The 57,671-nt window shown below is 72.7% G+C and carries 43 protein-coding genes (2 of these 43 running past the window's edge); 26 read left to right on the top strand and 17 right to left on the bottom strand.

Translation table 11 applies throughout. The features are described from left to right. On the top strand, nt 1-580 hold the 3' portion of the coding sequence (locus ACWDLG_RS12105; protein WP_449918858.1) for an SRPBCC family protein. It extends 329 nt beyond the left edge of the window; 580 of the gene's 909 nt are visible here — the last part of the coding sequence; the start codon falls outside the window, past its left edge; its stop codon occupies nt 578-580. Beyond that, nucleotides 577-1,746, top strand: a complete 1,170-nt coding sequence (locus ACWDLG_RS12100; protein WP_449918856.1) for a zinc-dependent alcohol dehydrogenase — start codon at nt 577-579, stop codon at nt 1,744-1,746. Before ACWDLG_RS12105 ends, ACWDLG_RS12100 begins: the two co-directional genes overlap by 4 nt. Nucleotides 1,747-1,766: 20 nt before the next feature. Here ACWDLG_RS12100 and ACWDLG_RS12095 read toward each other — a convergent pair whose 3' ends face one another. Beyond that, complete coding sequence (locus ACWDLG_RS12095) at nt 1,767-4,526, bottom strand: helix-turn-helix transcriptional regulator (RefSeq protein ID WP_449918853.1); 2,760 nt, start codon at nt 4,524-4,526, stop codon at nt 1,767-1,769. Between the two features lie 199 nt (nt 4,527-4,725). Here ACWDLG_RS12095 and ACWDLG_RS12090 point away from each other — a divergent pair, with 199 nt between their 5' ends. The 7 genes from ACWDLG_RS12090 to ACWDLG_RS12060 all read left to right on the top strand — a co-directional run bounded on the left by ACWDLG_RS12090 (nt 4,726) and on the right by ACWDLG_RS12060 (nt 12,701). Next, nucleotides 4,726-5,211 (top strand): general stress protein, encoded by a 486-nt coding sequence (locus tag ACWDLG_RS12090; protein ID WP_449918851.1) that lies wholly within the window; start codon nt 4,726-4,728, stop codon nt 5,209-5,211. A gap of 24 nt (nt 5,212-5,235) precedes the next feature. Then, nucleotides 5,236-7,140 (top strand): molecular chaperone DnaK, encoded by a 1,905-nt coding sequence (dnaK, locus tag ACWDLG_RS12085; protein ID WP_449918849.1) that lies wholly within the window; start codon nt 5,236-5,238, stop codon nt 7,138-7,140. A 5-nt stretch (nt 7,141-7,145) separates the two neighbouring features. Continuing rightward, nucleotides 7,146-7,625 carry a nucleotide exchange factor GrpE gene (locus ACWDLG_RS12080; protein ID WP_449919707.1) on the top strand — a complete coding sequence of 160 codons (480 nt, stop codon included), beginning with the start codon at nt 7,146-7,148 and terminating at the stop codon, nt 7,623-7,625. Continuing rightward, complete coding sequence (locus tag ACWDLG_RS12075) at nt 7,625-8,548, top strand: DnaJ C-terminal domain-containing protein (protein ID WP_449918846.1); 924 nt, start codon at nt 7,625-7,627, stop codon at nt 8,546-8,548. Before ACWDLG_RS12080 ends, ACWDLG_RS12075 begins: the two co-directional genes overlap by 1 nt. Beyond that, complete coding sequence (locus ACWDLG_RS12070) at nt 8,545-8,850, top strand: chaperone modulator CbpM (protein ID WP_354908092.1); 306 nt, start codon at nt 8,545-8,547, stop codon at nt 8,848-8,850. Before ACWDLG_RS12075 ends, ACWDLG_RS12070 begins: the two co-directional genes overlap by 4 nt. 1 nt (nt 8,851) lies before the next feature. After that, nucleotides 8,852-11,467, top strand: coding sequence for an ATP-dependent chaperone ClpB (gene clpB / locus ACWDLG_RS12065; protein ID WP_449918844.1), 2,616 nt, complete (start codon nt 8,852-8,854; stop codon nt 11,465-11,467). Between the two features lie 130 nt (nt 11,468-11,597). Beyond that, the gene (locus tag ACWDLG_RS12060) at nt 11,598-12,701 is read left to right on the top strand and encodes a methyltransferase domain-containing protein (RefSeq protein WP_449918842.1); all 1,104 of its coding nucleotides are present in this window, start codon (nt 11,598-11,600) and stop codon (nt 12,699-12,701) included. 149 nt (nt 12,702-12,850) lie between these two features. On the opposite strand, the gene ACWDLG_RS12055 is transcribed toward ACWDLG_RS12060, so the two are convergent. From ACWDLG_RS12055 to ACWDLG_RS12045, 3 genes are all read right to left on the bottom strand, one after another. After that, nucleotides 12,851-14,551 carry a glycerol-3-phosphate dehydrogenase/oxidase gene (locus tag ACWDLG_RS12055; protein WP_449918840.1) on the bottom strand — a complete coding sequence of 567 codons (1,701 nt, stop codon included), beginning with the start codon at nt 14,549-14,551 and terminating at the stop codon, nt 12,851-12,853. 70 nt (nt 14,552-14,621) lie between these two features. Continuing rightward, nucleotides 14,622-16,139 (bottom strand): glycerol kinase GlpK, encoded by a 1,518-nt coding sequence (gene glpK / locus ACWDLG_RS12050; protein ID WP_449918838.1) that lies wholly within the window; start codon nt 16,137-16,139, stop codon nt 14,622-14,624. Between the two features lie 34 nt (nt 16,140-16,173). Continuing rightward, the gene (locus tag ACWDLG_RS12045) at nt 16,174-17,001 is read right to left on the bottom strand and encodes an MIP/aquaporin family protein (RefSeq protein ID WP_449918837.1); all 828 of its coding nucleotides are present in this window, start codon (nt 16,999-17,001) and stop codon (nt 16,174-16,176) included. Between the two features lie 303 nt (nt 17,002-17,304). On the opposite strand from ACWDLG_RS12045, the gene ACWDLG_RS12040 reads away from it, so the two are divergent. Both ACWDLG_RS12040 and glpK (ACWDLG_RS12035) read left to right on the top strand, forming a co-directional pair. Beyond that, nucleotides 17,305-18,072 carry an IclR family transcriptional regulator gene (locus tag ACWDLG_RS12040; RefSeq protein WP_449918835.1) on the top strand — a complete coding sequence of 256 codons (768 nt, stop codon included), beginning with the start codon at nt 17,305-17,307 and terminating at the stop codon, nt 18,070-18,072. Between the two features lie 35 nt (nt 18,073-18,107). Next, complete coding sequence (gene glpK, locus ACWDLG_RS12035; protein ID WP_449918832.1) at nt 18,108-19,616, top strand: glycerol kinase GlpK; 1,509 nt, start codon at nt 18,108-18,110, stop codon at nt 19,614-19,616. 31 nt (nt 19,617-19,647) lie between these two features. Here the strand turns inward: glpK (ACWDLG_RS12035) and ACWDLG_RS12030 are convergent, their stop codons facing one another. The 5 genes from ACWDLG_RS12030 to ACWDLG_RS12010 all read right to left on the bottom strand — a co-directional run bounded on the left by ACWDLG_RS12030 (nt 19,648) and on the right by ACWDLG_RS12010 (nt 25,579). After that, a complete protein-coding gene (locus ACWDLG_RS12030; RefSeq protein WP_449918830.1) occupies nt 19,648-21,201 on the bottom strand; it encodes an amidohydrolase family protein in 1,554 nt (517 codons plus the stop codon). A 407-nt stretch (nt 21,202-21,608) separates the two neighbouring features. Further along, entirely contained in the window at nt 21,609-22,196 is a 588-nt protein-coding gene (locus ACWDLG_RS12025; RefSeq protein ID WP_354908080.1) for a GTP-binding protein, read from the bottom strand. Next, nucleotides 22,177-22,554 carry a DUF742 domain-containing protein gene (locus ACWDLG_RS12020; protein ID WP_354908079.1) on the bottom strand — a complete coding sequence of 126 codons (378 nt, stop codon included), beginning with the start codon at nt 22,552-22,554 and terminating at the stop codon, nt 22,177-22,179. The genes ACWDLG_RS12025 and ACWDLG_RS12020 overlap by 20 nt, the downstream gene beginning before the upstream one ends. Further along, nucleotides 22,551-22,967, bottom strand: coding sequence for a roadblock/LC7 domain-containing protein (locus ACWDLG_RS12015; RefSeq protein WP_449918828.1), 417 nt, complete (start codon nt 22,965-22,967; stop codon nt 22,551-22,553). Before ACWDLG_RS12015 ends, ACWDLG_RS12020 begins: the two co-directional genes overlap by 4 nt. Next, nucleotides 22,964-25,579, bottom strand: coding sequence for a sensor histidine kinase (locus ACWDLG_RS12010; RefSeq protein ID WP_449918827.1), 2,616 nt, complete (start codon nt 25,577-25,579; stop codon nt 22,964-22,966). Before ACWDLG_RS12010 ends, ACWDLG_RS12015 begins: the two co-directional genes overlap by 4 nt. 206 nt (nt 25,580-25,785) lie before the next feature. On the opposite strand from ACWDLG_RS12010, the gene ACWDLG_RS12005 reads away from it, so the two are divergent. Beyond that, nucleotides 25,786-26,841, top strand: coding sequence for a terpene synthase family protein (locus ACWDLG_RS12005; RefSeq protein WP_449918825.1), 1,056 nt, complete (start codon nt 25,786-25,788; stop codon nt 26,839-26,841). Here the strand turns inward: ACWDLG_RS12005 and ACWDLG_RS12000 are convergent. The 4 genes from ACWDLG_RS12000 to ACWDLG_RS11985 form a co-directional block, all read right to left on the bottom strand. Further along, nucleotides 26,838-28,463 carry a prenyltransferase/squalene oxidase repeat-containing protein gene (locus ACWDLG_RS12000; protein WP_449918823.1) on the bottom strand — a complete coding sequence of 542 codons (1,626 nt, stop codon included), beginning with the start codon at nt 28,461-28,463 and terminating at the stop codon, nt 26,838-26,840. The genes ACWDLG_RS12005 and ACWDLG_RS12000 overlap by 4 nt on opposite strands. 47 nt (nt 28,464-28,510) lie before the next feature. Next, nucleotides 28,511-29,875 (bottom strand): cytochrome P450, encoded by a 1,365-nt coding sequence (locus ACWDLG_RS11995; RefSeq protein ID WP_449918820.1) that lies wholly within the window; start codon nt 29,873-29,875, stop codon nt 28,511-28,513. A 202-nt stretch (nt 29,876-30,077) separates the two neighbouring features. Next, entirely contained in the window at nt 30,078-34,448 is a 4,371-nt protein-coding gene (locus tag ACWDLG_RS11990; RefSeq protein ID WP_449918818.1) for an HAD-IC family P-type ATPase, read from the bottom strand. 79 nt (nt 34,449-34,527) lie between these two features. Continuing rightward, nucleotides 34,528-35,496, bottom strand: coding sequence for a TIGR03557 family F420-dependent LLM class oxidoreductase (locus tag ACWDLG_RS11985; RefSeq protein ID WP_449918815.1), 969 nt, complete (start codon nt 35,494-35,496; stop codon nt 34,528-34,530). Nucleotides 35,497-35,601: 105 nt separating this feature from the next. Here ACWDLG_RS11985 and ACWDLG_RS11980 point away from each other — a divergent pair, with 105 nt between their 5' ends. From ACWDLG_RS11980 to ACWDLG_RS11950, 7 genes are all read left to right on the top strand, one after another. After that, complete coding sequence (locus tag ACWDLG_RS11980) at nt 35,602-37,095, top strand: mannitol dehydrogenase family protein (RefSeq protein ID WP_449919704.1); 1,494 nt, start codon at nt 35,602-35,604, stop codon at nt 37,093-37,095. 242 nt (nt 37,096-37,337) lie between these two features. Beyond that, nucleotides 37,338-38,792, top strand: a complete 1,455-nt coding sequence (locus ACWDLG_RS11975) for an extracellular solute-binding protein (protein WP_449918813.1) — start codon at nt 37,338-37,340, stop codon at nt 38,790-38,792. After that, the gene (locus ACWDLG_RS11970; RefSeq protein ID WP_449918811.1) at nt 38,793-39,728 is read left to right on the top strand and encodes a carbohydrate ABC transporter permease; all 936 of its coding nucleotides are present in this window, start codon (nt 38,793-38,795) and stop codon (nt 39,726-39,728) included. It abuts the gene before it with no gap. Continuing rightward, entirely contained in the window at nt 39,725-40,630 is a 906-nt protein-coding gene (locus tag ACWDLG_RS11965) for a carbohydrate ABC transporter permease (protein WP_449918809.1), read from the top strand. The genes ACWDLG_RS11970 and ACWDLG_RS11965 overlap by 4 nt, the downstream gene beginning before the upstream one ends. Before the next feature lie 9 nt (nt 40,631-40,639). Beyond that, the gene (locus ACWDLG_RS11960) at nt 40,640-41,653 is read left to right on the top strand and encodes an NAD(P)-dependent alcohol dehydrogenase (protein WP_449918806.1); all 1,014 of its coding nucleotides are present in this window, start codon (nt 40,640-40,642) and stop codon (nt 41,651-41,653) included. A 108-nt stretch (nt 41,654-41,761) separates the two neighbouring features. After that, nucleotides 41,762-42,883, top strand: a complete 1,122-nt coding sequence (locus tag ACWDLG_RS11955; protein ID WP_449918804.1) for an ABC transporter ATP-binding protein — start codon at nt 41,762-41,764, stop codon at nt 42,881-42,883. Nucleotides 42,884-42,913: 30 nt separating this feature from the next. Beyond that, complete coding sequence (locus ACWDLG_RS11950) at nt 42,914-43,885, top strand: carbohydrate kinase family protein (protein ID WP_449918802.1); 972 nt, start codon at nt 42,914-42,916, stop codon at nt 43,883-43,885. Between the two features lie 194 nt (nt 43,886-44,079). Here ACWDLG_RS11950 and ACWDLG_RS11945 read toward each other — a convergent pair whose 3' ends face one another. From ACWDLG_RS11945 to ACWDLG_RS11935, 3 genes are all read right to left on the bottom strand, one after another. Beyond that, entirely contained in the window at nt 44,080-44,703 is a 624-nt protein-coding gene (locus ACWDLG_RS11945) for a maleylpyruvate isomerase family mycothiol-dependent enzyme (RefSeq protein ID WP_449918799.1), read from the bottom strand. Between the two features lie 192 nt (nt 44,704-44,895). Further along, on the bottom strand, nt 44,896-46,248 hold the full coding sequence (locus ACWDLG_RS11940) for a 6-phospho-beta-glucosidase (RefSeq protein ID WP_449918797.1): 1,353 nt from the start codon (nt 46,246-46,248) through the stop codon (nt 44,896-44,898). Nucleotides 46,249-46,303: 55 nt separating this feature from the next. After that, a complete protein-coding gene (locus ACWDLG_RS11935) occupies nt 46,304-47,062 on the bottom strand; it encodes a DeoR/GlpR family DNA-binding transcription regulator (RefSeq protein ID WP_449918795.1) in 759 nt (252 codons plus the stop codon). A 132-nt stretch (nt 47,063-47,194) separates the two neighbouring features. Here ACWDLG_RS11935 and ACWDLG_RS11930 point away from each other — a divergent pair, with 132 nt between their 5' ends. The 5 genes from ACWDLG_RS11930 (at nt 47,195) to ACWDLG_RS11910 (ending at nt 54,866) form a co-directional block, all read left to right on the top strand. Then, entirely contained in the window at nt 47,195-48,529 is a 1,335-nt protein-coding gene (locus ACWDLG_RS11930; RefSeq protein WP_449918792.1) for a PfkB family carbohydrate kinase, read from the top strand. A 3-nt stretch (nt 48,530-48,532) separates the two neighbouring features. Continuing rightward, entirely contained in the window at nt 48,533-49,924 is a 1,392-nt protein-coding gene (locus tag ACWDLG_RS11925; protein ID WP_449918789.1) for an extracellular solute-binding protein, read from the top strand. A gap of 67 nt (nt 49,925-49,991) precedes the next feature. Further along, complete coding sequence (locus tag ACWDLG_RS11920; protein WP_449918788.1) at nt 49,992-50,900, top strand: carbohydrate ABC transporter permease; 909 nt, start codon at nt 49,992-49,994, stop codon at nt 50,898-50,900. Further along, entirely contained in the window at nt 50,897-51,724 is an 828-nt protein-coding gene (locus ACWDLG_RS11915; protein WP_449918786.1) for a carbohydrate ABC transporter permease, read from the top strand. The genes ACWDLG_RS11920 and ACWDLG_RS11915 overlap by 4 nt, the downstream gene beginning before the upstream one ends. Before the next feature lie 286 nt (nt 51,725-52,010). Beyond that, nucleotides 52,011-54,866 (top strand): sugar-binding protein, encoded by a 2,856-nt coding sequence (locus ACWDLG_RS11910; protein ID WP_449918783.1) that lies wholly within the window; start codon nt 52,011-52,013, stop codon nt 54,864-54,866. A 66-nt stretch (nt 54,867-54,932) separates the two neighbouring features. Here ACWDLG_RS11910 and ACWDLG_RS11905 read toward each other — a convergent pair whose 3' ends face one another. Then, nucleotides 54,933-55,631, bottom strand: a complete 699-nt coding sequence (locus ACWDLG_RS11905; protein WP_449918781.1) for a TetR/AcrR family transcriptional regulator — start codon at nt 55,629-55,631, stop codon at nt 54,933-54,935. A gap of 108 nt (nt 55,632-55,739) precedes the next feature. On the opposite strand from ACWDLG_RS11905, the gene ACWDLG_RS11900 reads away from it, so the two are divergent. Both ACWDLG_RS11900 and ACWDLG_RS11895 read left to right on the top strand, forming a co-directional pair. Beyond that, a complete protein-coding gene (locus tag ACWDLG_RS11900) occupies nt 55,740-57,371 on the top strand; it encodes an amidohydrolase (RefSeq protein ID WP_449918779.1) in 1,632 nt (543 codons plus the stop codon). Between the two features lie 24 nt (nt 57,372-57,395). After that, nucleotides 57,396-57,671: the 5' portion of an ABC transporter substrate-binding protein gene (locus tag ACWDLG_RS11895; protein WP_449918777.1), read on the top strand. 1,329 nt of this gene lie beyond the right edge of the window; the window shows 276 of its 1,605 coding nt (coding positions 1-276); its start codon is at nt 57,396-57,398; the stop codon falls past the right edge of the window.

Here is a 57,671-nt window from a genome sequence, read left to right as displayed (position 1 = left end):
CGGCGGCATCACGGCCCTCGACCTGTTCACCACGCTGGACAGCCTGCGCTCCGGCAGGGAACCGCTGTCCATCCACGCCTCGATCACCGTCAACCGGCCGCGCGACCTGGTCTACCGATTCTGCCGGGACCTGGACAACCTGCCCAGGTTCATGACCCACCTGGAGTCGGTGCAGCCGCTCGACGAGCGCCGCTCGCGGTGGCAGGGCAAGGGACCGACCGCCGACCTGTCGTGGGTGGCCGAGATCGTCGAGGACCGCGTGGGCGAGCTGATCGCCTGGACGTCCCCCGGCCGGTCCGTCACCGCCAGCGGCTCGGCGCGCTTCGCCGACGGCCCCGCCGGGCGCGGCACGGTCGTCGAGTACACCCTGCGGTACGGCCGGCCGGGCCGCGCGCTCGGCGCCGCGGTCGCCAGGATGCTCGGCGAGCATCCCGAGCAGCGCATCCGCGACGACCTGCGCCGCCTCAAGCAGATCCTGGAGACGGGCGAGGTGCTCCGGTCCGAGGGCAGCCCCGAGGGCACCCACGCCCCGCGGCAACGCAGGCAGCGTCCCGCCCAACCGGTGGGAGGACGATCATGAAGGCCAACTGCTACACGGGCCGCAACACCGTCGAGGTGCTCGACGTGCCGGATCCGGTGATACTCAACGCGCGCGACGCGATCGTCCGCGTCACCTCCACCGCGATCTGCGGCTCCGACCTGCACCTGGTCGACGGTTACGTCCCGACGGTGAAGAAGGGCGACATCCTCGGCCACGAGTTCATGGGCGAGGTCGTGGAGGTCGGCTCCGGCGTGTCGAACCTGCGCCCCGGCGACCGGGTCGTCGTGCCGTTCCCGATCGCCTGCGGCAACTGCTTCGCCTGCGAGGACGGGCTGTACTCGGTGTGCGAGAACTCCAACCCCAACGCCGGCATGGCCGAGAAGCTCATGGGGCACGCCACCGCCGGCATCTTCGGCTACTCCCACATGCTGGGCGGCTTCGCCGGCGGCCAGGCGGAGTACGCGCGCGTGCCGTTCGCCGACGTCGGGCCGATCAAGATCGAGGACGGCCTGCCGGACGACAAGGTGCTCTTCCTGTCCGACATCCTGCCGACCGCCTACATGGGCGCCGAGATGTGCGACATCAAGCCGGGCGACACGGTCGCCGTCTGGGGTGCGGGGCCGGTCGGCCAGCTCGCCGTGCTCAGCGCCTACCTGCTGGGCGCCGACAGGGTCATCTGCATCGACCGGTTCGGCTACCGGCTCAGGCGGGCCGAGCGGGCCGGCGCGCTCCCGCTCGACTACGAGGAGGTCGACGTCCTCGACGCGCTGCGCGACATGACCGGCGGGCGCGGGCCCGACGCCTGCATCGACGCGGTCGGCATGGAGGCGCACCACCCCACTCCCGCCATGTACGCCTACGACCGGGCCAAGCAGGCCGCCCGGCTGGAGACCGAACGTCCGTACGCGTTGCGCGAGGCCATCCTGGCCTGCCGTAGCGGCGGGGTGGTGTCGGTCGTCGGGGTCTACGGCGGGCTGCTCGACAAGTTCCCGATGGGCGCGCTGATGAACCGGTCCCTGACCCTGCGCACCGGCCAGTGTCACGTGCAGCGCTACATGAAGCCGCTGCTGGAGCGCATCCGCGACGGGGAGATCGACCCCAGCTTCGTCATCTCCCATCACCTGCCGCTCCAGGAGGCACCGCGCGGGTTCGAGCTCTTCAAGAACAAGCAGGACGAGTGCAACAAGGTCGTCCTGACGCTCTGAACCGCACCGGCGGCCTGCGCCTAGTCCTGGGACCGCTGGGACCGGTCGTGCAGACGGTCCTCCTCGACGACGAAGCGGGTCAGGTCGACGCGCGAGCCGATGTCCAGCTTGCGGAAGATCTGCCGCAGGTGGAAGGCGACGGTGTGCGCGCTGATGAACATCTGCTGGGCGACCTGCCGGTTGGTCATCCCCTGGGCGACCAGCCGGGCGACGGAGTTCTCCGTGCCGGTCAGGCTGTCCCAGCCGAGCTTCGCGTGATCGGTGCGGGCCCAGTGGCGGTGCCGTACGCCCAGCAGGCGCAGCCGGCTGCGCACCCGGGCGGCGTCCCTGGCCGCTCCGGTCGCCTGGTATCCGGCGAGCGCGTCGGTGAAGGTGCTGATCGCCTCGTCGGCGCGCGCCAAGGGCGCGAGCGCCACCCCGAGATCCTCCCTGGCCGACGCCCGCGCGTAGGCGTCGGCGGCCAGGTCCACCGCGACGGACAGGCTCTGCACGTCGCCGTCCAGCAGGCCGCGGGCGTGGGCCGCCGCGGCCGCCGCCAGGACGACGTCCGGGTTGTCGCCGGCCAGCTTCTCGATCGCCGTGGTGACCGCTTCGGCGCGCGGCCGGTCGTCCACCCGCAACGCCAGGCGGACCAGCCAGACCGCGGTGGTCGGATCCAGGACGAGGAGGGCGCGGTTGCGCTCGATCATGGGGTAGACGCCGGCGAGCGACGCCATGGCGCGGCGCGGATGGCCCTGCGCCTCCATGACCTGGGCGGCGAGCAGCGCGCAGCGGATGCTCCCCTGGGACCCGGCGTAGCACGCGAGCCGCGCGTGCTCGCCCTCCACCTGGGCGGCCGCCTCCCGCAGGTCTCCCCGGCGCAGGGCGGCGGCGCCGAGCACCGCCGCGCCGACCGCGGAGAACAGGTGCGTGCCGAGCGCGTCGGCGGCCAGCAGGCCCGCCTCCGCCGCGTCCACCGCCTCGGCCAGGTGATGGGCGGCCAGCCGCAGGCGCGCGGACAGCAGGGCCGGGCCCGCCGTCCAGGCGGTGTGGCCGAGCGCCTCGACCTCCTCGCGGGCCGCCCGCAGGACGGCCCGCGCCTCGTCCAGCCGGCCGGCGTCGAGCAGCATGGAGGCCAGCGCCAGCCGCGGGTGCGTACGGCGGGCCGCCGCCGAGCCCGCGCCGGCCCGCCGTACCGCCTCGCGGGCCAGGCCGATGCCCTCGGCGAGCCGGCCGGCCTCCCAGCTCGCGACCGCCAGAAGGGTGGTGGCGGTGACCAGGAGCACGTCGGCGTGGTGGTCAGGCTCGCCGAGGACGGCCTCGGCCTGCCGCACGACCTGCTCCCCCACGTACGCTCCGGCCTGCGCCTGGAGCATGGCCATCCGCGCCTCGTCCCGGGCCTGCCGCGGCAGGTCGGCTGCCGTCAGCGCCTGCTCCGCCTCCCGCGCCGCGTCCGCCGCCTTGCCGCCCAGCAGGAGCGTGGCCGCGAGCACGCTGCGCAGCTGCGCCGTGCCCGACGGCTGCAGGGGCTGGATGAGAGCCTGCGTGACCAGCTCCACGACCTCCGCCAGCCGCCCCGCCTCGGTCATCGCCCTGGCGGTGCGCAACGTGCGGGCCAGCCGTTGCGGCGTGTGGTCGGCGGTCAGGTTCATGGCGCGCAGGGCGACGGCGGCCGCCGCCTCGGGCGCGTCGGCCAGCAGGTCGTCCACCGCCTGGTCCAGCCTGGCCAGGGTACGGCTGTAGCCGTCGTGGCCGCCGACCAGCAGGTGCGCGGCCTCCATGGCGGGGCCGCCGCGTTCCAGGAGGATCCCGCCGATCTGGTGGTGCAGGGCCTGGAGCAGGGGCGGGGGCAGCATCTGGAGGACGGCTTTCCTGAGGATGTCCTGCTGGAAGACCAGGACGTCGGTCGTTCCCATGAGGATGTCGGCGTCGATGGCCTCCTGTACGGCGAGCAGGAGACCGGCCGGCGTCCGGCCGAGCACGTCGGCCACGTCCTCGGGTGAGAAGGCGCGGCCCAGCACCGCGGCGGTCTCGACCACCTGGCGCGCCGGGCCGCTCAGCCCGTCGAGACAGCGCGTCACGGCCCGCACGAGCCGCTCAGGCAGCCGTCCCGAGACGAGCCGTGTCTGCCCGCCCACGACCTGGAGCGACTCCTCGTCACGCAGGCCGGCCAGCAGCTCGGTCAGCAGGAGGGGGTTGCCCGCCGCGCCGGCGGCCAGTTCCGACAGCTCGCGGCTGGGCGGCGCGGGCAGGAAGCCGGCGATCAGCTCGGCCACGGCGTCGGCGGGCAGCGGGCCGAGCTCGACGCGGCCGGCGCCCTCCCCCTCCATGAGGGCGAACAGCCGCTCGGCCTCCGTCCTGCGCGCGCAGGTGCTGCGGGCCAGCAACCAGACGATGGGCAGCGCCGACAGCTGGCGCTGCAGGGTCCGCAGGGCCATGAGCGTCGCGGGGTCGGCCCACTGGAGGTCGTCGAGCGCGACGAGAACCGGACGGATCCCCGCCAGCGCTTCGGCGCGGGCCCGCAACCGCTCCACCAGCACGACCGGCGAGTCGATCGCCTCCGACGGCGGCTCGTCGAACGCCGCGAGCAGCGGCGCCATCGGGACGAGCCCGCCGAACGCCTCGGCCTGCCCGACCGCGGCCCCGAAGCCGCGTTCCGTGGCCGTCGCCACGACCTCGGCGAGGAACCTGCTCTTGCCCGTGCCGAAGCCGCCGTCGAGGAGCAGCACCCCGCCGGCTCCAGGTCCAGCCGCTTGGAAGAGCTCGAGGACTGCGCGCCATTCGCGCTCGCGTCCATGCATCCAGATACTCCGCAGAGCCGCCCCCGGACATCGAACAGGTGGTGCAGGCATCACCCCCGTTCACGCCTGCTCCTGCCGGCACTCGCTCCGGCACTGCCTCGCTCCCAGAGGTCTACCCGAATGGGGGATGTCAATCCCGCCGCCCGCGACAAGCCTCGAAAGAGTGGGCTCCACTTCCAGTGAAGGGCAGGCCAGGTCAATGACCACATCACCTTCCGGCCCCGTACCCACCTCCGTGATCGCGAGCTACGTACCGGTGGCCGGCTATGGCAGCTACCTCGAGGCGGAGCGGGCGGTCGACCGGCTGTCCGACGAGCGCTTCCCCGTGGGGGAGGTCGCCATCGTCGGGACCGGCCTGAAGCTGCTGGAGAAGGTGCTCGCCCGCATGACCTACCCGCGGGCGGCGGGGCTGGGCGCCCTGTCGGGCGCCTGGTTCGGCCTGCTGATCGGCATCTTCTTCGCGATCTTCGCGACGACGGCGGCGTCCATGTTCTCCGTGATCGTCTGGGGGCTGATCTGGGGAGCGATCGCCGGTGTCGTCTTCGGGCTGATCTCGCACCTGTTCACCGGCGGGCGGAGGGACTTCGTCGCGACGAGCCAGCTGGTGGCCGACAGGTACGAGGTGCTCGTCGCCCCCGCGCACGCCGAGCGCGCGCGGGCACTGCTCCAGACGCCCCCCGCCTAGCGACCCCAGAGGGGAGACATACCGATGGCCAAGGCAGTCGGCATCGATCTCGGTACCACCAACTCGGTGATCGCCGCGATGGAGGGCGGGCAACCCACCGTCATCCCCAACTCCGAGGGATCGCGCACGACGCCCTCGGTGGTGGCCTTCACCGAGCAGGGCGAACGCCTGGTCGGGCAGCTGGCCAGACGGCAGGCGATCCTGAACCCCAAGGGGACGATCTACTCCGCCAAGCGGTTCATCGGCCGGCGCTTCGACGAGGTGAGCAGCGAGCAGACGGCCGTGTCGTTCGACGTCGTGCCCGGCCCGAACGGCGAGGCCCGCTTCGAGATCCGCGGCAAGCAGTACACGCCTGAGGAGATCTCCGCGCTGGTGATCCGCAAGCTCGTCGACGACGCCGGCAAGTATCTCGGCGAGCGCGTGACCGAGGCCGTCATCACCGTTCCCGCCTACTTCAACGACGCCCAGCGCCAGGCGACCAAGGACGCCGGACGCATCGCCGGCATCGAGGTCCTGCGCATCATCAACGAGCCGACCGCCGCGGCCCTGGCCTACGGCCTGGACAAGAAGGCGAACGAGACGGTCCTCGTGTTCGACCTGGGCGGCGGCACCTTCGACGTCAGCATCCTCACCATCGGGGACGGAGTCGTCGAGGTGCGCTCCACCTCGGGTGACACCCACCTCGGCGGCGACGACTTCGACCGGCGCATCGTCGACCACCTCGCCGACGAGTTCCAGCGGCAGGAGGGCATCGACCTGCGCCGCGACCCCCAGGCGCTGCAGCGCCTGTTCGAGGCGGCCGAGAAGGCGAAGGTGGAGCTCTCCTCTGTCACCCAGACCACGATCAGCCTGCCGTTCGTCACGGCCGACGCCTCCGGCCCGAAGCACCTGAACACCACGCTGATGCGGTCGACGTTCGACCAGATCACCGCCGACCTCGTCGAGCGGTGCCTGGAGCCGGTCAAGCAGGCGATGGCCGACGCCAAGCTCACCGCCGACGACATCGACGAGGTCATCCTCGTCGGCGGCTCCACGCGCATCCCCGCCGTGCAGAACCTCGTGCGCCGGCTGACCGGCGGCAAGGACCCGAACATGTCGGTGAACCCGGACGAGGTGGTCGCCATCGGCGCCGCCATCCAGGCCGCCGTCATCAAGGGCGAGGTCAAGGACGTCCTGCTGCTGGACGTCACGCCGCTGTCGCTGGGCGTGGAGACGCTGGGCGGCGTGATGACCAAGGTCATCGAGCGGAACACGACCATTCCCGCCCGCCGTACCGAGGTGTTCAGCACCGCGGAGGACGACCAGCCCTCGGTCGACGTCGTCGTACTGCAGGGCGAGCGGGAGCGCGCGGCCGACAACCGCGTGCTCGGCCGGTTCAGGCTGGAGAACATCCGGCCCGCGCCGCGCGGCGTCCCGCAGATCGAGGTGACCTACGACGTCGACGCCAACGGCATCCTCAACGTCTCCGCCCGGGACAAGGACACCGGCGCCGAGCAGCGCATCACCATCAGCGAGAGCTCGACGCTGGACAAGTCCGAGGTCGAGCGGATGATCCAGGACGCCGAGCGCAACCGTTCGGAGGACCTGCGGCTGCGCGAGCTGGTGGATGCCCGCAACGAGCTCGACAGCGTCGCCTACCAGGTCGAACGGCGCCTGAACGAGCTCGGGCCGAACGTCGCCGCCCATGACAAGGCCCGTGCGGAGATGCTGGTCGCCGACGCCCGGCAGGCCGTCAAGGAGGCGGCGTCGCTCGACCGGCTCCGCTCGCTCACCTCGGAGTTGCAGCAGGTCTACCACGGCCTGTCCGCCGCGGCCGGCGCGGGCGCCGCGGCCGGTCAGGGCCCGCCGCCGGGGGCGCAGGGACAGGGCGGCGGCGCCGCCGGAGCCGACGACGACGTCATCGACGCCGAGTTCACCACTCCCGAGTGATCGACATGTCCGAGCACGACGCCGCGCCTGCCGGACCCCGGAACGACGACAAGGCGCTGATCGAACAGCTCGAGTCCCGCGTGTCCGAGCTCGAGGACCAGCGCCTGCGCGCGCTGGCCGAACTCGACAACGTCCGCAAGCGGGCGGCCAGGGAGGCGGAGCTCGAACGGGCACGGGTGGTCAGGCAGTGGCTGCCCGTCCTCGACAACCTCGATCTCGCGCTCCAGCACGCCGGCCCGGACGACGCGCTCGTCGAGGGCGTCAAGGTCGTGCGCGACCACGCCCTCGCCCTCCTCGAACGGCTGGGCTTCCCCCGCCGTGACGACACCGGTGAGGCGTTCGACCCGTCCCGCCACGAGGCCGTGGGCGCGATCGCCGGCACGGAGACCCCGCCGGGGACGGTCGTCCAGGTGGTCCGTCCCCGGTACGGCGAAGACGAGCGCCAGCTGCGTCCCGCCGCGGTCATCGTGTCGAAGGCCGACTGATGGCACGCGACTTCTACGAGGCTCTCGGCGTCCCCAGGACGGCCGACCAGGACGACATCCAGCGCGCCTACCGCCGGCTGGCCCGCGCCTACCACCCGGACGTCAACAAGGACCCGCAGGCCGAGGACCGGTTCAAGGAGATCTCCGAGGCCTACCAGGTGCTGTCCGACCCGGAGACGCGCCGCCGTTACGACGCGTTCGGGGAGGACTTCCGCCGCGTCCCCGAGGGCGTCGACCCTGACACCTGGCGGCGCGCCCGCGCGGGCGCCGGGGCCGGGGCGGGGGCAGGGCCCGGTGGCGCGTGGGCCGGCAGGACGACCTGGACCGACGCGGACCTCGAAGACCTCTTCGGCGAGATGTTCGGCGGCGTGCGGGGCCGGGGGTGGGGGCCCGCGCCCGGCGCCGACCAGGAGGCGGAGCTGCCGCTCACGGTCGAGGAGGCCTACCACGGCGGCCGCAGGAAGCTCACGCTCGGCGGCGGCCGCCAGATCGACGTCAGCATCCCGCAGGGTGTGACGAACGGCCAGCGCATCCGCCTGGCCGGCCAGGGCGGGCGCGGCGCGAGCGGCGCGCCCGCCGGGGACCTCTACCTGATCGTCCGGATCGTCGACCATCCGCGCTACCGCGTCGAAGGCCGCGACATCCGCGTCGTGCTGCCGCTCACGCCGTGGGAGGCGGCGCTGGGGGCGACCGTACCGGTCGACACTCCCGGCGGCGAGGCCAAGGTCAGGGTGCCGAAGGGCACCTCGAGCGGCCGCCGGCTGCGCCTGCGCGGACAGGGGATGCCCAACCCGCGCGGCGCGCCCGGCGACCTGTACGCCGAGGCCCGCGTCATGGTGCCCGAGCGCCTCACCGCTGAGGAGCAGCGCCTGTTCGAGCAGCTGGCCGCCGGCTCGTCCTTCGACCCGAGGAGATCGCGATGACCTACGCGCTCGTGCGAAGGACCGCCGTCGAGGCGGAGATGGACCTCGACGGTTTCGCCCGCGTCACCGGGATGCATCCGGAGCTGGCGCGGCGGCTGGTCGCCCTGGACCTGATCGAGGCGCGGCGCGACGCCGCGGGCCGGCTGTGGTTCCCGGTCTCGCAGGTGGCCCTGGCGGGCCGCATCCAGCGGCTGCGCGCCTGCTTCGGGCTGAACTACGCCGCCGTCGGCCTGGTGGTGGACCTGCTCGAGCACATCGCGCGGCTGGAAGCGGCACTGCGCGACCAACGCACAGGAGGGTGATGTGGACCCCAACCGCCTGACGCAGAAATCCCAGGAGGCTCTGCACGACGCGCAGACCAAGGCGCTGCGTTTCGGGCACACCGAAGTCGACGGCGAGCACCTTCTCCTGGCCCTGCTCGACCGCCCTGACGAGCTCGTGCCGCGCCTGCTGGGCCAGGCCGGCGCGGACGCGGACCGCCTCAAGGCCGACCTGGAGGCCGACCTCGCACGCCGTCCCCGCGTGAGCGGGCCGGGCGCGGCCCCCGGCCAGGTCTTCGTCACCCAGCGCCTGTCCCGCCTGCTCGACGCGGCCGAACGGGAGGCGCACCGGCTCAAGGACGAGTACGTGTCGGTGGAGCACCTGCTGATCGCGCTGCTGGACGAGGGCGCGCAGACGGCCGGTGGGCGGCTGCTGCGCGAGCACGGCATCACGCGCGACCGGTTCCTCCAGGCGCTCACCGCGATACGCGGCAACCAGCGGGTCACCTCGGCGATGCCCGAGGTCGCCTACGAGGCGCTCGAGAAGTACGGCCGCGACCTGGTGGCCGACGCGGCCGCGGGCAGGCTCGACCCGGTGATCGGCCGGGACGCGGAGATCCGCCGGGTCATTCAGATCCTGTCCCGCAAGACGAAGAACAACCCCGTGCTCGTCGGTGACCCGGGAGTCGGCAAGACGGCCATCGTCGAGGGGCTGGCCCAGCGCATCCACCGGGGCGACGTGCCCGAGGGGCTCAAGGACAAGACGGTCTTCAGCCTCGACATGGGCTCGCTCGTGGCAGGAGCCAAGTACCGGGGCGAGTTCGAGGAACGGCTCAAGGCCGTGCTGAACGAGGTCAAGGCCGCGGAAGGGCGGATCCTGCTCTTCATCGACGAGCTGCACACCGTGGTGGGAGCCGGCGCGGCCGAAGGCGCCATGGACGCCGGCAACATGCTCAAGCCGATGCTCGCCCGCGGCGAGCTGCACATGATCGGCGCCACGACGATGCAGGAGTACCGCAAGCACATCGAGAAGGACGCCGCCCTCGAACGCCGCTTCCAGCCCGTGCTCGTCGACGAGCCCTCCGTCGAGGACGCCATCTCGATCCTGCGCGGCCTGCGCGAGCGGCTCGAGGTGTTCCACGGCGTGAAGATCCAGGACAGCGCGCTGATCGCGGCGGTGGTGCTCAGCCACCGCTACATCTCCGACCGGTTCCTGCCCGACAAAGCGATCGACCTGGTCGACGAGGCGTGCGCCATGCTGCGTACCGAGATCGACTCGATGCCCGCGGAGCTGGATGAGCTGACCCGGCGGGTGATGCGTCTGGAGATCGAGGAGGCCGCGCTGTCCAAGGAGGACGACCCGGCCGGTACGGCCCGCCTGGAGGCTCTGCGCAGGGAGCTGGCCGACCTGCGGTCCGAGGCCGGCTCCATGCGCGCCCAGTGGGAGGCCGAACGGCGGGCGCTGAAGAAGGTCCAGGAGCTGCGCGAGGAGATCGAGCGCGTACGCCAGCAGGCCGAGGAGGCCGAGCGCGCCTACGACCTGAACCTGGCCGCCGAACTGCGTCACGGCAAGCTGCCGGAGCTGGAACGCCGGCTGGCGGCCGAGGAGGAACGGCTGGCGGCCAAGCAGGGCGGGCACCGGCTGCTGCGCGAGGTCGTCACCGAGGACGAGATCGCCGCGATCGTCTCGCGCTGGACCGGCATCCCGGTCAGCCGCCTCAAGGAGGGCGAGCGCGACAAGCTGCTCCGGCTGGACGAGATCCTGCACCAGCGCGTCATCGGGCAGGACGAGGCGGTGCAGCTGGTGGCCGACGCCATCATCCGCGCCCGGTCCGGCATCAAGGATCCGCGACGGCCGATCGGGTCCTTCATCTTCCTCGGCCCGACGGGCGTGGGGAAGACCGAACTGGCCAAGGCACTCGCGGAGGGCCTGTTCGACACCGACGAGAACATGATCAGGCTCGACATGAGCGAGTACCAGGAGCGGCACACCGTCAGCAGGCTGGTGGGCGCGCCTCCCGGGTACGTCGGCTACGAGGAGGGCGGCCAGCTCACCGAGGCGGTCCGGCGCAAGCCGTACTCCGTGGTCCTGTTCGACGAGATCGAGAAGGCGCACCCGGACGTCTTCAACGCCCTGCTCCAGGTGCTGGACGACGGGCGGCTCACCGACGCGCAGGGCCGTACGGTCGACTTCCGCAACACCGTCATCATCATGACGTCGAACATCGGCTCGCAGTACCTGCTCGACGGCGTCACCCCGGACGGGGAGATCAAGCCGGAGAACCGCGAGAGCGTCATGGCGGAGCTGCGGCGCCACTTCCGCCCGGAGTTCCTCAACAGGGTCGACGACATCGTCCTGTTCAAGCCGCTCACGCAGGCGGAGATCGAGCGCATCGTCGACCTGATGTTCGACGACATCAGGGACCGGCTGGCCGACCGGCGCCTCAAGCTCGAGGTGACCGACAGCGCCCGGCGCTTCATCGCCCAGCAGGGCTTCGACCCGGTGTACGGCGCGCGCCCGCTGCGCCGGTTCATCGCCCGCGAGGTGGAGACCCGCATCGGCCGGGCGCTGCTGGCCGGCGACGTGGCCGACGGTTCCACGATCATCGTCGACGAGCGCGACGGCGAGCTCGTCGTCACCTTCGGTGCCCACCGATGACCGCGCGCGCCGGGACGCCTGACCTTCAGGCGGCCTGTCCCCCGACCGGCCCGCGATCCCCCGCACGCGATCTCATCCCGCGCGCCTGCCTCGCCAGGCGCTCACGGCTTCGCACTCGGAGGACGTCATCATGAACGCCTTGGACGACGGCGTCGAACCCGCCGCCGACCGCACCACCCAGCTCGTCGAGCGCCTCTTCGAGAACACCCTGGGCGCCCTCGAACTGTTCGCGGTCTACCTGGGGGGCGAGCTCGGCCTCTACCGGGCCCTCCAGGAGCACGGGCCGCTGACGGCGGCGCAGCTGAGCGAGCGGGCCGGGATCGCGCCGCGCTACGCCGCCGAGTGGCTGGAGCAGCAGGCCGTCGCAGGGCTGCTGGAGGCCGACCCGGACGTGCCCGGCGAGGAGCGCCGCTACCGCCTGGACCCTGCGTACGTCCCGGTGCTGGTCGACGCCGACGATCCGGCGCACGCCGCGCCGTTCGCGCACATGCTCGCCGGGATCGGGGGCGTCATCTCCCAGGTGGCGCAGGCCTACCGCACCGGCGGCGGCGTGCCGTACGAGTCGTACGGCACGGCCTTCCGCCACGGCCAGGGACACATCAACCGGCCCGCCTTCACCCACGAGCTGGCCGCCACCTGGATCGCCGCCATGCCCGACGTCGTCGAGCGGCTGACGTCGGCGCCGCGCCCGCGCATCGCCGACGTCGGCTGCGGGCAGGGCTGGGCCGCCATCGCGGCCGCCCGCGCCTTCCCGAACGCGCGGGTGGACGGCGTGGACGCGGACGAGTCCTCGATCGCCGACGCGCGCGCCCACGCCGAGCAGGCCGGTCTCGGCGACCGCGTCCGGCTGGTGCGGGCCGACGCGGCCACGCTGCGCGACGGCGGGCCGTACGACCTGGTGCTCCTCATGGAGGTCCTGCACGACCTGTCGCGCCCGGTGGAGACGCTACGGGCGATACGCGAGGCGCTGGCCGACGACGGCGTGCTGCTCGTGGCCGACGAGCGCGTGGCCGACCGCTTCACCGCGCCCGGCGACCCGGTGGAGCGGATGATGTACGGCTGGAGCGTCACGCACTGCCTGCCCACCCAGCTCGTCGAGCAGCCGTCGGCGGCCGTCGGCACCGTGCTGCGCGCGGCCACCGTGGACCGGTACGCCGGGCAGGCGGGCTTCAGCGGATGCACCGTGCTGCCCGTCGCCAACGACTTCTTCCGCCTCTACCGGCTCGACCGCTGACGCCGCCCGCCGCACCGCCGCCCTCGCCCGGCTCACGGCACGACCGGGAAAGGGCCAGGTGCACAGCCACATCAGCAGCAGTCCCGCCAGCGCCAGGACGACGTCGATCAGCACGACGAGCGCGACCATCTCATCGCCACGACCTTCCCTCATCGGGAGAGCGCGGAACGGTCGGGGACGTCCAGCCGGGCGCTGTCGGCCGCCTGGTCGTCCTGCTGCCGCTCGGCCGCGAGCTGGGCCTCGACGTGCAGCCGGTGGTGCTCGGTCTCCCGCCACACGTCGTCCGCGTCCCAGCCGAGCACGCGCGCCATGAGCGCGGCGACCTCGGGCGCGGCGGCCAGGCCCCGGTCCTTCTCCTCGGTCGCGATGCGGGTACGGCGGGCCAGCACGTCCTCCAGGTGCCTGGCCCCCTCGTGCGAGACGGCGTAGACCACCTCGGCCTTGAGACAGTCGCGGGTCCCCGGCACGCACTCGCCCAGCACCGGATCGCCGGCGACCAGCTCCAGCAGTTCCTCGGTGAGCGAGCCGTACCGGCGCAGCAGCCGCTCGACCTTGGCCAGGTCCAGCCCGTAGCGCCGCGCCAGGTGGCGCCGGCCGTTCCACATCGTCTCGAAGCCGACGGCGCCGAGGACGGGCAGCCGGTCGGTGACGGAGGCGGGCACCGCGCCGCCGAGCTCCCGCACCGCCATGTCGACGGCGTCCTTGGCCATCACCCGGTAGGTGGTGTACTTGCCGCCGGCCACGGTCACCAGGCCAGGCGCCGGACGGGCGACCGCGTGCTCGCGCGACAGCGTGGCGGTGTTGGCCGCGTCCCTGGCCGGCAGCGGGCGCAGGCCGGCGTAGACGCCCTCGACGTCCTCCCTGGCCAGCGGGATGGCCAGCACCGAGTTGACGTGGTCGAGCAGGTAGTCGATGTCGGCGCCGCTGGCCGCCGGGTGCGCCTTGTCCAGGCGCCAGGCCGTGTCGGTGGTGCCGATGATCCAGTGACGTCCCCAGGGGATGACGAACAGGACGCTCTTCTCGGTCGGCATGATCAGGCCGGTGTCCAGGCGGATCCGGTCGCGCCGGACCAGGATGTGGACACCCTTCGACGCCTGCACGGTGGGCCTGCCGTCGGCGCCGGCCATCTGGCGCGTCTCGTCGGTCCAGACGCCGGTGGCGTTGACGACCTGGCGGGCGCGGACGTAAATCTCCTCGCCGCTGTCCAGGTCGCGCACGCGCGCCCCGCTCACCCGGGCGCCGTCCCGGACCAGGTCGGTGACGCGGGCCCCGGTCATGACGGCGGCGCCGTACTGGGCGGCGGTGCGCGCGAGCATCATGGTGAAACGCGCGTCGTCCACCTTCGCGTCGAAGTACTGGACGGCGCCGACCAGGGACTCGGGGCGCAGGCCGGGAGCCACCGCCAGCGCCTTCCTGCGGCTCATGTGCCGGTGGCGGGGCATGGTGCGGGCGCCGCCGAGAACGTCGTAGAGGGCCAGGCCCGCGCCGACGTAGAGCCGCTCGGCCACCCGGTGCCGCAGCGGGAACATGAACGGCACCGGCCGCACCAGGTGCGGCGCCAGCCGGGTCAGCAGCAGACCGCGCTCCTTGAGCGCCTCCCTGACCAGCCGGAAGTCCAGCTGCTGGAGGTAGCGCAGGCCGCCGTGGATCAGCCGGCTCGACCGGCTGGAGGTGCCGGCCGCCCAGTCGCGTGCCTCGACCAGCGCGACGGTGAGGCCGCGGGACACCGCGTCCAGCGCCGCTCCGGCCCCGACCACTCCGCCGCCGATGACCAGCACGTCGAACTCGGTCTCACGCATCCTCTGCAGCGTGGCGGCGCGGTGGGCCGGGCCAAGCGGTACAGACGTCATTGCAGAACTCCTTGCGTCGATCAGAGGGATGGACCCGCGGGGACCTGGCCGGCCCCCGCGGATCCGCCAGTCAGTCCAGCTCGACCCAGTCGAGGGTGCGGGACACGGCCTTCTTCCAGCCGGCGTATCCACGGGACCGCTGCGACTCCGACCAGGTCGGCTGCCAGCGCCGGTCCTCGTTCCAGTTGCGCTTGAGCTCGTCGGTCGACTCCCAGAAACCGACGGCCAGGCCGGCGGCGTACGCGGCGCCGAGCGCCGTGGTCTCGGCCACGACCGGCTTGGACACCGGGACGCCGAGGATGTCGGCCTGCAGCTGCATGCACAGGTTGTTGGCGGTGACCCCGCCGTCCACGCGCAGGACGTCGAGGGCGACGCCGGAGTCCTGCCGCATCGCCTCGACGACGTCGCGGCTCTGGTAGCAGATCGACTCGAGGGTGGCCCGCGCCACGTGGGCGTTGGTGTTGAAGCGGGACAGGCCGACGATGGCGCCGCGGGCGTCCGAGCGCCAGTAGGGGGCGAACAGCCCGGAGAAGGCGGGCACGAAGTACACGCCGCCGTTGTCGTCGACCTGCGCGGCCAGCGCCTCGCTCTGCGCCGCGCCGGAGATGATGCCGAGCTGGTCGCGCAGCCACTGCACCGCCGAGCCGGTGACCGCGATCGAGCCCTCCAGCGCGTACACCGGCTTGTCCTCGCCGAACTGGTAGCAGACGGTGGTCAGCAGGCCGTGCTTCGACCGGACCGGCTCGTGACCGGTGTTGAGCAGCAGGAAGTTGCCGGTGCCGTAGGTGTTCTTGGCCTCGCCTGGCGAGAAGCAGACCTGGCCGACGGTGGCCGCCTGCTGGTCGCCCAGGTCGCCGGACAGGGCGACCTCGCCGCCGAGCGGCCCGCCCGCCAGGGTCGTGCCGTACAGGCGGGGGTCGGACGACGGCTTGATCTCGGGCAGCATCCGCCGGGGGATGCCGAAGAACGACAGCAGCTCGTCGTCCCAGTCGAGCGTCTCGAGATCCATCAGCATGGTACGGCTGGCGTTGGTCGGGTCCGTGACGTGCACGCCGCCGTCGGGACCGCCGGTGAGGTGCCACAGCAGCCAGGTGTCGGTGGTGCCGAAGAGGGCGTCCCCGGCCTCGGCCGCCTCGCGCACGCCGTCGACGTTCTCCAGGATCCACTGGATCTTGCCGCCGGAGAAGTAGGTGGCCGGGGGCAGCCCGGCCTTGCGGCGGATGACCTCGCCCCTGCCGTCCTGGTCCAGAGCGGCGGCGATCCGGTCGGTCCTGGTGTCCTGCCAGACGATGGCGTTGTAGTACGGCCGGCCGGTGACCCTGTTCCAGACCACCGTGGTCTCGCGCTGGTTGGTGATGCCCAGCGCGGCCAGGTCGGAGGCGACGAGGTTCGCCTGGTTCATCGCGGTCTCGATCACCGCGCGGGTGCGCTCCCAGATCTCGGTCGGGTTGTGCTCGACCCAGCCGGCCTGCGGCATGATCTGCTGGTGCTCGAGCTGGTGCCGGGCGATCTCGTTCCCGCCGTGATCGAAGATCATGAAGCGGGTGCTGGTCGTTCCCTGGTCGACGGCTCCGATGAAGTCGGCCATGACGATCGTGCCTCCTGGATGGGGTTGGGGGGTTTCAGACTGCTTCGTAGGCGGGCTTGGCCGCGGGCTGGGCGGCCTCGGGCTCTTGTGCAGGCGGCAGGAACCGGCCGACCAGGACCTCGTACAGGCCGGCGCCGATCAGCCCGCCGATCACCGGGGCCACGATCGGCACCCAGAAGTAGAGCGAGCCGTACTGGTCGTGGAAGGCGGTCTCGTAGCCGGTCAGGAACGAGGCCAGGCGCGGGCCGAAGTCACGGGCGGGGTTGATCGCGTAGCCGGCGTTCGTGCCCCAGGCCATGCCGATCGCCACGACGAGCAGGCCGACCACGAAGGGCGCGAGGTTGGCCCCGGGAGAGGAGTTGCGCAGGTCGGTGATGGCGAGGATGAGGAACAGCAGGATGGCCGTGCCGATGATCTGGTCGCGGAAGGCGCCCCACGTGCCGACGGGCAGCGTCCCGTTGCCGGGCAGCGTCGAGAAGACGCCCTGGGTCTTGATGGTGAAGCCGGGGTCGACCTTCGCCAGCACCTCGGCGTAGTTGAACCGGACGATCAGGGCGGCCACGAACGCGCCCGCGGTCTGCGCCAGCGAGTAGGGCAGGACCTTGCGCCACGAGAAGCCCTTGAACACCGCCAGCGCGACCGTGACGGCCGGGTTGAGGTGCGCGCCGCTGACGCGGGCCGCGACGTAGACGCCGAGGGTGACGCCGAGGCCCCACGCCCACGCGATGCTGTCGTGCGCGCCGATCCCCGCGGCGGCCACCTGGGCCACCACGCCGACCCCGAAGAGGATCAGGATCATGGTGCCCGCGAACTCGGCGGCCATTTCACCGAGCAGTCCGCGGGCCTTGAGTCGTTCGGCCATTTCTCTCTCCTCACAGTGCCGTGCTCCCCCGGTGGAAAGCGGGAGCGGACCGTCGCCGTGAGTAGTCGTCCCAGGTGGTGTGACCGGCCTCACGGTTGCCGTGGACGCTAGGTGAGAGAAAACGGAGGGTCAACGGCAAGGTGTCGACAATGTCGAACACTAGTCAGCGATGCCGCGCCGGGTTAGAGTCTGAGAACTATGACGCAGGCTACAAAAGTCCACGTCTGTGGGCGATTGCGTAGATTGCCCGCTCATGGGTGTCGACATTGTCGAACACCTGTCGGCCACACTACGATCGGGCATATGCCAGGTCCAGTTCAGTCCATCGAGCGGGCGGCGGCGATCCTGCGTCTCATCGCGCGCAGCTCAGGCCGGCTCGGCCTCGGTGAGATCTCCAACGCGCTGGGGCTGGCCAGAGGCACCACGCACGGGCTGCTGCGCACCCTGCAGCGAGTCGGCTTCGTCGAACAGGACGACGCGACGGGCAAGTACCAGCTCGGCGCCGCCCTGCTGCACCTGGGCACCAGCTACCTCGACGTCAACGAGCTCCGCTCCCGAGCGATCAACTGGGCCGACGCGCTGGCCGCCCGCAGCGGCGAGGCCGTCCGCATCGGCACCCTCCTCGACGGCCAGATCCTCATCGTCCACCACGTCTTCAGACCCGACGACACCCTGCAGACACTCGACGTGGGCGCACTGCTGCCCATGCACGCCACCGCGCTCGGCAAGGTCCTGCTCGCCTACGACGTCGGCGCCGCCGCCGCCCTCGGCGACGGCGTCCTGGAAGCCTTCACCCGCCGGACGGTCGTGCAGCCGAAGGCGCTGGCCCGCACCGTCGCTCAGGTCCGCGAGGTCGGCTGGGCCGTCGAGGTCGAGGAGATGACCATCGGAGAGGCCGGCATCGCCGCGCCCATCCGCGGCCACGGAGGACTCGTCGTCGGCGCCATCGGGATCTCCGGCGCCGTCGAACGCATCTGCGACACCAAAGGACAGCCGAACGCCGCCCTGGTGACGTTCGTACGCGACGCGGCGCGCGCGGTCTCCAGGGACCTCGGCGCGGCCCGCTGGTGACCCCCCTCCACCCCCATCTGCCGAGGTAGGATGCCATGGTCATGCGCTACGTGATGTCCATCGATCAGGGCACGACATCCACGCGCTGCATCGTTTTCGACCAACGAGGGCGCCTGGTGTCGGTGGCGCAACGCGAACATCGACAGCACTTCCCCCGACCGGGCTGGGTCGAGCACGACGCCGTCCAGATCTGGCGCAACCTGGAGCGCATCGCACCCGAAGCGCTCTCCCAGGCGGGCATCGGCCTGGACCAGGTGGTGGCGATCGGCATCGCCAACCAGCGCGAGACCACGCTGCTGTGGGACCGGCGCACCGGCGCACCCCTCGGACGCGCCATCGTATGGCAGGACACCCGCACCGACGCCCTCGTCGACCAGTTCGCCGCCCGCCCCGACGCCTCGATGGTGCAGAAGCGCTGCGGACTTCCGCTGGCCACCTACTTCTCCGCCCCCCGCATCCGCTGGCTGCTCGACAACACCCCGGGACTGCGCGAACGAGCCGAACGGGGCGACGTGCTGTTCGGCACGATGGAGACCTGGCTCATCTGGAACCTCACCGGCGGCCCCCAGGACGGCCTGCACGTCACCGACGTCACCAACGCCAGCCGTACCCTCCTCATGGACCTCGCCTCGCTGGCCTGGGACCCCGACCTGCTCGACTTCTTCGGCATCCCGAGCGCCATGCTGCCGCAGATCCGGCCGTCCACCGAGACCTACGGCCTGGCCAGCCGCGTGCTCCCGGGCGTACGCATCGCCGCCGCGCTCGGCGACCAGCAGGCGGCGCTGTTCGGCCAGACCTGCTTCGCGCCCGGCGACGCCAAGTGCACCTACGGCACCGGCAGCTTCCTGCTGCTCAACACCGGCCACGAACCCGTCCGCTCCAGCCACGGCCTGCTCACCACCGTCGGCTACCAGGTGGGCGACCAGCCCGCCGTCTACGCGCTCGAAGGCCCGATCGCCATCACCGGCGCCCTCGTCCAATGGTTCCGCGACGGGCTCGGCCTCATCAACAGCGCCCCCGAGATCGAGACCCTCGCCCGGACCGTGGACGACAACGGCGGATGCTACATCGTCCCCGCCTTCGCCGGGCTCTTCGCCCCCCACTGGCGCAGCGAGGCCCGCGGCGTCATCGTCGGCCTGACCTCCTACATCACCAAGGGTCACCTGGCCAGAGCCGTCCTGGAGGCCACCGCGTGGCAGACACGCGAAGTCGTCGACGCCATGAACGCCGACTCAGGGCTGGAACTGCGCACCCTCAAGGTCGACGGCGGCATGACCGCCGACAACCTCCTCATGCAGTACATCGCCGACGTGCTCGACGTGCCGGTCGTCCGCCCCATGGTGGCCGAGACCGTCTCGCTCGGCGCCGCGTACGCGGCCGGGCTGGCGGTCGGCTACTGGGCGGACCTGGAAGGGCTGCGCCGCAACTGGCACCGGGCCGCCCAGTGGCTGCCCAGCATGGAGCCCGAGCGCCGCGCCACCGAGTACGACAACTGGCACCGGGCGGTGGAGCGGACGTTCGGCTGGATGAAGTCGGGCCGCTGAACGTGTCGCCGCCCCGGGCCGCCGTCGCCGGTCAGCAGCATCCGGCCATCGCGCCCGCGGCGGCCGTCGTCCCCGCCGGCGGGTGCTCCTTCGCCGCGGCCTCCACCGCCGCCAGCATCCCCTCCCGTTCGGCGGCGGAGATGAGACGGCCCCTGCTGACCACCGCGTGGATCCGCCGCGTGTTCCCGATGTCCCGCAGCGGGTCGGCGTCCAGGACGACCAGGTCGGCCAGCTTCCCCGCGGTGACGGTGCCCGTGTCCCGCTCCCACCCCAGGTGGCGCGCGGCGTCCGCGGTCGCGCTCCGCAGCGCCTGCATCGGCGTCAGCCCCGCCTCGACCAGCAGGCCCAGCTCGTCGTGCAGCCCGAAGCCGGGAAAGACGTACGGCTGGTTGCTGTCGGTCCCGGCGAGGATCCCCACGCCCGCCCGGCGCATCTCGCCGACGACGCGCAACCTCGCCTGGAAGTACTCACGCTGCGACGCGATCTCCTCAGGCGTGGCCGGGGCGCCGAGGTCCCCCTCCCAGTACTCCTCGGTACCGCGCGGCAGGTACTTCAGCCGCCAGTCGCCGCGAAAGGTGCCCGCCGGCGAGGCGGACACACGCGACGCGGCCAGCGTCGGGGTCTGCCAGGTATCCCGCTCCGCCAGCCGGGCGAACAGCCGCCCCGCCCTGCGCGCGTCGTAAGTGGCGACGGCCTGCCGTTCCAGCTCCCGCACCCAGACGAACCAGGGGTACGGCCCGCCCTTGGCCCCTACCGGGGTCCCGCCGATCAGGCGGCGGAAGGCGGCCTCGTCGCGCGACGTCGCGAAGAACGTCCCGAACAGGTGCTCCACGCTGCGCTGGCCGAGCTCGGCGGCCTCCCAGAGCGACACGTGGTCCGACAGGTGACCGGCGAACGGCAGGCCCTGCCGCCCGGCCTCGTCCGCGATCGCGGCGTACAGGTGCCGGGGCAGCAAGGAGTAGACCTTGACCAGGTCGGCACCGTCCCGCCGGGTCTCCCGCACCGCCTCGTGGGCGTCGGCCTCCGAGGTGACCGTACGGATGGGGAAGGCCCCGAGGAACGACTCCGGCCCGTCGAGGATGTTGCCCGCCAGCACCATGCGCGGCCCGGCCAGGTCGCCGGCCTCCAGCCTGCGCCGCAGGTCGTGACGGTCAGGGGTACCCCACATCTCCCGGATGCCGGTCACCCCGTTGGCCAGGTACAACGGCAGGTGCAGATCCAGCTTGTCGAGCTCGGTGTGCGCGTGCATCTCCCACAGCCCCGGGATCACGTACTTGCCGCGCAGGTCGACCGACCTGGCCCCGGCGGGAACGGGAGCGCCCGTCCGCCGGCCGACCCACGCGATCCGGTCGCCCGTCAGCACGACCGTCGCCTCCCGTAGGGGCGGCCCGCCGAGCCCGTCGATCACCGTCGCGTCACGCAGCACGGTGATGCCGGCTCCCTGCCCGCCGGTCGCGGCGCCGGCGGGCGCGGGCCACGACGCCGTCGCCGCACCCGCCCCGGCGACCAGGACCCCCGCCTTCGACAGCCATCCCAGGAACTCGCGCCGCGTCGCGGCACCGTCGTGCGCCCGGTCGTCGTGCATTCGCTCTCCTCGCATCCGTGCGGAGCCACGGGCCGTCAGCGGGGAACCGCTCGCCTGCCGGGACGAGGCTCGGCGCGACGCAGGGGCCGCCGCTGCCGTCCCCTTCCATACCGGAGCAAATCACTCCGATATGTGGGCACACTATAGCGGAGCAAAACACTCCGCAAGTTGTGCCGGAAGGGACCCCGAGCCCTTTACAAAGTAGATTCATGACGGGGAGCGGCGACCCCGCAGCCGCGGGGCCCTGGCCCGGGCCCCGCGGTGCGAAGGTCGCGGGTCAGCCGCCGACCACCGGCATGCGCAGGTCAGCCGCCGACCACCGGCATGCGCAGGTCAGCCGCCGACCACCGGCATGCGCGGGTCAGCCGCCGACCGCCGCCACGCTCAGGCGGCTCGGAGGTCGCGGGTCAGCCGCCGACCGCCTCCACGCGCATCTCGGCCGCGTGCTTCACCAGCGCGACGAGCACGTCGCGGCTCGACTGCCGCTTCCTGGCGTCGCACATCACGATGGGGATCGACGGGCTGAGCTGGAGCGCGAGCCGTACCTCGTCCAGCTCGTAGGTGGGGGCGCCCTCGAAGGCGTTCACCGCGACCACGAAGGGCGTGCCCCGCCGTTCGAAGTAGTCGATCGACGGGAAGCAGTCGGCCAGGCGCCGGGTGTCGGCCAGCACGACGGCCCCCAGCGAGCCTTCGGCCAGCTCGTCCCAGACGAACCAGAACCGCTCCTGGCCGGGGGTGCCGAACAGGTAGAGGACGTAGTCCTTGCTGATCGTGATGCGGCCGAAGTCCATCGCGACGGTCGTCGTGCGCTTGTCGCTCACACCGGACAGGTCGTCCACGCCGACGCTGCGGTCGGTCAGGGCCTCCTCGGTCCGCAACGGCTTGATCTCGGAGACCGCGCCCACCATGGTGGTCTTGCCCGCGCCGAAGCCACCCGCGACCAGGATCTTGATCGCGGTCGGCATGCGCGGCCCGTCAGAGCGCCCGAAGGCCATCGAGCACCGCCCGGTAGAGGTTCATGTCGTTCATGTCCGCCTCGTAGTGTGGTTCCTGCGCGGAGACGAGATTCCGTTCGTACAGATCCCCGAGAAGCACGCGGATCGTGTTGATGGGCAGGTCGAGGTCCGCGGCGATCTCGGCGACGGACTTCGGCACGCGGCAGATCCGCAGGATCGACAGGTGCTCGGGGTCCAGGCCGGACTCCGGGCCCGGCACCGGCCCCAGAGCGAGCGCCATGGAGATCATGTCGAACGTGCCACTGGCAGGCTGGGTACGCCCGCGCGTGACCACGTAGGGCCGGACGACCTGCGGATCGACCCAGGTGCCGTCGGCGGGCTCGTCCGGCCGGCTCACCGTTCGCCCCCGCCCTGCGCCAGAGTGGTGCGCGCCTCCGAGGTGAGGTACTGGCCGACGCGGGCGACGAGCATGGCCATCTCGTAGGCGACCAGGCCGATGTCGGCCGCCTGGTCGCAGAGGACGGCCAGGCAGGCCCGCTCCCCCGCCACGCTGACGATGAGGAAGCCGGACTTCCACTCGATGACCGTCTGGCGGACCGCGCCGCCCTTCACGTGCTCGGCGACTCCCCTGGCCAGGCTCTGCACCCCGGAGGCCACGGCGGACAGGTGTTCGCCGTCGGTGCGTTCCAACCCCGCGGAGGAGGCCATCAGCAACCCGTCGGAGGACAGCACGATGGCGTGCTCGGTGTTGCCGACCCGGCTGATCAGATCGTCCAGCAGCCAGTTCAGATCTGGGCTGGTACTGGTCACTCGTCGTCTCCCGACCGATCGTCCTGCATGAGCTTGGCCGCCTCGGACCTGCCGAGCTTGCTGCCCATCTGCAGCGAGCCCATCATGGCCCTGATCTCCTCCGGCGAGCGCTCGTCACCGTCGTCCTGCCGGCTCGGCGGCGTGGCGGGGGCTTCGTCGCGCAGCGCGGGGGCCAGGTTGGCCTGGGGCACCCTGAGCGGCAGCCCGGACGGGGTACGGCCGGCCGGCGGGGACTTGGGCAGGTCGGCGGCGGGCGACGCGGCGGTGTGCGACGCGGCGGCGGGCGACGCGGTGCTGGACGGCGCGGCGCCGGGAGCGGGCGTCGTGTCGGGGCCGCCGAGCGGCGGCACCGTGCGGAGCTGCGGCGCCGAGCGCGGCTGCGACCCCGGGCGGGAGTCGAGCTCCGGGCGGGAGTCCGGCGCTGGGCGGGAGTCCCGGACCGGGCGGCGGTCCAGCTGCGGGCGGGAGTCCTGTCCTGGCCGCGAGTCCGGTCCTGGGCGCGAGTCCGGGTCCGGGTGCGGGTCCAGATCCGGGTGCGGGCGCTGCGCGCTACCGGAGCGCTGGGCCGTACCGGAGCGCTGTGCCAGGTCGGAGACCTGTGCGATCTCGGAGAGCTGGGCCAGGTCGGACAGGTGGGCCATGTCGGAGTGCTGCGCGGTGCGCGGCCGGGGCGCCGTGAAGGTGGCCGTGCGCCCGGCCGCGGGCGCCGCGGTCTGCCTGCGCGGCAGACCCGCGGGCAGGTCGGCCTCCGGGTCGTCGTCGGGTCGTCCCTGGTCCGTCTCGACGAGCTCGCGCGGCAGCAGCACCACGACCGTGGTCCCCCCGTACGCCGAGGAGCGCAGCGACACCTGGATCCCGTGGCGTTCGGCCAGGCGGCTGACCACGTACAGGCCGAGGCGCGCGGTGGTGCCGGTGATGCGGAACTCGGGCGGGTTGGCGATGCGGTCGTTGGCGGCGTCCAGGTCCTCGGGCTTCATGCCGAGGCCGCGGTCCTCGACCTCCACGACGTAGCCGTTGGCCACGAACTGCCCGCCGACCTGGACGTTGGTGTAGGGCGGGGAGAACGAGGCGGCGTTCTCGATGAGCTCGGCCAGCAGGTGGATGACGTCACCGACGGCCCGGCCCACGAGAACGACGTCGCCCATGGGGAGGATGTCCACCCGCGTGTAGTCCTCGACCTCGGCCAGCGCGCCGCGGACCACGTCGACCATGGGCACCGAGTTGCGCCAGGTACGCGCCGGCGAGGCGCCGGACAGCACGATCAGGTTCTCGGCGTTGCGGCGCATGCGGATGGCCAGGTGGTCCAGCCGGAAGAGCTCCTTCAGGTCCTCCGGGTCGGTCTCGCGCCGCTCCATCACGTCCAGCACGCTGAGCTGCCGGTGCACCAGCCCCTGCGTACGGCGGGCCAGGCTGAGCAGGATGTCGCGGATGCTCTGCCGCAGCGCGGCCTGCTCGGCGGCGATGCGGATGGCGGTCTCCTGCACGGTGTTGAACGCCTGGCCGACCTGGCCGATCTCGTCGGCGCCGAACTGGAGCGGGGGCGCCTCGACGGCGACGTCGACGTGCTCGCCGTGCCCGATGCGTTCGACCACCCGGGGCAGCCGCTCGTCGGACAGCTCGTGCGCCGCGTCGCGGAGTTTCTGCAGCTGCGCGAACAGCGACCGCGCCGTGGTGATGGACAGGACGATCGAGGCGATGACCGCGATGAGTCCCAGGCCGCCGGCCAGCACCAGCCGCACGACGACGCCGGCCGCGACGGGCGTCGCGCGGTCGACCACGCCGTCTCCGGCCGTGAGCACCATGGTGTTGAAGTCGGCCAGGGCCTGCTCGGTGGTCGCCTTCCACTGCTCGGCGCCGAACGGGATGCTCTGGGTGCTCTGGCCGTATTCGGCGAGCAGGTTCTCGAGCTCGCCCAGCCGGGTGAACACCGGGCCGCTGAGAAGTTTGTCGTAGGCGGCCCGGTCGGCGCTCGGCAGCTCGGCGGCCGCCTGCTCGGCGACGTCGCGCCAGGCGCCCACGGTCCTGATGAACTGCGCGTGCTCCTCGACGCTCAACCGGCCCGCGGCGAGCGCGCCGGCCAGCAGGGCGTCCTCGGTGGCCATGATCTCTCGCGCCCTGCTCAGCGCCATGAGGGTGCGGGCGTCCTTGGCGAGCGTCTTGTCGTCAAGCGTCGCCATCGAGCCGTACATCCGGTAGAAGGAGCCGACGAGGTCGGCGAAGGCCTGGCTGGACCTGATCCGGTTCATACGCCCCGTGTCGACGGCCCGCCGGATGTCCGCGAGACCGTCGAGCTTGCCGAACATCTCGGCGAGCCGCTTCTCACCCTCGTCGTCGGCGGCCCACTCGACGATGTCGGCGCGCGCCGAGGTCTCGAAGTCGGCCAGGGTACGGTCCACCCGCTGGCGCTGCTTGCGCAGCTCCTCCCTGGAGCGTGTGGAGGCTTCTCCCAGGTGGATCATCGAGGCCCTGCGTTCCCGCTGGAGCTCGACGAGCAGCGGTTCGCTGGGGCTGACCACGCTGCTGTCCAGTTGGGTGACCCACAGCAGGTTGACGCCTTCACGCAAGGTGACCCAGGCCGCGAACGCCCACAGCGCTGTCAGGGAGAGGAGCAAAGCCGTGATTTTTGTCCGCAGTCGGGAATTGCGGGGGGGCATAGTACCTACTCTGCGAAGTCATCTGATTGCATGCAGGCGCGAGCAACCCGAGAACTCTAGCAAGGAGCATGATCTTGCTCAACCAACAACTGGGTTTTCCGACCTGTCATCCTGCTTTGTCACCTTAGTCGTCTAATAAGATCACACAACGGTATTGTCGTCACATGAGTGGCTCGGACGCAGAGGCATACTTCGGCATCCGCAACGACCTCGCGGACCGCCTGCTCACCGGATCGCACCAGCTGGCAGGGGTGCCCGCCGAGGACCGGGAGGTGGTCCTGCGGGCGGCGCTCGACGCGGCCGACGAGGCCGCGGCGCTCCTGCGCCCCTATCCCGTGCTGTACGCCGACGGCCGGAGCTCGGCCAGCAGGCTCGCCTTCAGCTGCCTGTCGGCGGCGGCCACCTTCCCGCACGCCCGCCGTGACCAGATCGCCGATCTCGGCGCGCTGACCACCATCCTGTTCGGTGTCGACGACATCGCCGACAGCATCGCCGGGCAGTGGTCCGAGCCTGAGGTCGCGGCGTTCTTCACCGAGCTTCCCGCGATCCTCACCGGCCGCTCTCACGCGGACGGTTCCGAGAGCCCGCCCGCCCAGGTCCTGAGCGCCTGGGCGCAGTGGTGCCGCCGCCTCCACGACCGTCCGGGCGCCTCCGTCCACGTGCCGGCCCTGGCACGGCAGCTACAGCTGGCGGGCGAGGCCATGAACCGCGAGCGCGCCTGGGCCGCCCGAAGGCAGCCGTGGCCGTCGTACGACGCCTATCTCGCCAACGGGATGCTGACCATCCTCTATCACAGCTGGTGGTCGGCGGCCCTGATCGTCTGCGGCCCCGAGCCTGCCGAGGCGGCGCACTGGACGGCGATCGAGCCGGCCACGGATCTGGGCGCCTCCTGCCTGCGGCTGGCCAACGACATCAGGACGTTCCAGCGGGAGAAGGCGGAGGGCAAGCCGAACGCCGTCAGCATCCTGGAGCGCGCCGGCATGACCGCCACGGCGGCGATCCCCCGGATCGCGGCGCACATCGACACGCTCGAGGCGGACTTCACGGCCGAGCTCGCGAAGCTGCCGGCCGAACTGGCCGGCATCGCCGACGGCCAGAACAGGAGCGTGGCGTTCAACGGCCGCTGGTACATGGCCAGGGACACCCACGCCTACACCGTCGGGGACCTGGCGGCCGACACCGCCGAGGCCGGTGGCCGCCCGGACGGCCGAGCCGGCTAGTACTGCTGGGCGAGGTAGGAGGAGGCGAGCACCGCGGCGCGGACCACGGCGACCGGCGTGTAGAGGTCCTTGTCGTGCCACAGCGGCGGATGGTCGGCACCGGCCGAACGCACCAGATGGGCGTGGCCGCGGGCCGCCGCCTCGGCACGCCGCGGGTCGCTCCCGCGCGGGCCGGTCAGCAGCAGCGTCATCATGGCGTAGGCGGTCTCCTCCGCGGTGCCCTCCCACCGCCCCCACGACCCGTCGGCGCGCTGGCCGTCCAGCACCCAGTCGGCGGCGGCGCGCACGGCAGCCGCCGACTCCTCGCCGCCGAACTCGTCGAGGGCCAGTGCGCAGCTGGCCGTGGCGTAGTACGGCGACGCGTGCCAGCGGTCGTCCCAGCTCCCGTCGGGCCGCTGCCGGTCCCGGATCCACTCGGCCGTTCCGGTGATGGCCGCGCCGTAGCGGTCGGCGGCGGCGGGACGGCGCGCGACGTACTGGCCGAAGGCGTCCAGCACGTGCGCGTTGACGCTGACGGAGGAGCCCTGCTCCCCCGGCCAGGTGGAGAAGTGCGTGCCGGAGTGGAAGGCCCACAGGCTGTCCGGCTCGTACGGCGCGCCGAGCAGCGACAGCGCGTACAGCGCCACCGACGTCGTGTCGGCGTCGGCCGGGAGCCCCGGTCCGGCGGGCGTCCCTGCGGGCCCGATCGCCGCCCTGAGATCGGCGACCATCTCCGGCGGCACGTCGATCGGCACTCCGGCGCGGATCAGCCAGCTGAGCACCCAGCCCCGCTCGAACACCGTGATCGGCACCCCGACGGGCACGGGGCCGCCGTGCCGCCGGGCGAGCGCCTCGAGGTGGCCGCGCGCCGGGTCGTCCGCGTCGCGCCACCCGCGCTCTCCCAGCCAGGCCGCGGTGGCCGCGGGCGAGGCCCCGACGGTGCCGATCGCCGTCGGGGCGACCGCGGGCGCGCCGCTGGCCGCCGGGCCCGCGATCTCCAGGGCGTGCAGCAGTTTCTCCGGGACTTCCGTCCCCGCCGCGATCCACGACCTGATCAGCGCGAGCGTGTCGTAGCTCATGTCGTCGGGCAGCGGCAGCGGCGGCTGGCCGGGCAGCGCCTGCACGTGCTGGTTGATGAGCGCCACGAGCGAGGGCACGATGTGCTCGATCGCCGGCATGTCGGGAAGTTCCCGCCGTGCGCCCAGGCAGTCGGCCAGAGCACGCAGGCCGCGCCGGGCCGCCTCCTCGAGGCGGTGCCGGTCCGCCGCGCCGAGGCCGTGCCGGTCGCCGTCCTCGGACTCGAGGGGGTGCCGGTCGCCGTCCTCGGACTCGAGGGGGTGCCGGTCGGCGCCGGGGGCGCCGTGGTCGTCGCGCAGCAGCGCCGACAGGATCGCCTCGGTGGCGCTCAGCGTCGGCACGAGGCCGTAGCCGTCCGGCGCCCCCCAGCTGCCGTCCGGCCGCTGGGTGGCCACCAGGAAGGCGAGCCGCTCCTCGTGCCCGACCAGCCACGGAGCCAGGGTGACCAGCCGGCCGGTCTCGTAGACCGACGGGGAGACCTGGCCCCACGGCCTGCGCATGAGATCGGTCAGCAGCGCGTCCGCGGCCGGGATCGTCTCCGGTACTCCCTGAGCGGTGATGCTCACCCGCCCACCTCCGTCGGCCGTGCCGGTCTGTTTCGCTCGCTCACCCGTCAGTCCCGCGCCCTCGGCACCAGCTTCAGCATGAGCTTCTCCTTCGGCCGCACCGACGCGCCCGGCACGGGCGTGAGGCGCTGCGGGTTGGTCAGTTCCACCCGGTACCTGCGCAGCAGGTTGGCGATCACCAGCGGGGCTTCCACGTAGAACAGGTGCTGGCCGAGGCAGACGTGCGGGCCGGCGCCGAAGGGGATGAAGCTGTAGCGGTGCCGCCGCTCGGTGTTCTCCGTCGCCCAGCGCTCAGGGTCGAACTCCAGCGGCCGGTCCCAGAAGTCGGCCAGCCGGTGGGTCGTGTACGGGCTGACCAGCACCTGCGACCCGGCCTTGATCGGGACGCCGCCGATCTCGGTGTCCGCCACGGTCTGGCGGGGGATGATCCAGCCTGACGGGTAGACGCGCAGCAGTTCCTGCAGCACCATGCGGAGGTACCGGAGCTTCGCGACGTCGGCCGGGCGCACCGGCCCGTCGCCGACGACCTCGTCGATCTCCTGCTGTAACCGGGCGTACACCTCGGGATGGTCGTGCAGCACCGACCAGAGCCAGGTCAGCGACATCGCCGTGGTCTCCGAAGCCGCGCCGTAGATGCTGACCAGGTCGTCGCGGATCTGCCGCAGGTCCGCCTCGCCGTCCGCGGCGATCCTGGCGCCGATCAACGCCGAGACCACCTCCTTGCTGCCCGTGTTCTCCTCGCGCGCCTGCTCGATCAGCGGGAAGACGATCTCGTCGACCTTCCTGGCGGCCGCCAGGAAGGCCCGGTCCCCCGGCACCTTGATGGAGTACGGCACGAACGGGAACATCAGCCGGAAGGCGATCGACGTCGCGCACGTGGAGAACTCGGGCGACAGCCGCTCGGCGACGTCGCGGGAGATCCGCCCGCCGAAGAGGACCTTGATGACGGCCTGGTTGACGATCGTCGTCATCTGGTGACCGCCCTCGACCAGCCGGCCGGTGTTCGCGTGGTCGTCCAGTTCGAGGATGGACTCGGCGATGACGTCGGCCATGTCCTCGGCCAGCGAGGCGGTGTACCTCGCGGTGAACAGCGGCTGGAGGATCTTGCGGCTGGACTCCCAGGCCTCCCCGTCCCCCAGGATGCTGTGGCCGATCAGGCGCTGCAGCGGCCGCCAGAACATGCCCTCGCGCACGAAGTTGGACCAGTCGGTCTTCAGCACCTGCTGCACGTGGTCAGGGTGGGAGATCAGATAGGGCCTGAACGGGCCGAGGTCCAGGCGGACGATCCGCCCGCCCGCCTCCATGCCCGCCTTCGCCAGTTCGTCGACAGGGTCCCTCATCAGGCGGGGGATGGCCCGATAGAAAGGAAGCACTCGTGGCGTGGTCGCGACAGCGCCCGCGGCAACCGACATGGCGATGATCCCCACTCCAAACATGTCAGGGAGCAACACGCGTCGCAAAAGCTAACTCTTGCGACATAAGTGACTCTCCGCCGCAGTATCGTACGATCCGCCTTCTCTGATCAAGATGTGGCACGTGTGATGATTGATCCGTCCTGGTGAGCGGCACCACCCGCTCACCCTTCCGGACCGGGCGGGCAGATCCGCGCGGACTTCACGGCAGGCGGTTCATCAGGGGCAGCCGGTCGAGGGGGACGAACCGTTCGGCGACCACCGCGGCGGCCACGGCGGCGAGCGCCGTGCCCCAGGCGAGCGGGTCGAGCGGCACGCAGCCGAAGAACTGGCTGACCCCCGGCACCTGCACGATCGCGGCCAGCACGGCCGCCGACCCGAGCGAGCTGAGCAGGACCGGGCGGCCCGTGCCGCCCGCGATCACCGTCTGGGCGAGCTGGGTGCCGACGAGGGCGACCAGTCCCACGGTGCGGGCCCGGGCCTGCGGTCCCGTCAGCCTGGCCAGCGTCCAGCCGGTGGTGGCGCCCAGGGTGGTGAAGACGGCCCGTCGCACGATGTCGTGGGTGAGCGCCGAACCCAGAGAGGTCTCCGGCCCCTCGTCGAGCAGCGCCGCCGCGGCGTCCTTCGACGGCGCCCGTACGGCGATGGCCAGCGCGGGCGCGAGGTCGGTGAGCATGTTCACCAGCAGCAGCTGCCTGGCCGTCAGCGGCGAGCGGCCGGTGGTGAGCGACCCGATCAGCGTGAAGCCGATCTCGCCGAGGTTGCCGCCGACGAGAATGGCCAGCGCCTCGCGGACCGAGGCCCACATGGCCCGCCCCTCGACCAGCGTCGAGATGATGGTCTCCAGGCTCTCGTCCGCCACGACCAGGTCGGCGGCGGCCCGCGCGGCCGGGGTCGCGCCGGAGCCGACGGCGATGCCCACGTCGGCCAGCCGGATGCCGGCGGCGTCGTTGGAGCCGTCGCCGGCCATCGCGACGACCCTGCCGAGGCGCTGGAACGACTCGACCACCCTGACCTTGTGGGTGGGCGTGCAGCGGGCGACCACGTCCACGTCGGGGAGGGTCTTGTCCAGCGCGCCGTCGTCCATCTCGTCGATGTCGGTGCCGGTCAGGACGTGCGGGTGAGGGTCGTCGGTGACGTGGGCGGCGATGGCTCCGGCCGTACCCGGGTGGTCTCCGGTGAGCATGACGATCTGCACGCCGGCGTTGCGCAGCGCGGCGACCGCCGACCCGGCCGTGTCGCGGACGACGTCGGCGAGCCCGACGAGGCCGGTGAAGCGCAGGTCGTCGATGTCGTCGTCGGTGAGCTCGTCGGAGTCCATGGGACGTTCGGCCACGGCGAGGACCCGGTGCCCCGATGAGGTGAGGTGGTCGATGCGGCCCTCGATCTCGCGCCGCCGCCCCTCGTCGAGCCCGGCGCAGCGCGGCACGACGACCTCGGGTGCCCCCTTGACGCTGAGCAGCCGGTCGGACCCGCGCCGGCCGAGCGTGGCGTGGTAGGCGCGGGACGACTCGAACAGCAGCGCGGTGATCTCCTCCCAGCCGTCGGCGCCGGTCTGGCGCGAGACGCCGAGCTCGGCCGCGCCCTCGCCGATCGCGCTGTCGGTGACGTGGCTGTAGTCCCCGTCGGCGGAGTGCGGGGTGGCGCGCAGGGCCGCGGCGAGCACCTCGCGCAGGCTGTCGTCGAGCGCGCCGACGTCCTTGTCGTGCTCGGCGTCGCTCACCCTGGCCAGCCGGATGCGGCCTTCCGTGAGCGTCCCGGTCTTGTCGAAGCACAGCACCTCGACCCTGCCGAGCGCCTCGATGGTCCCCGGGTCGCGGGCGTGCACGCCGCCGGCGGCGAGCCGGCGCGTCGCGGCCAGCTGGGCCGCGCTGACGAGCAGCGGCAGTCCCTCGGGCACCGAGGCGACGGCCAGGTTGACGCCCTCGCCGAGGGTCTCGCGCAGGCGCCTGCCGCGCAGCAGGCCGGACAGGGTCACGCCCAATGCCGAGCCGATGGCGATGGGCGTGGTGGCCCTGGTGATCGCCGTCAGCCGCTCCTCCACGCCGCTCACCCGCTCGACGCCGGCGGTGGCGGCCATCGCCCGGCCGGACTCGGTGGCGTCGCCCACGGCCACCACGACGGCGGTGGCGCTGCCGGCGGCGACCGTGGTCCCCTCGTACAGCATGGAGCTCCGCTCGGCGACGTGGTGGGCGAGGACCGCACCGGTGCCCTTGGAGACCGGCAGCGACTCCCCCGTCAGCGACGACTCGTCGACCTCCAGCCCGTCGGCTTCCATGACGCGGCAGTCTGCGGGCACGACCTGCCCGGTGTCGAGCAGGACGACGTCCCCTGGCACCAGTTCGCCCGCCTCCACCTCGCTCTCCGTGCCGTCACGCCGGAGCCGGGCGCGCACCTTCGTCTCTTCGGCCAGCTCGGCCAGGGTGCTCGCGGTGGCCGTCCGCTGCACGCCGCCCACCAGGGCCGAGACGCCCATGACGGCGACCACGAGGAGGGCGTCGACGAGCGAGCCGAGGACGGCCGAGCCCGCCGCGCCGGCCGCCAGCATCGGGGTGAACGGATTGTCGAGCTCGGCCCCGACACCGCGCACCAGCGTCGCCAGCGGTGAGGCCGCCGGCGCGCGCGCTCGGCGGCGCGCCTGCGCCTCGGCCGCGCTGAGCCCACCGTCCCGCGTCTCCAGGACGGCCAGCACCCGTTCGACCGGCATGGCGTGCCACGGTGTCACGGACAGGGCGGGCGCGATCGGCCGCCGCATGCTCGCGTGGGCCTGCCAGGCGCCCTGCGCCAGCGAGAGCGCGGCCACGCCGTTCACGGCCGACAGCACGTGCCCTGTCACCCGGCTCATCCGGTCGGTCAGCCCGTAGATCGCGGCCACGCCGGTGCCCGCCTTGGCGAGCGTCACGCCGCGCTCGCTGACGGCCCGGGCGTCGCGCGCCGACTCGATGACGAGCGCCGCGGTGCCCAGGTCGGCGCCGACGAGCAGGTGGGCGCCCCACGGCGGCCGGCCGTCGCGGCCGGACACGCCGACGCCGCAGTCCGCGGCGGCCAGCGCGGCGCCGTCACGTGACACCAGCATGACGACGGCGCCCTGGCGTTGCAGCTCGCGCACCGACGCGGCGAGCTCCTCGCCGCTCTCCTCCACCAGCCGCAGGTCCGCCCCGCGCGCGGCGACGGCGAGCGCGTGCGCCTCCGGCACCCGCCCCCGCACGACCTCGATCACGGCCTGGAGCCGCTCGCCGTGCGTCAGCGCCAGCACGTGGACGGCGGCGCCCTTCCTGAAGCGGTCGTGGTGCGACCTGCCCGCCCAGCCCTTGCGTGGCAGCTCGTCGTAGGGGCCGAGCGCCCAGTCGCCCTCCCTGCGCACCCGGTCGGGCTCCGACGGCTCGAACAGGCCGTGGAGCCGCGCGGCCACCGCCTCGTGGTCGGCCTTCTCCGCGGCGGCCACCTCGCCGATCATCAGGTCCTCGGCGATCAGCACGTCCTCGTCCAGCACGAGCGTGTCGACCCGGTCCAGGCGGCTCAGCGCCTGGGAGCCGGCGATGATCACGCCGCGCTGGGACAGCAGCGTGCCCAGCTCGGCGACGAAGGCGTCACGTCCCGCCGACGACGCCTTGGGCAGTCCGGCCAGCGCGACCTCGAGGCCCCGCTGCATGTCGCCGGTCAGCACCCCTCCGGCCAGGCTGCCGATGGCGCTGCCGGACAGCACGTTCTCGGCGTGCCGCTCGATCGGCCCGTTGGGCAGCCGCCGCGGCCGGTCGGGGGCACGCGCGTGGGCGCGCGCGCGTTCCGGGGTGCCGGTCAGCTCTTCCTCCCGCTCGGCCCACACGTCGTTCTGCACGCGTGACTGGCGGATCTGCAGCGTCCGCTGCACGAGGTCGATGGCCAGGCCCGTGCCGCCGGGGGTGAGTGTCTGGATCGCCGTGTTCACCATCGGCATCCAGGACCGGCAGGCGGGGATCGAGTCGTCGAGCACCTTGCGCAGCTGCGGGACCGCGCTCAGGTAGCCGGCGACGCCGGCGACCCCTGACGGCAGGGGCGCCCGGTGCACGAGCCACTCCACGCCGGTCACCGCCAGCCCGAGCGCGTCCGCGGCGAGCACGAGGGCGACGGGCGGCCCTGCCGACGTGCCCTCGGTGATGGCCGGGTCCTTCTCCACGGCGGCCCGCTCGGCCTCGTCCAGGACGGCGACGAGGTCGTCGACGGAGGGCGGCGGCTCGTCCACGGCGACGATCACGCGGCCCAGCGCGAGATTGACGCGCGCCCATCGGACGCCGGGGTGGACCGACAGGGCCGACTCGACCGCGTCGGTCAGCTGCTCGGGGACCGGGCACGACAGCGCGAGGTGGATCCGGCCCGGATAGGTCCACGTCGACCGGCGCACGCCGGCCAGCTCCGCGAGGGTGGTGGCGGCCCAGCCGGGCGCCTGCGCCGCCTTGTCCGCGGCCCACCTGAGCGGTGCGGCCACGAGATCCTGGCCCGGCAGCCTGGGCAGGCCGGGCAGCCTGGGCAGGCCGGGCAGCCTGGGCAGGCCGGGCAGCCTGGGCAGGCCGGGCAGCGACAAACCGAAAGGCATGTCGGCCCCGTACCCCGGTGAAGCCGTTTACGCGTGCCGGCGCGACTTTTCGGCCGGCGAGAGGACGACGCTCCCGCTGCTAGAGGCCGCGCAGCGCGGGCAGGAGGTCCTTCTCGGCCCACTCGAAGAACGGCTGCTGCTGGTCGGCGCCGATCTGCACGAGGGCCACGTGCGTGAACCCCGCGTCGGCGAACGCCCGCACCGCCTGCACGACCGCGTCCACGTCGGCGCCGCAGGGCACGCTCCGCGCCACGTCCTCGGGACGGACCGAGGACGCCGCCGCCTCGAAGTTGACCGGCCCCGGCAGCTCCGCCATGACCTTCCAGCCGCCCGCCGCGGCCCAGCGCCACAGCCGGTGCGCCCGCTGTTCCGCCGCCTCGGCGTCGCTGTCGTAGGCCAGGGCCAGCTGGCCGTAGATCGGCTTGCCGGCGCCGCCCGCGGCCTGGAACTGCGCGACGACCTCGGGCATCGGATCGTTGACGACGAGGAGGTCGGCGTGCTCGGCGGCGATACGGGCGGACCTGCCGCCGGAGGCGGCCACGCCGATCGGCACCCGCTCGTCGGGCAGGTCGTAGAGCTTGGCGGAGTCGACGTCGTAGAACTCGCCGTTGTAGGTGACGTAGTCGCCGCTGAACAGCCGCCTGATGATCTCGACGGCCTCGGCGAACATCCGGTGCCGGGTGTCCGCCGGCGGCCAGCCCTCGCCGATCACGTGCTCGTTCAGGTTCTCGCCCGCGCCCAGCCCGAGGGTGAACCTGCCCTCGCTCAGCACCCCCATCGTGGCGGCCTTCTGCGCGACCACGGCCGGGTGGTAGCGCATGATCGGGCAGGTCACGTAGGTCATGAGGGGCAGCCGCCGGGTGGCGTGGGCGACGGCGCCGAGCACCGACCAGGCATACGGCGAATGCCCCATCTCCTCCAGCCACGGGAAGTAGTGGTCGGAGATGACGGCGAAGTCGAAGCCGGTGCGCTCCGCCGCCACCGCGTTGCCGACGAGCTGGCGGGCCGGGGTCTGCTCGGACATCAGGGTGTAGCCGATGTTCACCATGGCCTCGTCATGTCCCCGCGGGGTCAAGGGTAGGTGCCGAGGAGCGAAGATTAATGATGAAGGTGGTCGACGCCGCGGGGGCCGGTCGAGCCCGGTAGGGGGATGATGGCGGTGACAGCGCTGACGCAGGAGACGGTGGCGGCTCTTTCCCGGGAGGTCGCGGTTCCCTCCTATGACCGGTCGAGACTCACGGCCGGCATCGTCCACGTCGGGGTGGGCGGATTCCACCGGGCGCACCAGGCGATGTACCTGGACCGGCTGATGAACGACGGACTGGCCCACGACTGGGCGGTCTGCGGCGTCGGGGTGCTGCCGGGCGACGCGCGGATGCGCGACGCGCTCGACGCGCAGGACGGCCTCTACACGCTGGTGCTGAAGCACCCCGACGGCACCCTCGAGGCGCGCGTCATCGGCTCGATCGTCGGGTTCCTCTTCGCGCCCGACGATCCGGAGGCCGTCGTCGAGAAGATGGCGGATCCCGCCGTCCGCATCGTGTCGCTCACGGTCACCGAAGGCGGCTACAACTTCCACCCCGTGACCGGCGAGTTCGTCGCCGACGCTCCGGCGGTCCGCGCCGACCTGGAGCCGGGGGCGGCTCCGGCGACGGTGTTCGGGCTCGTCACCGAGGCGCTGCGGCGCAGGCGCGCCCGGGGGGTCGCGCCCTTCACGGTCATGTCGTGCGACAACATCCAGGGCAACGGGGACGTCGCGCGGCGCAGCTTCACGGCCTTCGCCCGGCTCGCCGACGCCGATCTCGCCGGTTGGATCGAGGAGGCGGTCGCCTTTCCCAACTCCATGGTCGATCGCATCACCCCGGTCACCACCGACCAGGACCGCGCGTCCGTGGCCGAACGGTTCGGCGTCCTCGACGCCTGGCCGGTCACCTGCGAGCCGTTCACGCAGTGGGCGCTGGAGGACCACTTCTCCAGCGGGCGTCCGCCGTTCGAGGCGGCCGGGGTCCAGATGGTCGCGGACGTGGAGCCGTACGAGCTGATGAAGCTGCGCCTGCTCAACGCCGGTCACCAGGCGCTTGCCTACTTCGGCCGTCTCAGCGGACACCGGTACGTCCACGAGGCGGCCACGGACGCGGCTCTGGCGAGGTTCGTGCGCGACTACATGGACATCGAGGCCACGCCGACGCTCCGCCCGGTCCCCGGTGTCGACCTGGAGGACTACAAGCGGACCCTCATCGAACGCTTCGCCAACCCCGAGGTGCGCGACACCGTCGCGAGGCTGTGCGCCGAGTCCTCGGACCGGATCCCCAAGTGGCTGCTCCCCGTGGTCCGCGAGCAGCTGGCCAGGGGCGGCGAGGTCACCCGCGCGGCCGCCGTCGTGGCCAGCTGGGCCCGGTACGCCGAGGGGGTCGACGAGGCGGGCGAGCCGATCACGATCGTCGATCCGCTGAAGGACCGGCTGACACCCATCGCCAGAACGCAGCGCACGCGGCCCACGGCCTTCATCGAGAATCGCGACCTCTTCGGCGACCTCGCCGACGACAAGCGGTTCGTCGAGCCGTATCTGCGCGCGCTCGAGTCCCTGCACACGCGGGGCGCCCGCGCGACGGTGCGGGAGCTGGCGGAGCGGGAAAGGCGCACGTAGGGGCAGGTTCGGGGGCCAGGTTCAAGGGCCAGTTTCGGGGGTTCGGCGGGCCGGCCGGGGCCGCGCCGTTTCCGGCCGGTGATTCGACGTGCGCGAAAGTGCAAATTGCTGACACATTCCCCCGAAGCCCAAAATCTTGTTTGCAAGAAAATAGAATACACATTCGTTTATATAGGGCACCCAAGGACAGTTGACCGCCATTACCGCCCTTTTTTTGCCTGGAGTGCGGGGGTGAGTGGACAGTGGACTGCTATCCGCCCGAGCCGAGTAGGCGGGATGTGCTTCGTGGCGCGCTGGCCGCGGGGGCGGCGCTCGCCATGACGGGCGCCTGCGGCACGCAAACCGACGCGCCGCGAACCGCCGGTGCCGGCCCATGGCGCCAGTTCCAGGGCACCACCCTGAACTTCATCTCGGAGAACACCGCTCCGACCGCGGCCATCGCCGCGAACACCCGCCCGTTCACCACGCTGACCGGGATCGACGTCAAGATCGTGACGCTCGAGCTCACCGCGCTGGTCCAACGGGTCGCCCTGGACCTGGCCTCCGGCCACTCCCAGTACCAGGTGATCTACGCCGATCCGTACCAGGTGCTCGCGCCGTACCAGCGCGGCCTGGTGGACCTGCGGACCCTGCAGGCCGACCCGAGCCTGCCTGACCTACCCGGCGGCATCGCCGACTTCATCCCTGCGCAGATGGACGCGGCCGGCCGGTTCGTCGACCCCCAGGCCGTCTACGCCCTGCCGTACGACGCGCCGACGATGATCTGGCAGTACCGGCGCGACCTGTTCGCCAAGTACCACGACCGCATGGCCGCCGACCTCGGGTTCGACCCGACGCCCAGCGGGGAGCGGACCTGGGAGGAGTACTTCAGGATCGCCGAGTGGTTCAACAAGAACGCCAAGCAGGACGTCAAGTACGGCACCGGCCACCAGGCCCGCCAGCACGACTCGCTGATGAACGACTTCAGCAACGTGCTGTGGTCCTACGGCGGCGACTACTTCGACAACGGCAAGGAAGTGGGGCGCCTGGGCTCGCGCGACCCCGGCCCGTGCCGCCTCGACTCCCCCGCCGCGATCGCCGGCGCGGAGTTCTACCAGCGGCTGCTCAGCATCGCCGACCCGGCCTCCACGACGTGGGACTGGGACGGCGTGGGCGCCGCCTTCCGGGGCGGCAGGCTGGCGATGTGCCCCAACTGGCACGAGTTCGCGGCCAGCAACGAGCAGGTCATGCCCGGCAGGGCCGGCTACTCGGCGCTGCCGAAGGGCCCGGTCAGCACGGCCAACATGTACGGCGGCACCGGGATCGGGATCAGCGCCAACACGCCGCCGAACGAGCGCGGCGCGGCCTGGCTGTTCCTGGTGTGGGCCACCTCGCCGCAGACGCAGCTGGCCAACCTCCAGAGCAAGGCCGGCGGCGGCACGCCCACGCGTATCTCCGTCTACGAGCTCCCGCAGGTGCGCGCCGCCGAGCATCGGCCCTCGCCGATGCCCAACATGCTCACGGCCGCCGCGGTGCGAGAGGCCTGGCGGCCCGACCGGATCGGGCTGCGACCCAAGATCCCCATGTGGAACGAGTGCAACACCGCGATCTTCACCCAGCTGTCCCGCATGCTCACCGGCGGAGCCTCGCCGGAGGAGGCGATGCGCGAGATCAAGTCGCGGGTGGACCGGATCGTGGCGCGAGGGTGGGTGGCCTAGATGACACACGCCGCGGACACCTCACCGGTGCTCAGCCGCTCGGCCCGGCCGAAGGAAGCCGCTCCGCGCGAGCCGCGGATCGGCTTCGAGGGCAGGATGATGACACCGGGCCTGATCGTGCTGGCCGCGCTGTCCATCGTGCCGTTCCTGGCCCTCGTCGCGATGAGCTTCTCCCACGTCAGGCTGCTCGGCGGGGTGTCGCTCGACCTGGTCGGCCTCACCAACTGGGTGCGCTTCTTCACCGACGCCGACATGTGGATGTCGTGGGCGCGCACGGTCATCTACTTCGTCCTCACCGTCGGGCTGGAGATGACGCTGGGCGTGGCCATCGCGCTGTGCCTGTACCGGGTGCTGCACGGCCGCAACATCATGCTGAGCCTGCTGCTGCTGCCGATGTTCGCCGCGCCGTCCATCGTCGGGCTGCTGGGGCGCTACCTCACCGACTCCACCTTCGGCCTGTACGCGTGGGTGCTGCGTTCCTTCGGCTACCAGGGCGACATCCTCGGCAGCCCGGTCAGCGCCTTCATCGCCGTCGTGCTGATGGACGTCTGGGAGTGGACCCCGCTGATCGCTCTGATCACCCTCGCCGGCCTGTCGAGCGTGCCGCAGTCGGTGCGCGAGGCGGCGGCCGTCGACGGTGCCGGAGGGTGGATGACGCTGCGGTACGTCATCTTCCCCGCGATCTCCAACGTGCTGCTCGTGGCGCTGCTGATCCGCTCGATGGACGCCATCCGCTACTTCGACATCATCTGGGTCACGACCAACGGCGGTCCCGCCGACGCGACCAAGATCGTCCCGATCCGGCTGTACGAGACCGCGTTCCGCTTCTTCGACTTCGGTTACGCCGCCGCCATCGGCCTGGCGATGCTGGCCTTCTCGATCATCATCGCCCGTACGTTCGTCCGCCTGCTCGACGTGAGGGGGTTGACCCGATGAGCACGACCCAGACCGCGCCGGCCGGCCCGGGGGTCACCGCGGCCCCGCGGGGGGTGCCGCAGTCGCCCCTGGAGGCCACCAGCAGGAGCACGCGGTGGCTGACCGTGCTGCTGCTCGCGCTGGCCCTGCTCTGGACGCTGGTCCCGCTGGTGTGGATGTTGATGTCGTCGTTCAAGAACCGCACGGACGTGACCGCGCCCACGCCGAAGTTCGCGTTCGCGCCGACGATGGACAACTACGTCGGCCTGTTCACCGGCGCGAACAACCTCGTGCCGTACATCTGGCACAGCGTGCTGGCCGCCGGGATCTCCGCGCTGCTCGCGGTCACCCTGGGAGCGCTGGCCGGGTACGGCCTGGCCCGCACGCAGATGCGCGGGAAACGACACCTGGCCTTCTGGATCATCTCGACCCGTATGGCGCCCATCGCGGCGGTCGTGGTGCCGCTGTTCCTCATCTTCCGCGGGCTCGGCCTGATCGACTCGATCCCCGGACTGGTGCTGGCGTACCTGACCTTCAACCTGCCGTTCGCCATCTGGCTGATGAGCGCGTTCTTCGCCGAGGTGCCGCCGTCGCTCGAGGAGTCCGCGCTGGTGGCCGGCTGCACCCGCTGGCAGGCCTTCCGCACGGTGATCCTGCCGCTGACGAAGTCGGGCCTGGTCACCACCTTCGTGCTGTGCCTGGTGTTCGCCTGGAACGACTACGCGTTCGCCGTGGTCTTCTCCGGCCCGAACTCCCAGACGCTGCCCATCGCCGCCTCCCAGCTGGTCACCCAGACGGGTGTCGACTGGGGCCAGCTCGCCGCGATCGGAACCATCGTGGTCGTGCCGATGATGCTGGCCGGGCTCGCCGTGCGGCGCTGGCTGGTCACCGGCCTGACCCTCGGCGCCGTCACCGGAGAGTAGGAGGCAGCCATGCGTGCCGCCGTACTGCACGGCGTGGGAACGGTCCTCCTGGAGGAGCGGCCGCGGCCCGAGCCCGGCCCCCGGGAGGTGCTCGTGCGGGTCGACTCGGTAGGCACGTGCGGCTCGGACGTCCACTACTACGAGCACGGGCGGATCGGCGACTTCGTCGTGACGTCCCCGCTGGTGCTCGGGCACGAGCCGTCAGGGACCGTGGTGGAGGTCGGGTCCGCGGCGGGCCGCCACCGCCCGGGCCAGCGGGTCTCGCTGGAGCCGGGGGTGCCCGACTTCACCTGCCCGCAGTGCCGGGCCGGCCGGTACAACCTGTGCCCCCGGATGCGCTTCTTCGGCACCCCGCCGATCGACGGCGCCTTCTGCGAGTACGTCGTGGTGCACGAGGAGTTCGCCTACCCCGTCCCCGACTCCGTCTCCGACGACGCGGCCGCCCTCATCGAACCGCTGTCGGTGGGCGTGTGGGCCTGCCGCAAGGCACGGGTCGGGCCGGGCACCCGCGTGCTCGTCACCGGCGCGGGCCCGATCGGGCTGCTCTGCCTCCAGGCGGCGCTGGCCTTCGGCGCGACCGACGTCCTGGTCACCGACGTCACCGGCACCCGGCTCGGGCTGGCCCGCGACCTGGGCGCCCGCGCGACTCTCAACGTCCGCGACGACCGCCTGGCGGACGCCGGTTTCGAGCCGGACGTGCTGCTCGAATGCTCCGGCCATCCGGCGGCGATCGGCGAGGCCGTCCGCGAGGTGGCGCGGGCCGGGCGGGTCGTCCTCATCGGCATGGGCGGCGACGAGATCCCGCTGCCCCTGTCGTACGTGCAGACCCGCGAGCTCGAGGTGACCGGGACCTTCCGCTACGCCAACACCTGGCCGGCCGCCATCGCGCTGGCCGCCTCGGGCAGGGTGCGGCTGGACGACCTGGTCACCGGCCACTACGGCCTGGCCGAGGTCGAGAAGGCGCTCACGGCCGGCAGCCGCGATCCCGACCTGGTCAAGGCCGTCGTCCGGCCGCAGGAGTGATGAGGATGGCGCGCGCTCGGACCACCAGCACCAACACCACCGGCCCCGGACCGGGGCGGCGGCCGTCACCAGGCCGCCACCGGCTCGGCGCCGACTAAGGAGACACCGATGGCCAGAGTTGTCTACGACGAGGCGACCCGCGTCTACCCCGGATCCACCAGGCCCGCGGTGGACGCCCTCGACCTCGACATCACCGACGGCGAGTTCCTGGTCCTCGTCGGCCCGTCAGGATGCGGGAAGTCCACCTCCCTGCGCATGCTGGCGGGTCTCGAGCGGGTCGACGGCGGGCACATCAGCATCGGTGACCGGGAGGTCACCAACCTGCCGCCGCGTGACCGGGACATCGCGATGGTGTTCCAGAACTACGCCCTCTATCCCCACATGTCGGTGGCCGACAACATGGGGTTCGCCCTGAGGGTGATGAAGACGCCGAAGGAGGAACGTGACCGGCGGGTCCGCGAGGCGGCCAAGCTGCTGGACCTGGAGGACTTCCTCGACCGCAAGCCCAAGGCGCTGTCCGGCGGTCAGCGGCAGCGCGTGGCCATGGGCCGGGCGATCGTCCGCGAGCCGAAGGTGTTCCTCATGGACGAGCCGCTGTCCAACCTGGACGCCAAGCTGAGGGTGCAGACCCGCACCCAGATCGCCGCCCTGCAGCGCCGGCTCGGCGTCACGACCGTCTACGTGACCCACGACCAGGTCGAGGCCATGACGATGGGCGACAGGGTGGCCGTCCTGAAGGACGGGGTGCTCCAGCAGGTCGACACACCGCTGGCGCTGTACCAGCACCCGGCCAACGTCTTCGTCGCGGGCTTCATCGGCTCCCCGGCGATGAACCTGGCCGAGTACGGCGTCGAAGGCGACGAGGCGGTCCTGGGCGAGATGCGCATCCGGCTGAGCCGCGAGACGCTCAAGCTGCTCAAGGAGGAGAGCAGCGAGCGCGTCATCGTCGGCTTCCGGCCCGAGGCCGTCGACGTGGTCGGCGAGGGGGAGACGAACGGCGAGCAGCCGACCTTCCCGATCTCGGTCACGGTCGTCGAGGAGCTCGGCTCGGACGCCTTCCTCTACGGCCAGTACGCCGACACGACCGACCCGGCGCTGCGCGACCGGACGGTCATCGCGCGCGTGGACCCGAACGCGCCGCCCGCCAAGGGCCAGGTGGTCCGCCTGCGGATCCAGCCGGGCAAGGAGCGGCTCTTCTCCGCTGTCACCGGGCAGCGGCTGTCCACCTGACCACCAGGCACCAGGAGAGGAGCCGGACGCGTGATCGTGGCCTGTGGTGAGGCGCTGGTCGACCTGGTGCCGCGGCGGGACGGCTGCTTCGTCGCCCGGCCGGGGGGCAGCCCGGCCAACGTCGCCGTGGGCCTCGGCCGGCTCGGCGTCGCCGTCGCCATGCTCGCCCGGCTCGCCGACGACGGGTTCGGCCGGCTCCTGCGGGCGCACCTGACGGACTCCCGTGTCGACCTGAGCCTCGCCGTCCCGGCGGGCGAGCCGACGACGCTGGCCGTGGTCACCCTCGGGCCGGAGCGCGGCGCCGAATACACCTTCTACGTCACGGGCAGCGCCGACGGCGCCTGGCAGCCCGCCGACCTGCCACCGGAGCTACCGGCCGGTACGGCCTGCGTGCACGTCAGCGGGTCGCTCGCGCTTGCCGTACCGGCCATGGGCGACACATTGGAGGCGTTGCTGCGGCAGGAGCGCTCGCGGCGCACCCTCGCCTTCGACCCGAACCTGCGGCCCCGGCTGGCCCGCGATCCGGCCGCCCTGCGCGCGCGGCTGGATCGCTGGATCGGCCTGGTCGACCTGGTCAAGATCAGCTCCGACGACCTGGCCTGGCTGACCCCCGGCGAGCCGGTCGAGAGCGTCGCGGCCCGCTGGCGGGAGCGCGGGCCCGCCGTCGTCGTCGTGACGCGCGGGGCCGCGGGTGTGCACGCGCTCGGGCCGGAAGGGCCGGTCGACCTGCCCGGCCGGCAGGTGCGGGTGGCCGACACGGTCGGGGCGGGAGACGCGTTCATGTCCGGTCTGCTGGCCGCGCTCGCCGAGGGCGGCGCGCTGGCGCGCGACCGGCTGGCCGCCCTGCCCGCCGGCCCGCTGGCGGCGGCGCTCGACCAGGCCCAGCACGTGGCCGCGCTGACCTGTACCCGCGTGGGCGCCGAACCGCCGTGGCGGGCGGAACTCGACGCCGACAGCGGGGCCCGGCCCGCCGCCGCCCCCGGCCGGACCGCCGACGCGTGACGCGGACCCGACCGGACCGGTTCGTGACGCGGACCCGACCGGACCGCTCGTGACGCGGACCGCCAGCTCGTGACGCGGACCCCGGCCGGACTACCGACGCGTGACGCGGACCTTGACCGGACCGCCGGCTCGTGACGCGGACCCTGGCCGGACCCGGCTCGTGACGCGGAGCGCCGGGTGTGGCGGCGTTCCGGTCAGGCGCGGGTGAAGCGTGCCGCCGGGGCGCCGCGCAGCCTGCCGGGCGGCAGCTTCCTGCCGCAGATCGCCAGCAGCAGGTCCTGTGCCGAGCCGTGGACCGGCGTGCCCGTCCCGAAGGTCCAGTCGAGGTCGTCGGCGCGGAACTCGACGCCGGCGAGGTCGACCTTGAAGAACAGCACGCCCCTGTCGGACGCGCTGACCGGCAGGGCGGGCCTGAGCCGCTCCTCGGGCACCTTCCGGTCCAGGCCCAGCGCGACGGTGATGTCCAGGCCGTGGATCACGTCGTGGCTCAGCGCGCCCTCGTGGCCACCGCCCGGGGGCTTCCAGGGGTGGGTCGCGTTGTCGCGCAACGAGGCGGTGAGCTGCCGCGGCGTCATCGTGCCCGCGTCACGCCTGGCGAACCGGTCGGCCGCCCTGTTGAAGTCGCCGCGGGCGGCGAGCAGGCCGAGCACCACCTTCGGCAGCGAGTAACGGAAGGGCGTGGTCATATGGGCCGCCACCTCCCGTACCCGCCATCCCGCGCACAGGCTGGGCTGGTCCCACTGCCGGTCCGACAGGCCGGCGAGCACGTCCGCGAGGTCGCGGCGTTCGGCGGCGACGGCCGCCCTGATGTCGTTCATCGGGTTCCCCTTCGCTGAAGGCTGTTCGCCTCACCGACGAACGGGAACCGGCCGGACCGACACGCGCCGCCACGGGAATTCGCCGGAACGCGAACCTCGGGAACGGCGGGCTTTCGACGGCGCCGGGGAAGGGAGACGCGGGCGCCGGACCGAACCGGGGACAGCGGCCGGCTCGGGGATGCGGACGCGGCGTCAGACCGGACCGGGCAGGACGGCGGCCAGCTCGGGGATGCGGGCGCGGTAGCCGTCCAGCAGCGCGCGTGCCGTGGCCACCGAATCGACCAGGGGATGCAGCGCGAACGCCGCGACGGCCAGGCGGGCCGAGCCGGACAGGGCGGCCGCGATGGCGGTCTGCTCGACCGCCTTGACCTGCTGCACGAGCCCCAGGAACCGGCCGGGCAGCGGGCGGGTGGCCAGCGGCCGGATCCCGGCACCGGTGACCAGGCAGGGGATCTCGACGACCGCCTCCTCGGGCAGGCCCGGCACCGCGGAGCCGTTGCGGACGTTGAGGATCATGGTGGAGGGCTCCCCCCGCGCGATGGCGGCCATGAGGGCGAGCGCGATGCCCTCGTACCCGCCCGCCTCCAGGTCGGCGACGTCGCGCTCGCCGGCGGCGGTGGCGTCGCGGGCCTCGGCCATGTACGTCGCGTCGCGTTCCCTGCGCGCCCTGCCCCAGGCGGCGAGGGCGTGCTCGGGCCGCTCGCGCACCGCCGCGTAGAACCGGTCCTGCTGCCCGAGCAGGGCCTCGCCACGGGTGTGCGCGGCGCCGCGGAGCGCGGCGACCGACTCGCGGGTGAAGTAGTAGTAGTACAGGTACTCGTTGGGCAGCGCGCCGAGGGTGCGCACCCAGTCGCCGCCGAAGATCCTGGCCTCCTCCACCCGGCGCAGCGCGGCGTCGTCGGCGAGCAGGTCCGGCAGCACGTCGCGGCCGTCATGGGTGAGGCCGCGCAGCCAGCCCAGGTGGTTGAGCCCCACGTAGTCGGGCGACACCCGCGCCGGATCGAGCCCGAGGGCGGCGGCGGCGCGCCTGACCAGCCCGATCGGGGAGTCGCAGATGCCGACCACGCGGTCCCCGAGCACCCCCTGCATGGCCTCGGTGATCATTCCGGCCGGGTTGGTGAAGTTGATGACCCAGGCGTCCGGGGCCAGAGCGGCCACCCGCTCGGCCACCCGCACCGCCACCGGCACGGTGCGCAGGCCGAAGGCGATGCCGCCTGGCCCGGTCGTCTCCTGGCCCAGCACGCCGAGGTCGAGCGCGACCCGCTCGTCGGCCGTACGGCCCGCCAGCCCGCCCACCCGGATCGCCGAGAAGACGAAGGCGGCCTCGCGCAGCGCGGCGTCCAGGTCCGTGGTGGCCCACACCTTGGGCGGGCGGTCGTGTCCGGCGGCGAGCTGGTCGAGCACGTGCCGGATGGCCGCCAGCCGCTCCTCCGACACGTCGTGCAGGACCACCTCCTCCACCCGCGGGGTGGCGGTGTCGCGCAGGAGCGCGCCGTACACGAGGGGCACCCGGAAGCCTCCGCCGCCCAGAACGGCCAGTTTCATCGCGCTCCCCGTCCGCCGCCCGGTCTCGGCAGGGGCTCGCGCGCGGCGGCGACGATCACGCGAGCACCACCTCCGTGCCCGCCGCCGCGCAGGCGCGCAGCGTCCTCTCGTCGGCGCCCTCGTTCGTGACGATCACGTCGATGTCCTCGGGGCCGCACACCCGCAGGGCGCCGGTGCCGGGGAACTTGTGCCGGTCGGCCAGGAGCACCACGCGCTCGCCCGCCGCGATCATGGCGCGCTTCAGCGGCACCTCGGCGAGCGTGGTGTCGACGAGCTGGCCGTCCGGCCGGACGCCGCTGGCGCCGAGGAAGACGTGGTCGGCGCAGATCTGGCTCAGCGCCGCCTCGGTCAGCACCCCGACCAGCGAGTGGTAGGCCCGGCGGACCATGCCGCCGAGCAGCAGCACCTCGACCTCGGTGTCGGTGCGCAGCACGTCGAGGACGGCCAGGCTGGAGGTGACCACCGTGACGCGGCGCCCGCGCAGCCGGCGGGCCAGGCGCATGGTGGTGGTGCCGATGTCGAGCAGGACCACGTCGCCCTCGTGCACCATCCGCGCGGCGCGGACGGCGACCGCCTCCTTGTCCCGCTCGTCGACCGCGGCCATCTCGGCGAAGGGGCGGTCGTCGTCGGCGTCGACGTCGGCGAGCGCGCCCCCGCGCACGCGCCGCAGCGTGCCGTCGCGGTCGAGCACCTCAAGGTCCCTGCGGATGGTGGACGGGCTGACGCCGAGCTGCCTGGCGAGATCGAGCACGCTGGTGGCACCGGCGAGGCGGACCCGGCGCATGATCTCCGCATGCCTGAGGTGCTGGAGCACGGGGGGATCATATCAGTCATTTACGCGCATGAGTGAGCAACATTGACCAGCTTGCCGCACAAAGCACTTGATGTGCTCGAGGAAACATGCAAGATTGCGCACAAGACGGTCTGTCGAGGAGGACTCATTCCCGTGTCTGTCCAGGCGTACGACCCTCTCGCCGATCAGCGCACCCCTGAGGGGCCACGGTTCGACGTCTTCTTAGCGGGCACGGTCTTCCTCGACATCGTCTTCACCGGCCTGCCCTCGATGCCCGTCTCCGGCACCGAGATCTGGGCCGAGGGCATGGGTTCCTGCCCCGGCGGCATCGCCAACCTCGCCATCGCGACCAGCAGGCTGGGCCTGCGCACCTCGCTGGCCGCCGCGTTCGGTGACGACGACTACGCCGACTTCTGCTGGCGCACACTGGCGGAACAGGAGTCGGTCGACCTGTCCAGGTCACGGCGCTTCGCGCACTGGCACTCGCCGGTGACGGTCTCCATGGCCGTCGACCGCGACCGCAGCATGGTGACCCACGGCCACCCCGCGCCGATGCCGGCGACGCAGATGATCGGCACGCCGCCGCCGTCCAGAGCGGTGATCGCGGCGCTCGCCAGCGACGAGCCGCTCGGCGAGGGCAACTGGGCCGAGCGGGCCCACCGCGAAGGCGCGCTCATCTTCGCCGACGTGGGCTGGGACCCCTCGGGCACGTGGCGTCCCGAACTGCTGGACCAGCTGACGATCTGCCACGCGTTCATGCCCAACGCGGTCGAGGCGACGGCCTACACCGGCACCGACACCCCGCGCGACGCCCTGTACGCGATCGCCGACCTGGTGCCGCTCGCCGTGGTCACCGACGGGGCCAACGGCGCCATGGCCATCGACTCCCTGTCCGGCGAGGAGGCCTACGTGCCCGCCCCCCGGGTGACCGCCCTCGACCCGACCGGCGCGGGTGACGTGTTCGGCGCCGGCCTGGTGCTCGGCACCCTGTGCCGCTGGCCGCTGGCCGACCGGCTGGCCTTCGCCGGCCTCTGCGCGGCGCTGGCCGTCCAGCAGTTCGGCGGGTCGCTGGCCGCGCCGGGCTGGGGGGACATCGCCGACTGGTGGCACGCGGCACGGGCGAGAGCCGGGCACGGCGGCGCCTACGCCGAGTCGCTGGCCCGCCGTTACCGCTTCCTCGACCGGCTGGTGCCGACCGTCCCGATGGGCGCGGTGCGCCGGGCCGTGGCCACCATCGCCAGGCACGCCGACCTGGGCATGGTCGCTCCCCCGCCCGAGGCCGCCACGGGACCGCCGGCGGATCGGGGCCCCGAGGCCGCCACGGGACCACCGGTCGATCCGGACCCTGAGGCCGCCACGGGACCACCGGCGGACCCGGACACGCCGCCCGAGGCCGCCGAAGGACCACCGGCGGACCCGGGCCCTGAGGCCAACGCGGGACCACCGGCGGACCCGGACACGCCGCCCGTGCCTGCCCACAAGGAGTAACCCATGATCTCCACGACGCGAACAGCGCGCGGGCGCGAGCCGCGCGGCGCCGTGACGCGTGCCGTCCTCGTCGCCGGTGCCGCGGTCCTGGCCCTCACCGTGGCCGCGTGCGCGCCCGGCTCCTCGGCACCGCCCGCCCCTGCCCAGCCCGCCTCGGCTGTGCGCACCGACGCCGCGGCCCTCGGCCCCGTGACGCTCACCGTCTGGGACCAGGAGGTCCGCGGCGGGCAGGCCGCCCAGATCAAGCAGCTCAACGCCGCGTTCGAGAAGAAGTACCCCAACATCACGCTCAACCGGGTCTCCCGCTCCTTCGACGACCTCAACACCACGCTGCGGCTGGCGCTGAGCGGCAACCAGCCGCCGGACGTGGTGCAGGCCAACAACGGCCGCGCCCAGATGGGGGCGTTCGTGAAAGCGGGCCAGCTGCGCCCGCTGGACGCCTACGCCGAGGCCTACGGGTGGAGGAAGCGCTACTCCCCGTCGGTCCTGCAGTACGTGAGCTACACCCCCGACGGCAAGATCTTCGGCACCGGCGACCTGTACGGCATGCCGCAGGTCGGCGAGGTCGTCGGCATCTTGTACAACGCCGCCAAGCTGGCCAGGCTCGGCCTGCGCCCGCCGACGACGTGGGAGGAGTTCGACGCCGCGCTGGCCACGGCCAAGGCCGCCGGCGAGGTGCCGCTCCAGCTGGGCAACCTCGACAAGTGGCCGGCCGTCCACGTGTTCGGCACCGTGCAGGCACGGCACGTGTCCGCCCCCAAGATCACCTCGCTGGGCTTCGGCCGCAAGGGCGCCTCGTGGACCACCCCGGAGAACCTGAAGGCCGCCGAGCAGCTCGTCGACTGGGTCGACAAGGGCTACTTCGCCAAGGGCTTCAACGGCCAGGGCTACGACGCCGCCTGGCAGGCGTTCGGCAAGGGCCAGGGCGTCTTCCTGATCGGCGGCAGCTGGCTGGTCGCCGACCTGCAGAAGGTCATGGGCAAGGACCTGGGCTTCGTCCGGCCGCCCGGCACGCCGCCCGTGGCGACCGGCGGCACCGGCCTGCCGTTCGCGATCACGGCCAAGAGCCCCCACCCCGACGCGGCGGCGGCCTACATCGACTTCCTCACCAGCGCCGAGGCCATGAAGGTGCTCACCGCCAACGGCCTGCTGCCGATCGCCGACGCCACCCGGCAGGACGGCGTCGGGGCCGGCGCGCAGCAGGACATGTTCACCGCGTTCGGCGCCGTCACCGAGCGCAACGGCCTGGTGCCCTACCTCGACTACGCCACCCCGACCTTCGCCGACACGCTCGGCGCGGCGCTGCAGGACCTGCTGGCCGAAAAGGTCGCCCCGCAGGAGTTCCTGGCCACGCTGGAGAAGGACTACAAGACGTTCGCCGAAAGCAACGAGTGACCGCGAGCTCATGGCCACGCCGCTCTCGTCCGCGCGCGCTCCCGGGTCAGGGCGTCCGGAGGCGGCCGTGACCCGGTCCCGGCCCGCCCCCAGGCGCCCGGGAGGTCCGCCCGGGGAGCCGCGCGGGATCGCCTACCTCTACCTGCTGCCCGCCCTGGCGGTCTACGCGGCGTTCCTGCTCTATCCGATCGCGCGGGCGGCGCACCTGTCGCTGTTCGAGTGGGACGGCCTGACCCCCGGCAGGTGGGCGGGGCTGGACAACTACGCCGCGATCGTCGCGGACGAGGGGCTGCGGGCCGCCTTCGCCCACGCCCTGGTCCTCATCGTCTTCTACGCGCTGGCGCCGCTGGCGATCGGGCTGACGCTGGCCGCGATACTGAACCACGCCAAGGTGCGCGGGCTGGCCTTCTTCCGCACGGTGGTGTTCCTGCCCCAGGTGGTCGCCATGGTCGTGGTGGCCGTCGCCTGGCGGCGCGTCTACGCGCCCGACGGCACGCTCAACGACCTGCTCGGCGCGCTCGGGCTCGACGCGCTCACCAGGGGCTGGCTGGGCGACCACGCCTTCGCGCTGCCGGCGGTCGGCGTGGTCGGCACGTGGTTCGAGACCGGCCTGGTGACCGTGCTGCTGCTGGCCGGGATGAGCCGCATCCCCGTGGAGCTGTACGAGGCGGCCAGGCTGGACGGGGCCGGCGCGGTCAGGGAGTTCTTCACCGTCACGCTGCCCTCGGTGCGCGGGGAGATCGCGGTCGCGCTCACCCTGACCGTGATCGCCGCGCTGCGGACGTTCGACCTGGTGTACGTCACCACGCGCGGCGGGCCGGGCGACTCGACGGCGGTGCCGTCGTACGAGGTCTACCATCGGGCCTTCGAGCTCGGCCAGGTCGGCTCGGCGGCGGCGGTCGGGGTCACCCTCACCGCCGTCATCTTCGCGATCTCGTTCGTGATCAACCGGTTCGCCGACAGGGGTGTCTCGTGATCTCTCGCGGGGAACGGCTGGCCAACTACGTCATCCTGCTGGCGTTCGCCGCGTTCGCGCTGGGACCCGTGGTGACGATCCTGTCGGCGGCGCTGGGCCCCGACGACGCCGCCGGAGCGGACGGGCAGCGGTTCAGCGTGGCCGGGCTGCACGTCGGGAACTTCGCGGCGGCGTGGGAGGTCGGCCGCTTCGGCACCTACCTGGCCACCAGCCTCGCGGTGTCGTCGTTCGTCGTGGTCGTCAGCGTCGTCCTGTCGATCATGAGCGGGTACGCGTTCGGCACGATGCGCTTCCGCGGCCGGTCGGTGCTGTTCTACCTGTTCCTGCTCGGGATCATGATGCCGAGCGAGGCCATCGCCGTACCGCTCTACTACGACCTGCGCGCGCTCGGCCTGACCGACACCTTCTGGTCGGTCGCGCTGCCGCAGGCGGCGCTGTCGGTGGCGTTCGGGACGTTCTGGATGCGGGCCTACTTCCGCACCGGCAGCCGCGCGATCGTCGAGGCCGCCCGCATCGACGGCGCCTCGGTCTGGCGGATCCTGTGGCAGGTGCTGGTGCCACCGGCCCGGCCCGCCATCGTCACCCTGACCGTCCTGGTCTTCATGTGGACGTGGAACGAGTTCCTCATCCCGCTGATCATGGTGACCTCGGAGTCGCTGCGTACCGCGCCGCTCGGGCTGGCCTTCTTCCAGGGCCAGTACACCTCCGGCTTCACGCTCCTCGCCGCCGGCTCGGTCATCGTCGCCACACCCGTCGTGATCTTCTACCTGTTCCTCCAGCGCCATTTCATCCGCGGGCTGCTCCAGGGGGCGGTCCGCGAGTAATCCCGGAGGTTCCATGCGCCATCCGCAGCACCCGCGACCCACCCCTCCCGCTCCTCCCCCGGCCCCCGCACCTCCGCGCGCCGAGCCCTCACCTTCCGCGCCTCCGCGCGCCGAGCATCCGCTGCCCGCACCTCCGCAGGCGTCTCCGCCTTCCACGCCTCCACGCGCCGAGCATCCGCTGCCCGCGCCTCCGCAGGCGTCTCCGCCTTCCACGCCTCCGCGAGCGGTGTGCCCGCCTCCCGCGCCTCCCCGGGCGGTGGCCATACATTCCGCGTCTTCGCGGACGGTGACTCCCTCGACCGCGTCCTGGCGGGCCGCGCGGCCGGGGGATCGCCTGGGCGTGCTGGCCGTCGCGGTGCTGCTGGCGCTGGCGCCGGCCGTACCCGCGCTGGGCTCGGCCGCCCCGGCGGGCTCCCACGCTCACCCCGCCCCGCCCGGCTCCGTGACGCACCCCGCCGCGCAGGCCGGCACCGGGCCCGCCACCCCGGGCGGGACCGAGCCCGCCACCCCGGGCGGGGCCGAGGCCGCCGCCTCGGGTGGGACGCGTGCCGATCTCGACGTGCTGTTCGTCGGCGCCCATCCCGACGACGAGGCCTTCACCCTCTCGACGCTCGGGCAGTGGAAGGAGGACCACGGCGTCCGCGCCGGCGTCGTCACCGTCACCAGGGGCGAGGGCGGCGGCAACGCCGTCGGCCCCGAGGAGGGCCCGGCGCTCGGCCTGCTCAGGGAGGCCGAGGAGCGTACGGCGGTGGCGAAGGCAGGCGTGCGGGAGGTCTTCAACCTCGACGACGTCGACTTCTACTACACGGTGAGCGCGCCGCTGACCGACCGCGTCTGGGGCGGCGACACGCTGGAGAAGGTCGTGCGGATCGTCCGCCAGACCAGGCCCGAGATCCTGCTGACGATGGATCCGGCCCCCTCTCCCGGCAACCACGGCAACCACCAGCAGGCCGCGCGGCTGGCCGTCCAGGCCTTCCACGCGGCGGCCGACCCCCTGGCCTTCCCCGAGCAGCTCGCCCGTGAGGGGCTGCGCCCCTTCGCGCCCGCTCGCGTGCTGCTCGGACGGGCGCGCGGGACCGCCCAGAACGGTCCCCGGTGCGCCGCGACGTTCCGCCCCGCCGATCCGACGCAGAACGTGTACGGCGTGTGGAGCGGGCGCGTCTCCCCGAGCGCGGGACGGAGCTGGGCCGCCATCGAGCGCGACGCCCAGCGCGTCTACGCCTCCCAGGGCTGGGCCGGCTTCCCCGACGTGCCGCAGGACCCGGACCGGCTCGGCTGCGACTTCTTCACCCAGGTCGACTCGCGGGTGCCCTTCCCCGAGCCGGGCACCGCGGCGGCCGCCGCGCCGACGGCGGTCCTCGACGGCGCGCTGGTCAGGGCGTCCGGCGCGGTCCCGCTCGGCACCTCGCTCGACCTGCGCGCCGGCACCTTCGACGTCCGCCCCGGCACGGCGTTCACCGTCACGGTGACCGCGACCGCTCCCGCCCGCGAGCCGCTGGGCCGATCGGCGGTGACACTGCGCGTCCCCGAGGGCTGGCGGGTCAGCGGGTCGGGCGACCTCGGCGGGCTCGGCGCCGGCCGTACCGGGTCGGCCGCCTTCACCGTCACGCCGCCGCGGGAGGCCGCCCCCGGTCAACGGGCGCGGGTGGCCGCGACGCTGGCCACCGAGAAGGGCCGCGGCTACACCGACCGGGTGGTCGAGGTCAGCCCCGCCGTACGCGGAGGGCAGCAGTCGCTGCCCCAGGTCGGCCAGTACGAGACGTGGGCCGCGCAGGCGGGCGTGCCGCAGCTGCGCGACCTGGTCACTCCCGTGCTCACCCTGCCCTCAGGCGGCTCCCGCCAGGTGGGCGTCGTGGTCACCAACGTGAGCGACACCGTCCGGTCCGGCACCGTACGGCTGGACCTGCCCGCCGGTTTCGCCGCCGACCGCGCCGAGGCGGCCTACACCGGCCTGGCGGCGGGGGCCTCGACGACGGTGCCGTTCACCGTCACCAACACCGACACCTCGCTGCAGACCGCCAACGAGGGCGGCGACTACGCCTACACCATCACCACGACCAGCGCGGACGGCTCCAGTGTCAGCAGGCCCGCGCTGGAGCTGGTGCCGGCGGCGGCCATCCCGCGGGCGGCCGAGGCGCCGGTCGTCGACGGCGCCGAGGGCGACGGTGAGTACGCCGGCGCGGCCCTGGACGTCTCACGCCTCTGGGAAGGCTCCGCGTGCGCGTCGGCGGCGGACTGCTCCGGCACGGCCAAGCTCTCCTGGCGCGACGACACGTTGTTCCTCCTGGTCCAGGTGAACGACGACGTGACCGGCACCCGCCTGCCCGCCGCCGACTGCAAGCGCCACTGGCGGACCGACGCCGTCGAGGTGACCCTCGACCCGCGCGGCGCGTCGGAGAACACCTCCACGACGTTCAAGGCGGCGGTGCTGCCGGTGACGGCCGAGGGGCCGCCGTGCTTCGAGCGGGACGCCGACAACCGTCAGGGGCCGGGCGAGCGGACCGCTCCGGGGATGCGGGTGGCCGCGAAGGTGTCGGCCGGGCAGTACACCGTGGAGATGGCCATCCCGATGGAGCTCCTGCCGGGCGCCGTCGATCCCGGGCATCTCGGGCTGAACGTCCTCGTGTACGACTCCGACACCCAGGACAAGACCGGCCAGACCCGGATCGGCTGGTCGACGTGGGGCGGCGTGCAGGGCGACCCGTACCGGTGGGGCGTCGTGACGCTGCCGGGCTATCGGCCGCCGCCGGGGCGGCCGACCACCCCGCCCGACCCGGTGATCCCTGACACCGGCCTGTCCAGCCTGGACTCGCCGCAGTCGCTGGAGCAGGCGGCCCGCCTCGGCCTGCCGCTCGCCGGCGGTCCGGCGGCCGGGCCGTCCGAGCGCGGCCTGGTCACCTCCGCCGTGGCCGGGCGGGACGCGGTGACGGTGACGCTGCGCGCCGCGTCCGCGGGCACGGCGCACCTGTTCGTCCGCGACGGTCAGGGGACGGCGGGCAGCCGCGTGGTCACCGTCGCGCACGGCGGTGTCACGACCGTGCGCGTGCCGCTCACCCGCGCCCTCGGCCCCGGCGCGTTCGTGCCGGCCGGATGGCTGGCGTCCGGCGGCGGCACGCTGGCCTCGCAGGTCCGCGTCCGCTGACGGAACCCCGCCGTGGGCACGCTGGCCTCGCAGGTCCGCGTCCGCGGACGGAACCCCGCCGTGGCTTCAGGTCCGGGGCGCGGCCCCGGCCGCCGACGCGGCGCGGGCCTCGATCGCGGCGATCAGGGCCTCCACCTGGACGGTGTAGACCGGTCCCGGGCGTATCTCGGCGAGCTCCGCGTTCAGGCGGGTGATCCGGGGGAAGCGCTCGGGATCGACCGTGCGGTACTCCCGCCCCCATGACGACTCGTCCCCCGCTCTGACCTCGGGGGAGAACAGCGCGTAGGCGGCCGCCTGGGCCACGTGCGCCAGGAGGGCGTCGGCGACGGCCCGGTAGTACAGCGCGGCGTCGGCGCCGTCGAGCCCCGCCTCGCCGACCGCGCCCAGGATGAACTCGACCAGGCGGAACTCGTTGATCCGCCGGGTGGTACGGCTGCCGGTGATGGAGGCGACGGCCGGATACTTGAGCCCGATTCGCAGCGACGCGTCGGCCAGCGCCCGCAGCCGGTCCTTCCAGCCGAGCCCGTCGGGAACGCTCTCGATGACCTCGCCGTAGACCCGGTCGGCCACCGACAGCAGCAGCTCGTCCTTGTCGCGGAAGTGCCGGTAGACGGCCGTGGGGTCGGCCCCGAGCTCCTCGCCGAGGCGGCGCACGGTGAACGCGTCGCCGCTGCCCCGGGCGGCGATGCGCAGGCTGGCCTCGATGATGGCCTCGCGGCTGAGCTGGCTGCCCGAGCGTCTGGTCCTCACAGGTGTCTTCGCCATGATCGCTCCAGTGTATCGGTTGGGTCTCCGGATAGCGCAACAGTGTTGACATCTATGTTGCGCTCGCGTTCACTCCTCCCCAACACGGCGTGAGCGGAAGGTGCGGTCATGGTGGAAACGATCTTCATGGGGCGGGTCTTCACTGGCACGACCGCCGCCCCGATCGAGGCGGCGGTCGCGGTCGGAGGGGGGCGCGTCCTGCGGGTCGGCGACCGGAAGGAGGTGCTGGCCACGGCGGGCCCCGACACGGACGTGGTGGACCTCGGCGGCGGGCTGCTCATGGCGGGTTTCCAGGACGCCCACGTGCATCCGGCCTTCGGCGGCGGCCAGATGCTGCGTTGCGACCTGTCGGCCGAGCACACCGTGGAGGGCTACCTGACGGTGATCGCCGCCTACGCCGCGGCGCACCCGGACAAGGCGTGGATCCACGGTGGCGGCTGGTCGATGGACGTCTTCCCCGGCGGCACGCCGACCAGGCAGCTGCTCGACACGGTGGTGCCCGACCGGCCGGTGCTGCTGACCAACAGGGACGGCCACGGCGCCTGGGCCAACAGCCTGGCGCTGCGCCTGGCGGGACTCGACAAGGACACCCCCGACCCCGTTGACGGCAGGATCGAGCGCGAGCCCGACGGCACCCCGCAGGGCACCCTCCACGAGGGCGCCATGACGCTGGTGAGCGAGCACGTGCCGGTGGCGACCGCCGAGGAGGCCTACGCCGGCCTGCTCGCGGGCCAGTCCCACCTGTTCTCGATGGGCGTGACCGCCTGGCAGGACGCCATGATCGGCGCCTTCCCCGGCAACCCCGACAACTACGAGGTGTACCTGCGCGCCGCCCGTGAGGGAACCCTGCTGGCCCGCGTCGTCGGCGCGCTGTGGTGGGACCGCGAGCGCGGACTGGAGCAGATCCCCTACCTGGTGGAGCGGCGCGAGAACGGGCGGGTCGGCCGCTTCAACGCCACCACCGTCAAGATCATGCAGGACGGCGTCGCGGAGAACTTCACCGCGGCGATGCTGGAGCCGTACCTGGACGGCTGCGGCTGCGCGACCGCCAACCGCGGCATCAGCTTCGTGGACCCCGGCCTGCTGCGCGAGGCGGTCCGCGAACTGGACGCGCTCGGCTTCCAGATCCACTTCCACGCCCTCGGCGACCGCGCGGTCAGGGAGGCGCTCGACGCCCTCACCGGGGCACGCGCGGCCAACGGCGCCAACGACAACCGCCACCACCTCGCGCACCTGCAGGTGGTGCACCCCGCCGACATCCCCAGGTTCGCCGAGGTCGGCGCCGCCGCCAACATCCAGCCGCTCTGGGCGGCCCACGAACCCCAGATGGACGAGCTGACCATCCCCTTCCTCGGGGCCGGGCGGGCGGCCCTGCAGTACCCCTTCGGCGACCTGCTCCGCGCGGGCGCGCGGCTGGTGGCCGGCAGCGACTGGTCGGTGAGCAGCCCGAACCCGCTGTGGGGCGTGCACGTCGCGGTGAACAGGGCCGTGCCCGAGGGCGAGCCCCGCGAGCCGTTCCTTCCCCAGCAGGCCCTCACCCTGGCGCAGGCGCTCACCGCCTACACGGCGGGCAGCGCCTGGATCAACCACCTCGACGACGTCACCGGCACGGTCGAGGCGGGCAAGGACGCCGACCTGGTGGTGCTGGACCGCGACCCCTTCGCCGGACCGCCCGAGGAGATCGGCGCCACCCGTGTCGTCAGGACCTACGTCCAGGGCCGGCTCGTCCACCAGGCCTGACATCTCGCGAGAAAGGCGTGACTCATGAGCAGACGACGGTGGACGGCGCTGGCCGTCCTCACCTTGACCGTGACGGCCGCCGCGTGCGGCGGAGGAGGCGGGAACGCGACGCCCTCCCCCGGCAAGACCCTCAGCTCCGGCACTCCCCTGCCCAAGGGTGACATCGATGCCTTCACCTGGGCCTCCTACGCCGAGCCCCCGACCCTCGACTACGTCTACGCCTTCGACTACCCGCAGAACATGGTGTTGTCCAACATCTGCGAGAGCCTCATGCGCTGGACGCCGGAGCTGAAGGAGGAG

It is taken from the genome of Nonomuraea sp. NPDC003727 (genome assembly GCF_053586935.1).
This window is presented reverse-complemented; position numbering and strand designations above follow the sequence as displayed.

Coding starts and splice junctions, on each gene's coding strand:
- ACWDLG_RS12100 (WP_449918856.1), top strand. CDS start 577: ATGAAGGCCAACTGCTACACGGGCCGCAACACCGTCGAGGTGCTCGAC.
- ACWDLG_RS12095 (WP_449918853.1), bottom strand. CDS start 4,526: ATGCATGGACGCGAGCGCGAATGGCGCGCAGTCCTCGAGCTCTTCCAA.
- ACWDLG_RS12090 (WP_449918851.1), top strand. CDS start 4,726: ATGACCACATCACCTTCCGGCCCCGTACCCACCTCCGTGATCGCGAGC.
- dnaK (WP_449918849.1), top strand. CDS start 5,236: ATGGCCAAGGCAGTCGGCATCGATCTCGGTACCACCAACTCGGTGATC.
- ACWDLG_RS12080 (WP_449919707.1), top strand. CDS start 7,146: ATGTCCGAGCACGACGCCGCGCCTGCCGGACCCCGGAACGACGACAAG.
- ACWDLG_RS12075 (WP_449918846.1), top strand. CDS start 7,625: ATGGCACGCGACTTCTACGAGGCTCTCGGCGTCCCCAGGACGGCCGAC.
- ACWDLG_RS12070 (WP_354908092.1), top strand. CDS start 8,545: ATGACCTACGCGCTCGTGCGAAGGACCGCCGTCGAGGCGGAGATGGAC.
- ACWDLG_RS12060 (WP_449918842.1), top strand. CDS start 11,598: ATGAACGCCTTGGACGACGGCGTCGAACCCGCCGCCGACCGCACCACC.
- ACWDLG_RS12055 (WP_449918840.1), bottom strand. CDS start 14,551: ATGACGTCTGTACCGCTTGGCCCGGCCCACCGCGCCGCCACGCTGCAG.
- glpK (WP_449918838.1), bottom strand. CDS start 16,139: ATGGCCGACTTCATCGGAGCCGTCGACCAGGGAACGACCAGCACCCGC.
- ACWDLG_RS12045 (WP_449918837.1), bottom strand. CDS start 17,001: ATGGCCGAACGACTCAAGGCCCGCGGACTGCTCGGTGAAATGGCCGCC.
- ACWDLG_RS12040 (WP_449918835.1), top strand. CDS start 17,305: ATGCCAGGTCCAGTTCAGTCCATCGAGCGGGCGGCGGCGATCCTGCGT.
- glpK (WP_449918832.1), top strand. CDS start 18,108: ATGGTCATGCGCTACGTGATGTCCATCGATCAGGGCACGACATCCACG.
- ACWDLG_RS12030 (WP_449918830.1), bottom strand. CDS start 21,201: ATGCACGACGACCGGGCGCACGACGGTGCCGCGACGCGGCGCGAGTTC.
- ACWDLG_RS12025 (WP_354908080.1), bottom strand. CDS start 22,196: ATGGCCTTCGGGCGCTCTGACGGGCCGCGCATGCCGACCGCGATCAAG.
- ACWDLG_RS12005 (WP_449918825.1), top strand. CDS start 25,786: ATGAGTGGCTCGGACGCAGAGGCATACTTCGGCATCCGCAACGACCTC.
- ACWDLG_RS11995 (WP_449918820.1), bottom strand. CDS start 29,875: ATGTCGGTTGCCGCGGGCGCTGTCGCGACCACGCCACGAGTGCTTCCT.
- ACWDLG_RS11990 (WP_449918818.1), bottom strand. CDS start 34,448: ATGCCTTTCGGTTTGTCGCTGCCCGGCCTGCCCAGGCTGCCCGGCCTG.
- ACWDLG_RS11985 (WP_449918815.1), bottom strand. CDS start 35,496: ATGGTGAACATCGGCTACACCCTGATGTCCGAGCAGACCCCGGCCCGC.
- ACWDLG_RS11980 (WP_449919704.1), top strand. CDS start 35,602: ATGGCGGTGACAGCGCTGACGCAGGAGACGGTGGCGGCTCTTTCCCGG.
- ACWDLG_RS11970 (WP_449918811.1), top strand. CDS start 38,793: ATGACACACGCCGCGGACACCTCACCGGTGCTCAGCCGCTCGGCCCGG.
- ACWDLG_RS11965 (WP_449918809.1), top strand. CDS start 39,725: ATGAGCACGACCCAGACCGCGCCGGCCGGCCCGGGGGTCACCGCGGCC.
- ACWDLG_RS11960 (WP_449918806.1), top strand. CDS start 40,640: ATGCGTGCCGCCGTACTGCACGGCGTGGGAACGGTCCTCCTGGAGGAG.
- ACWDLG_RS11955 (WP_449918804.1), top strand. CDS start 41,762: ATGGCCAGAGTTGTCTACGACGAGGCGACCCGCGTCTACCCCGGATCC.
- ACWDLG_RS11945 (WP_449918799.1), bottom strand. CDS start 44,703: ATGAACGACATCAGGGCGGCCGTCGCCGCCGAACGCCGCGACCTCGCG.
- ACWDLG_RS11940 (WP_449918797.1), bottom strand. CDS start 46,248: ATGAAACTGGCCGTTCTGGGCGGCGGAGGCTTCCGGGTGCCCCTCGTG.
- ACWDLG_RS11925 (WP_449918789.1), top strand. CDS start 48,533: ATGATCTCCACGACGCGAACAGCGCGCGGGCGCGAGCCGCGCGGCGCC.
- ACWDLG_RS11905 (WP_449918781.1), bottom strand. CDS start 55,631: ATGGCGAAGACACCTGTGAGGACCAGACGCTCGGGCAGCCAGCTCAGC.
- ACWDLG_RS11900 (WP_449918779.1), top strand. CDS start 55,740: ATGGTGGAAACGATCTTCATGGGGCGGGTCTTCACTGGCACGACCGCC.